46 protein-coding genes, 1 tRNA gene and 1 pseudogene are annotated in these 51,144 nt (G+C 76.8%); 17 read left to right on the top strand and 31 right to left on the bottom strand.

Features of this window, described 5'->3' with window-relative positions:
- The 3 genes from WDZ17_RS12215 to WDZ17_RS12205 all read right to left on the bottom strand — a co-directional run.
- Window positions 1–367: protein kinase family protein (locus WDZ17_RS12215; RefSeq protein WP_494516972.1), on the bottom strand; the 367-nt coding region annotated here is incomplete at its 3' end.
- A gap of 26 nt (window positions 368–393) precedes the next feature.
- On the bottom strand, window positions 394–969 hold the full coding sequence (locus tag WDZ17_RS12210) for a DUF3090 domain-containing protein (protein ID WP_339575437.1): 576 nt from the start codon (window positions 967–969) through the stop codon (window positions 394–396).
- A 94-nt stretch (window positions 970–1,063) separates the two neighbouring features.
- Window positions 1,064–1,780 (bottom strand): histidine phosphatase family protein, encoded by a 717-nt coding sequence (locus WDZ17_RS12205; RefSeq protein ID WP_339575436.1) that lies wholly within the window; start codon window positions 1,778–1,780, stop codon window positions 1,064–1,066.
- Window positions 1,781–1,894: 114 nt separating this feature from the next.
- Between WDZ17_RS12205 and WDZ17_RS12200 the strand changes: the two genes are divergently transcribed.
- On the top strand, window positions 1,895–2,932 hold the full coding sequence (locus WDZ17_RS12200; RefSeq protein WP_339575435.1) for a magnesium and cobalt transport protein CorA: 1,038 nt from the start codon (window positions 1,895–1,897) through the stop codon (window positions 2,930–2,932).
- Between the two features lie 25 nt (window positions 2,933–2,957).
- Here the strand turns inward: WDZ17_RS12200 and WDZ17_RS12195 are convergent, their stop codons facing one another.
- Window positions 2,958–3,830, bottom strand: coding sequence for an undecaprenyl-diphosphate phosphatase (locus tag WDZ17_RS12195; protein ID WP_339575434.1), 873 nt, complete (start codon window positions 3,828–3,830; stop codon window positions 2,958–2,960).
- On the bottom strand, window positions 3,830–4,930 hold the full coding sequence (locus WDZ17_RS12190; protein WP_339575433.1) for an LLM class flavin-dependent oxidoreductase: 1,101 nt from the start codon (window positions 4,928–4,930) through the stop codon (window positions 3,830–3,832). The genes WDZ17_RS12195 and WDZ17_RS12190 overlap by 1 nt, the downstream gene beginning before the upstream one ends.
- 117 nt (window positions 4,931–5,047) lie before the next feature.
- On the opposite strand from WDZ17_RS12190, the gene WDZ17_RS12185 reads away from it, so the two are divergent.
- A complete protein-coding gene (locus WDZ17_RS12185) occupies window positions 5,048–6,019 on the top strand; it encodes an aldo/keto reductase (RefSeq protein ID WP_339575432.1) in 972 nt (323 codons plus the stop codon).
- A gap of 44 nt (window positions 6,020–6,063) precedes the next feature.
- On the opposite strand, the gene WDZ17_RS12180 is transcribed toward WDZ17_RS12185, so the two are convergent.
- Entirely contained in the window at window positions 6,064–6,408 is a 345-nt protein-coding gene (locus tag WDZ17_RS12180; RefSeq protein ID WP_339575431.1) for a primosomal protein, read from the bottom strand.
- Between the two features lie 95 nt (window positions 6,409–6,503).
- Between WDZ17_RS12180 and WDZ17_RS12175 the strand changes: the two genes are divergently transcribed.
- A complete protein-coding gene (locus WDZ17_RS12175; protein WP_339575430.1) occupies window positions 6,504–6,782 on the top strand; it encodes a DUF5703 family protein in 279 nt (92 codons plus the stop codon).
- Between the two features lie 69 nt (window positions 6,783–6,851).
- Here WDZ17_RS12175 and WDZ17_RS12170 read toward each other — a convergent pair whose 3' ends face one another.
- The gene (locus WDZ17_RS12170; RefSeq protein ID WP_339575429.1) at window positions 6,852–8,177 is read right to left on the bottom strand and encodes a M20/M25/M40 family metallo-hydrolase; all 1,326 of its coding nucleotides are present in this window, start codon (window positions 8,175–8,177) and stop codon (window positions 6,852–6,854) included.
- A 132-nt stretch (window positions 8,178–8,309) separates the two neighbouring features.
- On the opposite strand from WDZ17_RS12170, the gene WDZ17_RS12165 reads away from it, so the two are divergent.
- Both WDZ17_RS12165 and WDZ17_RS12160 read left to right on the top strand, forming a co-directional pair.
- Window positions 8,310–8,397, top strand: a tRNA-Leu gene (locus tag WDZ17_RS12165).
- A 91-nt stretch (window positions 8,398–8,488) separates the two neighbouring features.
- Entirely contained in the window at window positions 8,489–10,354 is a 1,866-nt protein-coding gene (locus tag WDZ17_RS12160) for a hypothetical protein (RefSeq protein WP_339575428.1), read from the top strand.
- An 89-nt stretch (window positions 10,355–10,443) separates the two neighbouring features.
- Here WDZ17_RS12160 and WDZ17_RS12155 read toward each other — a convergent pair whose 3' ends face one another.
- The 6 genes from WDZ17_RS12155 to WDZ17_RS12130 form a co-directional block, all read right to left on the bottom strand.
- Window positions 10,444–11,049, bottom strand: a complete 606-nt coding sequence (locus WDZ17_RS12155) for a hypothetical protein (protein WP_339575427.1) — start codon at window positions 11,047–11,049, stop codon at window positions 10,444–10,446.
- Complete coding sequence (locus WDZ17_RS12150; protein ID WP_339575426.1) at window positions 11,046–13,574, bottom strand: galactose oxidase early set domain-containing protein; 2,529 nt, start codon at window positions 13,572–13,574, stop codon at window positions 11,046–11,048. Before WDZ17_RS12150 ends, WDZ17_RS12155 begins: the two co-directional genes overlap by 4 nt.
- Window positions 13,571–14,809 (bottom strand): glycosyltransferase, encoded by a 1,239-nt coding sequence (locus WDZ17_RS12145; protein ID WP_339575425.1) that lies wholly within the window; start codon window positions 14,807–14,809, stop codon window positions 13,571–13,573. Before WDZ17_RS12145 ends, WDZ17_RS12150 begins: the two co-directional genes overlap by 4 nt.
- Complete coding sequence (locus tag WDZ17_RS12140) at window positions 14,809–16,686, bottom strand: hypothetical protein (RefSeq protein WP_339575424.1); 1,878 nt, start codon at window positions 16,684–16,686, stop codon at window positions 14,809–14,811. The genes WDZ17_RS12145 and WDZ17_RS12140 overlap by 1 nt, the downstream gene beginning before the upstream one ends.
- Window positions 16,683–17,987, bottom strand: a complete 1,305-nt coding sequence (locus tag WDZ17_RS12135; RefSeq protein WP_339575423.1) for a glycosyltransferase — start codon at window positions 17,985–17,987, stop codon at window positions 16,683–16,685. Before WDZ17_RS12135 ends, WDZ17_RS12140 begins: the two co-directional genes overlap by 4 nt.
- Before the next feature lie 727 nt (window positions 17,988–18,714).
- Window positions 18,715–20,229, bottom strand: coding sequence for an MFS transporter (locus tag WDZ17_RS12130; protein ID WP_339575422.1), 1,515 nt, complete (start codon window positions 20,227–20,229; stop codon window positions 18,715–18,717).
- Window positions 20,230–20,414: 185 nt separating this feature from the next.
- On the opposite strand from WDZ17_RS12130, the gene ppc reads away from it, so the two are divergent.
- Both ppc and WDZ17_RS12120 read left to right on the top strand, forming a co-directional pair.
- Window positions 20,415–23,303: a phosphoenolpyruvate carboxylase gene (gene ppc, locus WDZ17_RS12125; protein WP_339575421.1), complete on the top strand. Its 2,889-nt coding sequence runs from the start codon at window positions 20,415–20,417 to the stop codon at window positions 23,301–23,303.
- Between the two features lie 117 nt (window positions 23,304–23,420).
- Window positions 23,421–23,972, top strand: coding sequence for a YbaK/EbsC family protein (locus WDZ17_RS12120; protein WP_339575420.1), 552 nt, complete (start codon window positions 23,421–23,423; stop codon window positions 23,970–23,972).
- A gap of 13 nt (window positions 23,973–23,985) precedes the next feature.
- Here the strand turns inward: WDZ17_RS12120 and WDZ17_RS12115 are convergent, their stop codons facing one another.
- The 3 genes from WDZ17_RS12115 to WDZ17_RS12105 are packed head-to-tail and all read right to left on the bottom strand — an operon-like array spanning window position 23,986 to window position 26,557.
- On the bottom strand, window positions 23,986–24,867 hold the full coding sequence (locus tag WDZ17_RS12115) for a TrmH family RNA methyltransferase (RefSeq protein WP_339575419.1): 882 nt from the start codon (window positions 24,865–24,867) through the stop codon (window positions 23,986–23,988).
- Complete coding sequence (locus WDZ17_RS12110; RefSeq protein ID WP_422631977.1) at window positions 24,864–25,661, bottom strand: sulfite exporter TauE/SafE family protein; 798 nt, start codon at window positions 25,659–25,661, stop codon at window positions 24,864–24,866. The genes WDZ17_RS12115 and WDZ17_RS12110 overlap by 4 nt, the downstream gene beginning before the upstream one ends.
- Before the next feature lie 35 nt (window positions 25,662–25,696).
- On the bottom strand, window positions 25,697–26,557 hold the full coding sequence (locus WDZ17_RS12105) for an ABC transporter ATP-binding protein (RefSeq protein ID WP_339575417.1): 861 nt from the start codon (window positions 26,555–26,557) through the stop codon (window positions 25,697–25,699).
- Between the two features lie 49 nt (window positions 26,558–26,606).
- On the opposite strand from WDZ17_RS12105, the gene WDZ17_RS12100 reads away from it, so the two are divergent.
- Window positions 26,607–27,386 carry an Rv1486c family protein gene (locus WDZ17_RS12100; protein WP_339575416.1) on the top strand — a complete coding sequence of 260 codons (780 nt, stop codon included), beginning with the start codon at window positions 26,607–26,609 and terminating at the stop codon, window positions 27,384–27,386.
- Window positions 27,387–27,410: 24 nt separating this feature from the next.
- On the opposite strand, the gene glgA is transcribed toward WDZ17_RS12100, so the two are convergent.
- Window positions 27,411–28,619 (bottom strand): glycogen synthase, encoded by a 1,209-nt coding sequence (glgA, locus tag WDZ17_RS12095; protein ID WP_422631976.1) that lies wholly within the window; start codon window positions 28,617–28,619, stop codon window positions 27,411–27,413.
- A 190-nt stretch (window positions 28,620–28,809) separates the two neighbouring features.
- Between glgA and glgC the strand changes: the two genes are divergently transcribed.
- Together glgC and serB are read left to right on the top strand one after the other, a co-directional pair.
- Window positions 28,810–30,063: a glucose-1-phosphate adenylyltransferase gene (gene glgC / locus WDZ17_RS12090; RefSeq protein WP_339575414.1), complete on the top strand. Its 1,254-nt coding sequence runs from the start codon at window positions 28,810–28,812 to the stop codon at window positions 30,061–30,063.
- A 188-nt stretch (window positions 30,064–30,251) separates the two neighbouring features.
- Window positions 30,252–31,088 carry a phosphoserine phosphatase SerB gene (gene serB / locus WDZ17_RS12085; RefSeq protein WP_339575413.1) on the top strand — a complete coding sequence of 279 codons (837 nt, stop codon included), beginning with the start codon at window positions 30,252–30,254 and terminating at the stop codon, window positions 31,086–31,088.
- A gap of 4 nt (window positions 31,089–31,092) precedes the next feature.
- On the opposite strand, the gene WDZ17_RS12080 is transcribed toward serB, so the two are convergent.
- The 3 genes from WDZ17_RS12080 to fabG all read right to left on the bottom strand — a co-directional run bounded on the left by WDZ17_RS12080 (window position 31,093) and on the right by fabG (window position 33,172).
- A complete protein-coding gene (locus WDZ17_RS12080; protein WP_339575452.1) occupies window positions 31,093–31,590 on the bottom strand; it encodes a SixA phosphatase family protein in 498 nt (165 codons plus the stop codon).
- A 20-nt stretch (window positions 31,591–31,610) separates the two neighbouring features.
- Window positions 31,611–32,372, bottom strand: a complete 762-nt coding sequence (gene fabI, locus WDZ17_RS12075) for an enoyl-ACP reductase FabI (RefSeq protein WP_339575412.1) — start codon at window positions 32,370–32,372, stop codon at window positions 31,611–31,613.
- 89 nt (window positions 32,373–32,461) lie between these two features.
- On the bottom strand, window positions 32,462–33,172 hold the full coding sequence (gene fabG, locus WDZ17_RS12070; RefSeq protein ID WP_339575411.1) for a 3-oxoacyl-ACP reductase FabG: 711 nt from the start codon (window positions 33,170–33,172) through the stop codon (window positions 32,462–32,464).
- A 141-nt stretch (window positions 33,173–33,313) separates the two neighbouring features.
- Between fabG and WDZ17_RS12065 the strand changes: the two genes are divergently transcribed.
- The 3 genes from WDZ17_RS12065 to WDZ17_RS12055 all read left to right on the top strand — a co-directional run bounded on the left by WDZ17_RS12065 (window position 33,314) and on the right by WDZ17_RS12055 (window position 35,403).
- The gene (locus WDZ17_RS12065; protein WP_339575410.1) at window positions 33,314–33,898 is read left to right on the top strand and encodes a DUF3099 domain-containing protein; all 585 of its coding nucleotides are present in this window, start codon (window positions 33,314–33,316) and stop codon (window positions 33,896–33,898) included.
- 268 nt (window positions 33,899–34,166) lie between these two features.
- Window positions 34,167–34,421: a hypothetical protein gene (locus WDZ17_RS12060; protein WP_422631975.1), complete on the top strand. Its 255-nt coding sequence runs from the start codon at window positions 34,167–34,169 to the stop codon at window positions 34,419–34,421.
- Between the two features lie 4 nt (window positions 34,422–34,425).
- Entirely contained in the window at window positions 34,426–35,403 is a 978-nt protein-coding gene (locus tag WDZ17_RS12055) for an SURF1 family cytochrome oxidase biogenesis protein (RefSeq protein ID WP_339575408.1), read from the top strand.
- 75 nt (window positions 35,404–35,478) lie between these two features.
- Here the strand turns inward: WDZ17_RS12055 and WDZ17_RS12050 are convergent, their stop codons facing one another.
- The 10 genes from WDZ17_RS12050 to WDZ17_RS12005 all read right to left on the bottom strand — a co-directional run bounded on the left by WDZ17_RS12050 (window position 35,479) and on the right by WDZ17_RS12005 (window position 45,869).
- Window positions 35,479–37,455, bottom strand: coding sequence for an ABC transporter ATP-binding protein (locus WDZ17_RS12050; RefSeq protein WP_339575407.1), 1,977 nt, complete (start codon window positions 37,453–37,455; stop codon window positions 35,479–35,481).
- A 58-nt stretch (window positions 37,456–37,513) separates the two neighbouring features.
- Window positions 37,514–37,801, bottom strand: coding sequence for a helix-turn-helix domain-containing protein (locus tag WDZ17_RS12045; RefSeq protein ID WP_339575406.1), 288 nt, complete (start codon window positions 37,799–37,801; stop codon window positions 37,514–37,516).
- Window positions 37,802–37,911: 110 nt separating this feature from the next.
- Complete coding sequence (gene abc-f, locus WDZ17_RS12040) at window positions 37,912–39,513, bottom strand: ribosomal protection-like ABC-F family protein (RefSeq protein WP_339575405.1); 1,602 nt, start codon at window positions 39,511–39,513, stop codon at window positions 37,912–37,914.
- Between the two features lie 159 nt (window positions 39,514–39,672).
- Window positions 39,673–40,341 carry an acVLRF1 family peptidyl-tRNA hydrolase gene (locus WDZ17_RS12035; RefSeq protein WP_339575404.1) on the bottom strand — a complete coding sequence of 223 codons (669 nt, stop codon included), beginning with the start codon at window positions 40,339–40,341 and terminating at the stop codon, window positions 39,673–39,675.
- A gap of 20 nt (window positions 40,342–40,361) precedes the next feature.
- Window positions 40,362–40,754, bottom strand: coding sequence for a metal-sulfur cluster assembly factor (locus WDZ17_RS12030; RefSeq protein WP_339575403.1), 393 nt, complete (start codon window positions 40,752–40,754; stop codon window positions 40,362–40,364).
- Between the two features lie 58 nt (window positions 40,755–40,812).
- Window positions 40,813–41,577: a Fe-S cluster assembly ATPase SufC gene (sufC, locus tag WDZ17_RS12025; protein WP_339575402.1), complete on the bottom strand. Its 765-nt coding sequence runs from the start codon at window positions 41,575–41,577 to the stop codon at window positions 40,813–40,815.
- 81 nt (window positions 41,578–41,658) lie between these two features.
- Window positions 41,659–42,018: a non-heme iron oxygenase ferredoxin subunit gene (locus WDZ17_RS12020; RefSeq protein WP_339575401.1), complete on the bottom strand. Its 360-nt coding sequence runs from the start codon at window positions 42,016–42,018 to the stop codon at window positions 41,659–41,661.
- Window positions 42,015–43,304 (bottom strand): Fe-S cluster assembly protein SufD, encoded by a 1,290-nt coding sequence (gene sufD, locus WDZ17_RS12015; protein ID WP_339575400.1) that lies wholly within the window; start codon window positions 43,302–43,304, stop codon window positions 42,015–42,017. Before sufD ends, WDZ17_RS12020 begins: the two co-directional genes overlap by 4 nt.
- Window positions 43,305–43,641: 337 nt before the next feature.
- Window positions 43,642–45,063: a Fe-S cluster assembly protein SufB gene (sufB, locus tag WDZ17_RS12010; RefSeq protein WP_339575399.1), complete on the bottom strand. Its 1,422-nt coding sequence runs from the start codon at window positions 45,061–45,063 to the stop codon at window positions 43,642–43,644.
- On the bottom strand, window positions 45,060–45,869 hold the full coding sequence (locus WDZ17_RS12005) for a helix-turn-helix transcriptional regulator (protein WP_339575398.1): 810 nt from the start codon (window positions 45,867–45,869) through the stop codon (window positions 45,060–45,062). The genes sufB and WDZ17_RS12005 overlap by 4 nt, the downstream gene beginning before the upstream one ends.
- A 167-nt stretch (window positions 45,870–46,036) precedes the next feature.
- Between WDZ17_RS12005 and WDZ17_RS12000 the strand changes: the two genes are divergently transcribed.
- The 4 genes from WDZ17_RS12000 to WDZ17_RS11985 all read left to right on the top strand — a co-directional run bounded on the left by WDZ17_RS12000 (window position 46,037) and on the right by WDZ17_RS11985 (window position 49,730).
- A complete protein-coding gene (locus WDZ17_RS12000; RefSeq protein ID WP_339575397.1) occupies window positions 46,037–46,987 on the top strand; it encodes an ABC transporter ATP-binding protein in 951 nt (316 codons plus the stop codon).
- Window positions 46,984–47,811 (top strand): ABC transporter permease, encoded by an 828-nt coding sequence (locus WDZ17_RS11995; protein WP_339575396.1) that lies wholly within the window; start codon window positions 46,984–46,986, stop codon window positions 47,809–47,811. The genes WDZ17_RS12000 and WDZ17_RS11995 overlap by 4 nt, the downstream gene beginning before the upstream one ends.
- Before the next feature lie 62 nt (window positions 47,812–47,873).
- Window positions 47,874–48,896 (top strand): COX15/CtaA family protein, encoded by a 1,023-nt coding sequence (locus tag WDZ17_RS11990; protein ID WP_339575395.1) that lies wholly within the window; start codon window positions 47,874–47,876, stop codon window positions 48,894–48,896.
- A gap of 57 nt (window positions 48,897–48,953) precedes the next feature.
- The gene (locus tag WDZ17_RS11985; protein WP_339575394.1) at window positions 48,954–49,730 is read left to right on the top strand and encodes an AMIN-like domain-containing (lipo)protein; all 777 of its coding nucleotides are present in this window, start codon (window positions 48,954–48,956) and stop codon (window positions 49,728–49,730) included.
- A gap of 228 nt (window positions 49,731–49,958) precedes the next feature.
- Here WDZ17_RS11985 and WDZ17_RS11980 read toward each other — a convergent pair.
- Window positions 49,959–51,144, bottom strand: a pseudogene (locus WDZ17_RS11980) (HNH endonuclease signature motif containing protein); the annotation flags it as partial.

Raw genomic sequence — 51,144 nt, 5'->3', positions numbered from 1 at the left:
CTCTTCCCCCCCCGACCCCGTCGGCGGCGACCTCCTCGTCCAGTGGCACCCCGCGCGGCGGGTGCACCCACCGCTGCACGGAGCCGGGGCCGAGGGGGCCGTCGCGCAGCACCGTCGTCGGGACGACGCCCCACCCGGCGGCCCGGGACACGAGGTGCGCGGCGACCTCCCGGCCGGCGAGCGTGCCGTCGGGGAAGTCGTGCAGCGGCCGCTCGCCGCGCACGGGCTTGTAGACGCACCGCACCTGCGCGTCGCCGGTGCGGCAGGTGGCGAGCAGGGTGACGTTCGAGGAGCCCGTGATCCGGCCCACGACGTCGAGCTCCCCGGCGGCGAGCAGCGCGGCGAGGTCGTCGCCGTCCGGCGGCACCGCGCCCCCGCCCGCGGTCGACCCGCTCAGCGGCGGTACCCGTTCGCCCGCGGGCAGACGTGCCCCTCCGGGTCGAGCGGTCCCGAGCAGAAGGGGCACGGCGGGCGACCGGCGGCCACCAGCGCGAGGGCGCGCCGGGCGAACCCGCGGGCGCTCGCGCCGGACAGGCGCACCCGCAGCACCGAGCGGGAGTCCGGCTCGGGGCCCTCGCCGAGCCCGCCGCCCTCCTCGTCCTCCTCGACGGAGAAGCACTCGATGACGACGACGCCGCGGTCGCCGTCCCACTGCAGGCTCATGGTCCCGACCCGGAACTCCTCCTCGATCGGCGTGTCGAGGGGTGCGTCGTCGCTGGAGCCGACGGGGGCGACCGCCGGCACCGGCGCGTCACCGCCGCTGCGCCGGACGACCTCGTCGAGGAGCTCCTCGACCTTCTCCGCCAGCGTGGCCACCTGCTGCTTCTCCAGCGCCACGGACACCACGGCCGGCACGGGGCCGGTGCTCGGGGAGCGGGCCTGGAGGAAGAAGGTGCGGGAGCCCGCCTGGCCGACGGTCCCGGCGACGAACCGGTCCGGCGGGTCGTACTCGAAGACCTGCGGCGCCATGCTCGCGAGACTACCCACGAGCGCCCGCGCGGCCCGGACGACCCGGCCCCGCCGACCCGGCCCCGTCGACCCGGCCCCGCCGGGCGGCGCGGGGTCAGCGCCCGGCGCCCCCGCCGACGTCCGCGTCGGAGGAGGTGGCGCGTCGACGGCGGCGTCGTGCAGGGGGGACGAGGCCCGACAGGTCCCCGCCGGTGTCGTTGGTCCGCACGACGAAGGGCCGCAGCGGCGTGTAGCGCACCACCGAGACCGACGCCGGGTCGACGACGACGCGCTGGAAGGAGTCGAGGTGCTGGCCGAGGGCGTCGGCCAGCACGGCCTTGATGACGTCGCCGTGGGAGACGGCGACCCACACCGCGTCCGCGCCGTGCTCGGCCTGCACGCGGGCGTCGTGCTCGCGGACGGCCGCGAGGGCGCGGGCCTGGACGTCGCGCAGCGACTCGCCGCCGGGGAACTGGGCGGCGCTGGGGTGGCCCTGGACCACCGCCCAGTGCGGCTCACGGGCCAGCTCCTTCAGCGGGCGGCCGGTCCAGCTCCCGTAGTCGCACTCGAGCAGCCGGGGCTCCTCCTCGAGCGCCGGGCGCGGACGTCGGGAGGTCCCGCCGACGGCCAGCAGCGCGCGGGCGGTGGCGACGGTGCGCTCCAGCGGGCTGGCGACGACCGCGGCGAGGGGCACGCCCGCGAGGCGCTCCGCGAGCGCGGCGGCCTGGGCCCTGCCGCTCTCGTCGAGCTCGACACCGGGCGTGCGCCCGGCCAGGACACCCGTGGCGTTGGCCGCCGTGCGGCCGTGGCGGACGAGCAGCAGCGTCGGCACGCCGTCACCCTAGGCGGCGCGGCCCGCCCTCCCCGGCCGGGCAGGATGCGCCCGGCGCCCGCCCTCCGGCGGCCGCGCCCCGCGACCCACCCGGCAGCACGAGCGAGGGACCCCATGACGGTGACCGTCCGCACCTTCGACGGCGGCAGCGGCGACGTGCCGGCCGCGCCGGCCCGGCCGTCGCGGCCGGCGTCGGTCGAGAGCCCGTCGGACCCGCAGGAGGTGGGCCGGGCGCTGCGCCGGGTCCGGGAGCGCACCGAGGGCTTCGTGTGGGTCCACCTCGACGACCCCCGCGAGGACGACCTGCGCGGCTACGACGAGGCGCTGGGCCTGCACCCGCTGGCCGCCGAGGACCTCGTCGTGGGTCGGCAGCGCCCCAAGCTCGAGCGCTACGCCGGCGAGCACGGCGGCTCGCTGCTCGTCAGCACCCGTCCCGCCAGCTACGACGACGCGCGGTCCGCCGTCGAGACGGGCGAGGTCCTCGTCGTCCTCGGCGACCGGTGGGTGCTCACCGTCGCGCGCGACGACGACCGCGTCGTCGAGCGCGCCCGCGAGCGGCTGGGCGAGGAGGGCCTCGGGCTCGGGGCGGTCTCGGTCCTGCACGCCGTCCTCGACGTCGTCGTCGACGCCTACGTCGCCATCGCCACCGAGCTGGAGGAGGACGTCAGCCAGCTCGAGACGGAGGTCTTCTCCCCCGACTCCCGGGGGGCCGGCACGACCACCCGGGTCTACGAGCTGAAGCGGGAGGCCCTGGAGCTCCTGCGTGCGGTCCGGCCGCTCGTCGAGCCGGCGAAGCGCCTGTGGCAGCAGGAGATGGACCTCGTCCCCGCCCCTGCCCGGGTCTTCCTGCGGGACATCGCCGACCACGTCGTCCAGGCCGCCGAGTCGGTCGAGTCCACGGACCGGCAGCTGGGTGACGTGCACAGCGCCCACCTGGCCGAGGTCGGCCTCCAGCAGAACGAGGACGCGCGGCGCATCTCGGCCTGGGCGGCCCTCGCCGTCGTCCCGACCATCGTCGCCGGCATCTACGGCATGAACTTCGCGGTGATGCCCGAGCTGGCCTGGCGGTGGGGCTACCCCGCGGCCCTGCTGCTCATGGTGCTGCTCTGCCTGGGGCTGTTCCGGGCCTTCCGGCGCTCCGGCTGGCTGTAGGCGCCGCGGCCGTCGAGGAGGCGCCTCAGGGCGCGGCGGCGGGGTCGACGACCGGGGTGACCACGGGCGTCGCGTCCACGACGCCCGTGAGCAGCAGCACGACGAGCACGAGCGCGAGCCCCAGCCGGTACAGCACGAAGCCGCGGAAGGTGTGCGTGCTGATGTAGCGCAGCAGCCACGCGATGACCGCGAGCCCGACGACGAAGGAGACCGCGGTCGCGAGCGCCGTCGGCCCCCAGGAGACCGACGCCCCTGCCTCCCCGCCCAGCTCCGAGACGAGCTGGAAGCCGCCGGAGGCGACCACGGCGGGGATGGCGAGCAGGAAGGCGTACCGGGCGGCCGCCTCGCGCCGGTACCCCAGCGCCAGGCCGGCGGTGATGGTGCCGCCCGACCGCGACACCCCGGGGACGAGGGCGAGGGCCTGGGCCAGCCCGTAGAGGAGGCCGTCGCACCAGGTGAGGTCGGCGAGGTCCTTGCGCGTGCGCGCGGTCGCGTCGGCCACACCGAGGAGCACGCCGAAGACGGCGAGCATGACGGCGGTGATCCAGAGGCTGCGCAGCTGCGTCTCGATGGCGTCCTGGAAGACCAGGCCCAGCACGCCGATCGGCAGCGAGCCGAGGATGACGAGCCACCCCATCCGCGCGTCCGGGTCGTCCCGCGGCACCCGACCGGCGATCGAGAGCGCCCAGCGGCTGACGATCCGGACGATGTCGCGCCAGAAGTAGACGACGACGGCCGCCTCGGTGCCGAGCTGGATGATCGCCGTGAAGGCCGCCCCCGGGTCGCGACCCTCGAAGAGCAGCTGCCCGACGATGCTCACGTGCGCGCTGGAGCTGATCGGCAGGAACTCCGTGAGCCCCTGCACGAGACCGAGGACCAACGCCTCGACCCACCCCATCAGGAGCCCCTCCCGCTCGCGGCCAGCGCGTCCGCCACGGTCCGCAGCACGGCGACCCGCTCGGCCTCGTCCCGGCCCTCCGGCAGCACGGACAGCGTCGTGGCGCCGGCGTCGGCGTAGGCGGCGAGCCGGTCGCGCACGGCCGCCGGCGGCCCGAGGAGGCTGGTGGCCTCGACGAGCGCCCGCGGCACGGCCGCGGCGGCCTCCCGGTGGCGCCGGTCGAGGTACAGGTCCTGCACGAGGTCGGCCTCCCGTTCGTGGCCGAGGCCGACGGCCAGGGCGTGGTAGAAGTTCTGCTCGCGGCTGCCCATGCCGCCGACGTACAGGGCCAGGCGCGCCCGCAGCGGCGCGAGGTCGCCGGCGTCGTCCTGCTCGGCGGCGGTGGCCCCCGACGAGGGCAGGGCCGGCACGGAGGCGACGACGTCGAAGGGTCGTGCGCCGCCTGCCCCGCCCTGCTCGCGCCGGCTCCTCGCCTGCCCCGCCCGGAGGTGGGACAGGCTCTCCGGCAGGTGCTCCGGGGCGACGATGACCCCGAGCCAGCCGTCCGCGACCTCCCCGGCGAGCTCGAGGTTCCGCGGGCCCACGGCGGCGAGGTAGACCGGCACGTCGGGGCGCAGCGGTCGCACGGACAGGCGCAGCGCCTTGCCCGGGCCGTCGGGCAGCGGCAGCACCAGGTGCGGGCCGTCGGCGCGGACCTGCTCGCGCCGCAGCGCCTGGCGGACGACGGCGACGTACTCGCGGGTGCGCCCCAGCGGGGCGGCGAAGCGGACGCCGTGCCAGCCCTCGGAGACCTGCGGGCCGGAGACGCCGAGGCCGAGGCGGAAGCGCCCGCCGGACAGGGCGTCGAGGGAGGCGGTGGTCATGGCCGTCATCGCGGCGCTGCGGGCGGGGAGCTGGAGGACCGCGCTGCCGACGTCGATGGTGCTCGTCCTCGCGGCGACCGCCGTCAGCACCGTGACGGCGTCGGTGCCGTACGCCTCGGACGCCCAGGCGACCCGGTAGCCCAGCCGCTCGGCCTCCTGCGCGAGCCGGACGGGTGCCCAGGGGTCGTCCTCCCCGGCGGCCGAGGACCGGTGCCCGAGGTCGACGGCCAGGTGCACGGCCCCGACCCTAGCCACCGCGGCGCCCCGGGCGGTGCGGCGCGCCCGACGGCGGCGGGACGGGGGGCCGTCCGAGGACGGGGGCTGCCGGCGCGGCGGCCGATACGCTCGCGCGCCATGGAGACCCGACGCGTCGGACGGTCCGGCCTCCGCGTCTCCCGCATCGGCCTCGGGACGCTCACCTGGGGCCGCGACACCGACGAGCACGAGGCCGCCGAGCAGCTGCGCGCGCTCGTCGACGCGGGCGGCACGCTCGTCGCCGCCGCCGCGTCCGCCGGCGGCGAGGCCGAGGGGCTGCTCGGCTCGCTGCTGGGGGACGACGTCGCCCGCGACGAGATCGTCCTGGCGCTGCGGGTCGGTGCGCGCGGACCGGTCTCCGACCGTCGGGGCGACGGCTCCCGCCGCGCCGTCCTGGCGGACCTGGACGCCTCCCTCGCACGGCTGCGCACCGACCACGTCGACCTGCTGCTGCTGGAGGGCGCCGGAGGTCCGGGCTCCGCGCCCGTCGAGGAGTCGCTGGCGGCCCTCGCGGACGCGCAGCGCTCCGGGCGGGCCCGCTACACGGGCGTCGCCGAGACCGGGGCGTGGCGGACGGCGAGGGCCTCGGCCCTCGCGGCGGCCGCCGGCGAGCCGCTCGTGGCCGTCGAGGCCGAGCACTCGCTGGTGGCGCGGTGGGCCGACGTGGACCTGCTCGACGCCGCGGACGCCGGGGGCCTCGGGCTGATCGCCCGCTCCCCCCTCGGCGGCGGGGTGCTCACGGGCAAGTACCGGCACGCCCTGCCGGCGGACTCCCGCGCCGCCTCGCCCCACCTCGTGGGGGTGGTCGAGCCGCACCTGGACGCCTCGGCGCGGGGCGTCGTCGAGGCCGTGTGCACGGCCGCCGACGGCCTGGAGCGGGCGCCCCTCGACGTGGCGCTCGCGTGGGCGGCGGACCGGCCCGGCGTCGCCGCCGCGCTCACGGGGGCCCGGACGGCGGCCCAGCTGCGGGGCGTGCTCACCGGCGCGGACCTGCGCCTGCCGGAGCAGATCCGCCGGGCCCTGGACGAGGTCTCGGCCGAGCGGCTCGCGGTGGGGCGGCCGAGGGCCTGAGCGGTCGGCTCAGGCGCCTCCGGCCTCCGCGGCCCGGGGCCGCCTCACAGCCGCGGGTGCTCGTCGTCCGGGTCGTCGTCCTCGTCCTCGTCGCCGTCCTCGCCGTCCTCGTCGTCGTCCTCGTCGTCGTCCTCGTCGAAGTCCTCGTCGTCGTCCTCGGAGTCGTCGTCCTCGGAGTCGTCGTCGGAGTCGTCGAAGAGCACGAAGGGGGTGACCTCGTCGAAGGCGTCGTAGAGGGCCTCGTCGTAGGTCTCGAAGGCGTCGGAGAGGCTCTGGTAGGCGTCCTTGACGACGGGGTCCGTCTCGGAACGGCGCCGCTCGACGGCGTCCAGGTGGGCCTCGAGCGCCCCGACGAGACGGGCCAGGGCGGCGCGGGGCTGCGTGCTCATGGGAGGACCGTAGCCGCGCGTGACGGCGGCGCACGCCCGCGCGCGGCCGCCGGTCGTCGTCCGCCGGCGGGTCGCGCGTGGCAGCATGGTGGCCGATGGACGCGAGTCGACGCACGCCCGGCGGCGGGGACCTGCCGCAGGAGCGGACGCCCACGAGGCCGGGGTCGGCGCGCCCCGGGACCCCCCGGGCCTCCTCCTACGAGTACCGGGAGATCGTCCTGCCCCGCGGCACGTCCCGCGGCGAGGCCAGGGCGCTGCTCACCGAGCAGGCCGAGTACGGCAAGTGGGAGCTGGCGGGTGTCCGCCTGTACCTCGGCGGTCGCCGCCGGGTCGTGCTGCGGCGGCGGATCATCCGGATGGAGCGGACGGCCTGAGCGCTCGGGCTGAGCTCCCGGGCTGAGCCCCAGGACCGGGCCCCCGGACCGGGCGGCGGTCGCCCGGGCTCAGCAGGTCCGCAGCAGCCGGTCGAGGACGCGGGTCCCGAAGCGCAGGGCCTCGGTGGGCACCCGCTCGTCGACCCCGTGGAACATGCCGGCGAAGTCGAGCTCGGGCGGCAGCTGCAGGGGCGCGAACCCGAAGCCGCGGATGCCCAGCCGCGCGAGCGCCTTGTTGTCCGTGCCGCCGGACAGGCAGTAGGGCAGCACGCGGGCGCCGGGGTCCTCGGCGAGCAGCGCGGCGACCATCGCGTCCGGCAGGGAGCCCTCGAGGTCGGTCTCCAGGGCCGCGTCCTGGTGGACCACCTCGACGTCGACGCCCGGCCCCGCGAGCTCGCGGACGACGTCGAGGACGTGCTCGCCCTGGCCGGGCAGCGTCCGGCAGTCGACCAGCGCGCTCGCGGTGCCGGGGATGACGTTGTGCTTGTAGCCGGCCTCCAGCTGGGTCGGGTTCGAGGTGTTCCGCAGCGTCGCGCCGACCCAGTTCGCCGTCGTCCCGAGCACGTCGGTGAGGCGGCCGAAGTCCTCCGGGTCCAGCGGTTCGCCCGTCACGTCCTCCACGCCCTCCAGGAAGGCGCGGACGGTCGGGCGCAGCTCCAGCGGCCACCGGTGCGCGCCGATCCTCGCCACCGCGCCCGCCAGGCGGGTGACGGCGTTGTCGCCGTTGACCTGGCTGCCGTGCCCCGCGCGCCCGTGGGCCACGAGGCGGACCCACGCGATGCCCTTCTCGGCGGTCTGCAGCAGGTAGCAGCGCTGCCCGGCGACGTCGAGGGAGAAGCCGCCGACCTCGCTGATGGCCTCGGTCGCCCCCTCGAAGAGGTCCGGGCGGGTGTCGACGAGGAACCGGGCTCCCTTGACGCTCCCGGCCTCCTCGTCGGCCGTGAAGGCGACGACGAGGTCGCGCGGAGGGGTCCGGCCCTCGCGGGTCATCTGGCGGACGACGGACAGGATCATCGCGTCCATGCCCTTCATGTCCACGGCGCCACGGCCCCACAGGCAGCCGTCCCGCACCTCGCCGGCGAAGGGGTCGACGCTCCAGTCCTCCGCCTTCGCCGGCACCACGTCGAGGTGGCCGTGGACGACGAGGGCGTCCCGGTCGCGGTCCTCGCCCGGGATGCGCAGGACGACGCTGGCGCGGCCCGGGTCGCTCTCCAGGAGCTCGGCCTCCAGCCCCACCTCGTCGAGCAGCCCCAGGACGTGCTCGGCCGCGGCCCGCTCCCCCGGACCGCTGCCGTCGCCGTAGTTCGAGGTGTCGATGCGGATGAGGTCGCGGGCGATGTCGACGACCTCGTCGGCGGCCACGGGGACGCCCGGTCCGGCGCTGCGCTCGGTCATGCCGCGACGCTACCGGCGTCGTCGCGACGGGTCCGTCCGCCGGCGGCCGCCGGGCCGGCGGACGTCGGGGGGCAGTCGGCCCCCGTGGTAGTTTTCGGACCGCTCGCGGCGCTCCGGCGCCGCACGGCACCTGTCCGGGTGGCGGAATGGCAGACGCGCTAGCTTGAGGTGCTAGTGCCCTTTATCGGGCGTGGGGGTTCAAGTCCCCCTCCGGACACCACGAGCAGGCACGTCAGGGTGCGTGGCCCGCCGCTTCAGCCGGGGCCGTGGTTGACCGATGCGTCATGGCAGTCGACCCTCCCGGAGCCACCATGACCGCTCACGTCCTACCCGCCGACCTCGAGGCGCCCGCCCTCCTGCCCCGGCAGCCGGTCGGCCGCCGCGCCCTCCTCGCCGCCTCGGCGGCGGGCCTCGCCGCGGCCCTCGTCCCCGCGGGGGGTGCCCGCGCCGCCGTCGTGCCCCGTGTCGTGCTCGACCTCGCACGACCGCTGCAGCGGCTGGACCCGCACGCCCTGGGCTTCGGGAGCTCGACCTACGGCGCGAGTCCCCTGGTCGTGGCCTCGCAGGCCCGCGCCGAGCGCGCCCTCGACGCCCGCTCGGTGCGCGTGCCCGTCCGGTGGGACGGCACGCGGGTCGTGTCCTCAGCCGCCGGGTCGGGCCAGCGGGACATGGTCGCCCTGGTCGACCTCTACCGGTCCTGGGGCTACCGGTGCCTCGTCGTCGTCGGTGGACGGGACGACGACTGGGCGGGCTACCGTCCCGGCGACGCACGGCAGGTCGTGCGGGCGCTCGGCACGTCCATGGTCGACTACTCCGGCCCCAACGAGCCGGGGAACCGCGGGCAGTCTCTCGACGCGGCGCTCGAGCGCGGGCGGGCCGTCCAGGCGGAGCTCGCCGCGGAGGTGCCGGGGACGGGCCTGTGGGGGCCGGTCTGGACCCACTACGACCGGGCGACGCTGCGGCGGTACGCGGCCGGGATGGGCGCGGGGCGGCTCGGGGGCGTGGACTACCACCACTACGGCATGGGCTCGCGCTCGCTCTCGACCGCCGAGGCCATGCGCGCGACCCCCGGCTGGGGGCGCGAGGTGCGCGAGGTGCGCTCCGACCTGCGCGGGCTCGGCCTCCCCGAGCGGGTGGCCGTCGACGAGATCAACCTCTCCTGGCGCTACCAGGACGGGACGCCGGGCGGCAACCAGCGGTTCTTCTCGGCCGTGACCACGGTCTGGATGGCCTCCGTCCTCGGGCACGTGCTCGTCAGCGGCGGTCGGGCCATGCCCTACGCCTCGCAGAACGGACCGCTCGGCCTCACGGTCGAGAAGGGCGCCGTGAACCCCCACGGCCGGGCTCCGTCGACGCCGATGCCCGCGTACTGGGCGGTCGCCACCTGGACGGGCGCCGGGCGGTGGCCCCACTACGACGGCGCCGCGTACGCCGCCGTCGCCGACACCCCGGACGAGGCCGTCGAGGTCTTCGCCGTCGGCAACGAGGCCGGCGGTCGGACCGTGGTCGTCGTCAACAAGTCCGAGACCCGGGCGGTGCGGCGGCGGCTCGTGCTCGGCGGCGTGGCACCGGGGGGCGCCGTCGTGCACCGGACCGACCCGTCGCGTCCCTACGACCCCCCGCGTGAGGTCGCGAGGACGCGGCACGCGGGCTCCCTCGACGTCGACGCCCCGGCGATGACCGTGACCGTCGTCGTCCTCGACGCGCCTCCGGCGCCCGTCGTCGTCGCCCCCGTGGCGCTGCGTGTGCTGGCCGGCGACCAGCGGGTCCCCGGCTGGCGGTCGGGGGACGGGGTCGTCACGGGCGGAAGGGTCGCCCGCAACACGGGCCGGGTGGAGGCCTCGGCCGCTGTCCCGGCCGACGTCCTCGCCGCCGAGCGGTGGGGCGAGCAGACCTGGACGCTCCCCCTGGCCGCCGGCAGGCAGGCGGAGCTCGTCCTCTGGTACGCCGAGCGGTACGCCCCGGCGCAGCGCGCGGGGGCCCGCCGGCAACGCGTCGACGTGGACGGGGTCCGCCGCGTGGACGAGCTCGACGTCTGGGCGCGCGGCGGGGGGGCACCGGTCGCCGTGCGCCTGCCCGTCCGTGCCGGCGCGTCGGGCCGCGTCGTGGTGCGTCTGCGCCGGGGGTCCGTCGGCGAGCCGTTCGTCAACGCGGTGGAGCTCCTCCCCCGCGGGTAGACGGGGGCGTCGGCCCCCCGGCCCCCCGGCGCGCCGGCCGACCACCGCCCCCGGCCACCCGCGCCGCCCGGTCGTCGCCCACCGGTCGCTCACCGGTCACCCGGTCCGCACCCCGTGCCGTCGTGGTCGGTGTCCAGGTGCAGCGGGTCCCCCGCGCCCCCGACCCCCCCGCCCCGGACCTCGATGCCGTCGGGGAACGTCTCGCGGACGAGGTCGCAGGTCCACGTGACGCCCGTGCCGTGACCGGCGTGGGCGGCAGCCCCCGGGGGGACGACGGGCAGGCACTGCCCGCCCCGGCCGTACTCGAGCCGGCAGCCCCCGTTCGCCGCCTCCGGCGACAGCACGTCCTCCGGCGAGGACCGGGCGCTCCTCGCCAGCTTCTTCGTCGACTCCTTCCTCGCCGCGGGGACCGTCGGGGGCTTCTTCGCCGCCGTCCCTCCCCGCACCGGCGCGGCGCCCGCGGCCGCGGCGGCCGCGAGGCTCGTCTGCGGCTGCGTCGCGGGGTCGGGTGCCCGCCCCGCGCTGCCCCGCGGACCGGCGTAGGCGTCCTCGCCGCCCCCCGGCACCGCGGCGACCAGACCGGCGAGCACGAGGGCGCTCAGCGCGCCGAGCGCGGTGACCCGCCGCCGCCGGGCGCCGGCTCCGGCCCGGGCCGGGGCCGGTGCACCCCGACGGGGACGCCTCGTCCCGCTCATCGGACCGTCACCCACGTCGCCGTCGAGACGGCGCCCGCGGTGTCGAGGATCGTGAGCATGTACGGCCCCGGCGGCAGGAGCGCGGGGTTGTCGGGCACGCGCGCGGTGAGCGTCGTCCCCTCGGCGGTGAAGGGGACGTCGACCAGGCGCGCGTTGGTGTCCGTCTGGTGCGTCGCGGAGCCCGGGCTGGTGAGGTTCACGGCGGCGACCGTGCCGGTCACCCCGAGGTCGACCACCTGGCCGTAGGTGACCGCCTCCGGGGCCCTCGTGACGACTGGCCGCGGTCCCTTGAAGAGGTACGGGGGCTCGTAGACCGAGATCCGCTGCTCGAAGGAGCCGTCCCCCGGGTTGCTGCCGAAGACGGCGACACGCCCGTCCGGCAGCAGGACGGCGGAGGAGTGGTAGTTGCGTCCCACCGGGTCGGCGGCGACACGGGTCCACCGTCCCGTCGCCGGCGAGTAGGTGGCAGCGGTCATGACGTCTCCTGCACGGTTGCCGGTCGCCCCGTTCGCCGCCAGGACCGTGCGGTCCGGCAGGTCTAGGGCGTTGACGTAGAGCTTCCCCGGGCCGGGGAGGTCCGGGCCCGGGACGTAGGCGGGGTCGTCCTTCGAGAGGTCGACGACGTCGACGGTCGAGACGCCGGGGAGGTTCGCCTCCGTGTGCCCACCGCCGATGATCATCAGCTTCTGGTCCTGCGCCGGCGGCAGGAGGACGGACGCGGCCTGGTCGCGCTGGCGGACGTCACGCAGGCCCGGGACGTCCCACATCTGCGCCGTGCGCCAGTCGTAGAGCCGGGCGCCGGTCCCGGGGACGTTCTCGCCGAAGGTGTGGCCGCCGCTGTAGAACATCCGGCCGTCGTCCAGCAGAAACATGTGCGGGTAGGTGCCCCAGTAGTTGTACGTCTGCGGCACCTCGCCCCGACCGAGCCAGCGCCCCGCCGCCGCGTCGTACATCTCGGTGCCGACCGTGCCCGCCGAGTCCTCGCGGAGCCCGCCCGCGGCCCACACGTCACCGTCCTCCAGCTTGGTCAGCGTGGGGTACCAGTGGCCCTCGGGCGCGTCGCCGACCCGGCTGAAGGAGTCGGTGGCCGGGTCGAAGACGAAGCTCTGGCGCAGGCCCTCGAAGTTCGCGGCCCCCGGCGTGTCCGGGTAGGCCTGCGTGCCCCCCATCACGAGGACCCGTCCGTCGGCCAGGGTCACGTGGCCCGTGCAGAACAGGTCGACGGGCGTGGCGACCGGGGTGAAGGTGTCGGCCCGCGGGTCCCAGACGACGGTCTTGAAGGCCCCGGCGGCGAAGCTCGGGCCGTCGTTGCCGGAGCCGGCGATCATGAGCACCCGCCCGTCCCGCAGGAGCGTGGTGTGCAGGCCGCGGACAGGCATCCGGACGTCCCGCACCGTCCACCGGCCCGTGACCGCGAGGTCGCCGGCGGCCGGAGGGACCGGCTGCGGCGGCGGCGGGGGCGCCGGAGGCCTCAGCGAGAGGTCGTCGACGAGGAGCGTCCCGTTCGACGCCAGGGACACCCCGAGGCTGATGCGGTCGGTGCCCTCGGGCACCGGCGGCAGCGAGGCCGTGACCTCGACCCAGGTGTCGCTGCGCGGCACGTCGGCGACGTCCGTCCAGTAGCTCCACCCGGCCGCCGTGTGCCGGAAGAGCGTCAGCGCGCCCTTCGTGCCCGACGACTTCGTCCACGCCGAGGCCGTGTAGACGAGCCCGGGCGTCACGTCCGGCGCGCACCCGGCCGCCTCGGAGGCGAGGAGCTTGCGGTCGCCGGAGACGTACCCGCTGATGCTCGTCCGCCACGAACGGCCCGTCCCCGTCCGCGTGTCGGCCGAGAAGCCGTCGGTGGTCGTGTGCTGGCCCCACCCGGCGCGCTGGAAGCAGCGGGGCACGGCGGCGCCCTCCTCGAGCCCGCCGCCGACGACGAGCTCGTCGGTGGCCGGCGTGCCCGGGGTCGCCGCGACGGCCATGGCGTACCCGTCCGTGGCGACGACGCCGTCGCGGGCGAGCGACAGCCCCCAGGAGACCTGCTCCGTCCCCTCCGGGACCACGGGGGTGACGGCGCGCAGGTCGGTCCAGCCCGGCGCCACGGCCGCGGTCGTCACGTCGGTCCAGTAGGTCCACCCGGCGGCGGTGCGGCGGAACAGCGTCAGGGTCGTGGGCACGCTCGACCGGTAGGTGACGGTGAGGGAGTAGACCTTGCCGGCGACGACGCCCGGGGCGCAGGTGGCGTTCTCCGTCATCATCAGCTTGCGGTCGCCCTGCGTCCGTCCCTTCAGCCGCACCTGGGCCGCGCGGCCGCCGTCCGGTCCGGGCACGGCCGTCAGGGTCGGCGTCCCGGTGCCCCAGCCGTTCAGGGAGAAGCAGTCGAAGGTCGCGGCGCCACCGGCCTCGAGGGTCCCGTTGGGCACGACCGCCTCCGCGGCGGCCAGCGCGGGAGCCGCCCCCGCCGCCAGCTGCGCCACCACGAGGGCCAGCACGCCGGCGCAGGCCGCCGCCCGCCGGCCACGGATCCGTCCGGCGCTCATGCCCGCTCCACCCCCTGCTCGGTCTCGTCCAGGGGCAGGGCCGCGGGCAGGACGGGGGCCGTCGGCGAACCGCCCGGCGGCGAGGTCCGCGGCATCGGCAGCTCGGCCACGACGGCCGCGACGGCGTCCGCCACCGTCGGTGCGGGGACGACGCCGCGACGGCGGTAGACGACCTTGGAGACGAACGCGAAGCGTCCGGCGAAGGCCGCCGCCAGCGTCAGCGCCTGGGCCGGCACGCTGGCGACCTCCATCACCTCGACGAGCAGCAGGAGGACCGGCAGGCGCAGGAGCTGCTCGACGTTGTTGAAGCCGACGCACTCCCACGCGCGGCGCCGCAGGCGGGCCGCCCCGTGCCGGAGGTCGCGGAAGACGTACCTCTCCTGCAGGACGAAGTTGCCGACGATGGTCGCCTCCGTGGCGAGGACGCTCGCGAGGAGGTAGTGGCTGCCGACGGCCAGCAACCCCGCCATCAGCGCCAGGTTGGCGACGGCACCGGTCGCGCCGACGAGGGCGAACCGCCACGTCCGGCCGAGCCGGAGGTCGAGCAGCTGCTGCACGAAGTGCATCCCCTGGCGTACCCCCGCCTTGGACCGGCCGGCGTGCCGGTCGGCGAAGACGAAGGGGACCTCGACCACCTGCAGGCGGGTGCGCGCGAGGATCTCGAGGAGGATCTTGAAGCCGCGGGGCCGCAGGGCCTCCACGTCCACGGCCGCGCGCCGCAGCGCGAAGAACCCCGTCATCGGGTCGGAGCACCGGCGCAGCCGGTGCGGGAAGAGGGCGCGCGCCAGGCGGGTCGACGCCGTCGACACCCAGTGCCGCACCACGCCCGAGAGGCCGGCGGCCGCGCCGCCGCCGCAGTAGCGGCTCGCGACGACCACGTCCGTCCCGGGCGCGGCCGCGGCGGCGACGAGGCGGGGCACGTCCTCGGGCGGGTGCTGCAGGTCGCCGTCCATGACGACCACCCAGGGCGCCCGGGCGTGGCGCAGGCCCTCGACGACGGCGCCGCCGAGCCCCCCGTGACGCTCGCCCCGGGCGCGGTGGACCAGCCGGACGTCGAGCGTGGACCAGGCGGCGGCGCGTCGGACGACGTCCGGGGTGTCGTCGTCGGAGTCGTCGACGAAGAGCACCTCCGCCCCCGGGACAGCCCGCTGCAGCCGACGGACGAGCTCGACGACGTTGGCGGACTCGTTGTAGGTGGGGACCACCACGGAGACGGAGGGTGCGGCAGCGCTCATCAGGGCTCCTCGGACGAGTCGGTGGACGGGCTGGACCAGCTAGGCGGCAGGGGCGGTACCCACCCCCGGTCGTCGTCCCGGAGCGCGTCCCGCACCCGAGGGGTGAGCGGCATGACCGCGGCGGCCCGCTCGGCCCGGTCGGACGACGGCTCCGCGGACCAGCCCGGGGGCAGCGGCGGCGACCAGGTGGAGGTCCCCGACGACCGGGACCCGGCGGAGGAGGTGCCCGTCGAGGACGTGTCCCCGGTCGGGACGTCCGGCGCCGCGTCCTCGCCGGACGCGGGTCGTCCCCCCGGGCCCACCCCTGGGCCCACGACGCGTCGGACCTCGACCCGCTGCCCCGGGTCGTCGCCGCCGAAGGCGGCGAGCAGCTCGCTGTTCTCGTGCGCCGCCGCGAGCGTCGGCAGGCTGTTCGGGTCGTCGGCGAGGGTGGGCGACCACACGAGGTAGTCGAGGTCCCGCCAGCCGCCGGGCAGCTCGGTCCTCGCCTCGGCGTCCAGGTCGATCTTGTAGAACCAGATCGCCCCGGAGAAGCCGTCGTCGGACCACCCCGCGCGCACGAGGTCGTTCCAGTAGGTGTTGTCGACGACGACGCGCGAGTCCCGCGGGAGCACGTCCTCGACGTAGGCGAGGGCCTCCCGGTGCGCCGCGTTGGCGTCCGAGCCACGGGCCTCGGCCGTCGCCGCCAGCCACCGCGGGGCGACGAGCCCGACCGCGGCCACGGCCGCCGTCACGGCGACCACGAGGCCGGTCCTGCGGACCGCTCCCCCGGGCAGACGTCCGAGCGCCTTCCACGCGACGTCGAGCACCCCCACCACCGCGAGGGCGAGCAGCGGCAGCGCGACGACGACGTACATGAAGGGCAGGTAGCCGTCCGGGCGCAGGGCCAGGGCGGTCACCAGGGCGACGCCGACGCCCACCGCGCGCAGCCGGCGCACGGCGCAGCACACGACCGCGGCCGCCAGACCGGCGACGACGAGCACCGCGTCGTAGTGCAGCCAGATGCCGAGCGTCCCGTGCGCGCCGCTGCCCTCGGCGAGGATGAAGCCCGAGCCCGGGCGGCCCATCTGGAAGGCCAGCGCGTCCCAGAGGCTCACGTGGCCGGGGCCGGGCAGGAGCTCGTCGCGCAGCAGCGCCATGAGCAGGTACGTCGCACCGGTCAGCGCCGTGGCCACCGAGAAGCCCATGACGGCGAAGGCCCGGGTCGGGCGGTAGGCCGAGACCCAGAGGGCGACGAGCACGGCGGGGGCGAGGACGAGGAGCGTCTCCTTGGTGAGCACCGCCGTGCCGAAGCAGAAGCCGGCCGCGGTGACGTGCCACAGGTCGCGCCGCCGGCCGCTGACCAGGACGAGGGCGCCGACCAGCCACGGCAGCGCGATGTTGTCCAGGAGGACCTGCCGGCCCTCGAAGACGACGAGGGGGTTGAGCCCCCAGAGCAGCATCCCGGCCGCGGCGAGGGCCGGCCCCAGGCGCAGGCGCCGCGCCAGCAGGTAGAGCAGGGTCGCCGTCGCGAGCGTGTAGCCGACCATGACCACGCGGCCGGCGACCAGCGCCGGTGCGCCGTCGGGGAGCAGGAAGGACGGGAGCCAGGAGAGGGCCGCGAGCTGGAGCCAGCCCGCCGGCGGGTGGTCATACCAGTAGGTGTAGGGCGCCAGCGCACCCTCCGGCACGGCCCACGCCTGCGAGAGGTAGGTCCCCTCGTCGTCGAAGAAGGCCGGCCACCCGGCCAGGCCTACCGCGTGGACGATCCCGACGGCCAGCAGGGCGGCGAGGACGAGCAGGAGCTCCCCGCGGGGCGAGCGCCCCCTCGCCGGCGGTCGTGCCGGGGAGGCCGGCGGGGGCGGGGCCGCCGGACGGGGTGGGGCCAGGGCGCTCACGCGGCGCCCTCGGCCGTCGCCTCGGCGCCCGTGAGGCCCAGGTGCGCCCCGCTGTGCCGGGTCTTCTCCCAGGTGAAGTCCCGGCCGACGAACCTCCACAGCGCCCGGACGGACGCGGCGGCCAGGACGACCTGGTAGAGCGGCGTGGTCAGCACGAGGACGACCTGGTCCCGCCACCGGACGCGGAAGCCGAGGTCGTGGCCGAACTCGCGGAGGATGACCGTCTCGAAGCCCACGGTCAGGAGCGTGGGGACCAGCGGGACGAACAGCAGCATGGCCACCGCGGTCGGGAGCTGTGCCGTGAGGGCCACGACGAGGGCGAAGGGCAGGACGAGGCCGGTGAAGGCCATGGCGTGCGGCTGCACGAGCGTCCACCAGGCCGTGGCCCGCCGGCGGAGGCCAGGCAGCCGTCGCCACTCCCCCTTGGCGAGTACCTGCATGAAGCCGAGGGACCACCGCGTCCGCTGCTTCACGAGCGACCTCAGCGAGTCCGGCGCCTCCTCCCGGGTCGTGAGTGCGGGGTCGTAGACGCAGACGATCTTCTTGCCCATCGTCGAGAGCCGGACGCCGATCTCGCAGTCCTCGGCGAGGCAGTCGGGGTCCCAGCCGCCGACCTCCTCCAGCAGCGCGCGGCGCGTGAAGACGGTGTTCCCCCCGAGGGGGACGAAGCCGACCTGGGCGGCCCCGTGCAGGCGGGACCGGAACCAGGTCCGGTACTCCAGGCAGTTCCGCAGGGCGAACCAGGTGTCGCGGAAGTTGACCAGGTGCACCGACCCCTGGACGACGTCCGCCTGCCGTGCCTGGAAGACGCCGTCGACGCGCTCGAGGAGGTCGGGGTGGGTGAGGCTCTCGGCGTCGATGACGCCGACGACGTCCCCGGTGCACAGGGGCAGCGCGGTGTTGAGCTGCCGGGGCTTGTTCTTGACCAGGTCGCCGTTGACGGAGACCAGCACCTCGCGCCGCCGGCCCACGACCGCCGCGGCGGCGGCCGCCTCCCCGGCCAGCCGGTGGGCGACGGCCGAGGTGGCCGGGTCGTCGTGCCCGACGGAGATGACGACCTGGACGTCGGGGTGGCCCTGGCGCAGGAGCCGCTCGAGGGTGGCCCGCACCACCTCCTCGGCCTCGTGGCGGCAGGGGACGACGAGGCTGAAGCTGAGGGACGGCGGGAGCGCCGCGGGGTATCCGGAGCCCTCGAAGGCCTCGGGCGTCCGCCACGCGTGGAGGGCGCCGCGCAGGGTCGACCCCGCGATGGCGGTGAGCACCGCGGCGACGACAAGGGCGGTGCAGGTCAGCAGCGTCATGGGGGCCTCACGGGCTCGGTGTCACGTGGCGGCGCACGACCGGGCGGCCCGGTCGGCAGGTGGGGATGACGGCGCCCACAGGTCGTCCCAGACGCGCCGACGAGGCGCACGGGCCGGTGCGGGCAGCACGACGAGGGCGGCGTCGTAGGACGTCGCGCAGCGGGAGGACGGGCGCAGAGGCTCCGGCGGTGACCGGACGGGGTCGTGGTCGGCCCCCGCCGGCCGGGCGGGGGCGACCTCGTCGGGTGGCCTCCCGACGGCGGCCGACGAGAGCTGGAGCGCCCCGGCGACCTCCCCGGGGCGGCCGCTCCCGGGTGGTTGGACTATGACGCACGGCGACGAAGGAGCGCAGCCCTTTCCGACAATCTCTGCAGGCAAAACTTTGCGTGACGACGACTGCTCACCGTCCTCGGCCGCTCCAGCTCGTCATCACGGACGGTGGGCGCTGCGATCGCGGTCTCCGAGGCGGTGCTGGCGACAGCGGGCTCCCCCGCCCCAGCCCGCGCCCCCGGTACAGCCGCTCGTCGCTGCTCCGCGCCCGGGCTTGAGCAGCGCACCGACCGTGCTGAGGCTCACGCAGCGGCGGCTCCTGCGACAGATCCCCGGCCCGCACCGGGTCGGTTCACGATGGCACCGCGTCCCCTACCGCTTGCTGCTCGCGTCCGCCGGCGCACTTGTGCGCCGGCTCACGCGGGTCGCACATGAAGGACGAGCGTGCCGTGCGGTCTCAGCGACCCAGCACCTCGTCGTCCGGCCGGCCCCGCGGGACGCCGACGAGGGCCAGGAGAGCGCCGGCGGCGAGCAGGCCGGCGCAGACGAGCATCGCGGTCCGGAAGGCCGGCGTCAGCAGGGACGGGTCGGCGTAGGCGTCGCCGGTGAGACCGGCCACCGCCGGCAGCGCGGCGACGGCGACGAGGCCCGCGGAGCGCGCGACGGCGTTGTTGACGCCGCTCGCGGTCCCGGACAGGGCGTCCGGGGCCGCCGCGAGCACCGTCGCCGTCAGCGGTGCCACGGTGACGACGAGCCCGGACCCGAGCAGGAGCACCCCCGGGAGCACGTCCACGGGGTAGACGTCCCCCGGGCCGACCCCGGACAGCCACAGGACGCCGGCCCCGCCGACGAGCGGGCCCACCACCAGCGGCAGGCGGGGCCCGGTCCGGGTGGCGGCGGCCCCGGAGCGACCGGAGAGCAGCAGCATGAGCAGCGTCGAGGGCGCCGTGGCCGCGCCCGCCGCGAGCGCGCTCCACCCGAGCGAGACCTGCAGCTGCAGGACGAGCAGCAGCATCACGCCGCCGAGGGCGGCGTAGACGGCGAACGTGCCGGCGTTGACGACGGTGAAGACGCGCGAGCGGAAGAGGGCGGGCGGCACGACGGGGTGCCGGGCGCTGCGCTCCCGGAGCACGAAGGCGACCAGGCCCGCCGCGCCGACGACCCCGGCGACGACGCTGCCCGCGCCCCAGCCGCCGTCCGGGCCGGCCACGAGCGCGTAGGTCACGCCGCCGAGCCCGACCGCGCTGGTGAGCGCCCCGGGCACGTCGAGGGAGGGAGCCCGCTCCGGCGAGCGGGACTCGGGGACGTGCCGGAGCCCGAGGACGACGACGGCCGCCGCCAGCGGCAGGTTGAGGAGGAAGACGGCGCGCCAGTCCCAGGCGACGAGCCACCCGCCCAGCAGCGGGCCGGCGGCCCCGGCCACGCCCGTCAGCCCGGACCAGGTCCCGATCGCCCGCGCCCGGTCCTCGCGGGCGAAGCTCGCCTGCAGGACGGCGAGGCCGCCGGGCGTCAGCAGCGCGCCCCCGACGCCCTGCAGGGCCCGCGCCGCCACCAGGGTCGGCACGTCGGGGGCGAGCGCGCAGCCGAGCGACGCCAGGGCGAACCAGACCGCGCCGACGAGCAGCACCCGCCGGCGGCCGTACCGGTCGCCGAGCGACCCGCCCAGCAGGATGAGGGAGGAGAGGGTGAGCAGGTAGGCCGTCACGGTCAGCTGCAGACCGGCGACGTCCGCACCGAGGTCGGCGCCGATGCTCGGGAGCGCGACGTTGACGACCGTCCCGTCGAGGAACGCCATGCCGGAGCCGAGGACGAGCACGAGCAGGACGGCCCGCCCCTGCGGGCTCTGCGCCCGCAGGCCGCCGTCCGGCAGCTCCTCGGGGCGACGACGGCCCCGCCGGCCGTCCCCCGGCCGGTGGTGGTGCGGGGCGCCGCCCGGCCCGACCGGCTGGGGCGGGGGTGCGGCGTCCGTCACGGGCGCAGGCTAGGGGGACGGCCGCCTGACGGGACCGGCCGCCTGACGGGACCGGCCGCCTGACGGGACCGGCCGCAGCCTCGGCGGCGGCTGCACCACACTGGCGTCGACACCCGGACCCGGCACGGGCCGGGCCTGCGCCCGAGGGGCGGGGCCCGGCACCGGCCCCGCCCCCGAGGAGCGCCATGACCCCCGCATCCCCGTCCGCCGGCCCGTCCGCCCCCGGCTCGTCCGCCCCCGGCCCGTCGGCGTCCCTCGCCCGGGGGCCGGGCGCAGGCGGCGAGGGGCCCTCCGTCGACGGGGTGTCCTCCGACGCGGCGCACGCGCAGCTGCGCGCGTCCGTGCGACGGCTCGCGGCGCTGCTCGGCGAGGCGCTCGAGCGCCACGAGGGCCCGGAGCTGCTCGACCTCGTCGAGCGGGTGCGGCACCTGGCCCGCCGCCCCGACGAGGGCGCCGAGCTCAGCCGGGTGCTCGAGGGCGTCGAGGACGGCACGGCCGTCGTCCTCGCGCGCGCCTTCACGGCGTACTTCCAGCTCGCCAACATCACCGAGCAGCTGCACCGGGCGCAGGAGCTCGCGACCCGCCCGGGCGCCGGCCTCGCCCTCACGGTGCCGCGCATCGCGCAGGCGCTCGAGGCGGGCGACGTCGAGCGCGCCGACGTCCAGGCCGTGGTGGACCGGATGGAGCTGCGCCCGGTCTTCACCGCCCACCCCACCGAGTCCAGCCGCCGCTCGGTCCTGGACCTGCTGTCGCGCACCGCGGCGGCCCTCGACCGGGCCGGCGACCCGCGGCGGCGCGCGGCCGACGCCGAGGCCGACGAGCGCCGCGTCGTCGAGCTCGTCGACCTGCTGTGGCAGACCGACGAGCTGCGCGTGGAGCGCCCGCAGCCCGCCGACGAGGCCCGCTCGGCGCTGTACTACCTCTCCTCGCTCGCCACCGGCGTGCTGCCGGACCTCCTGGAGGAGCTCGACCAGCGGCTCGACGGGATCGGCGTCCACCTGGGGCACCGCGCCCGGCCGCTGCGCTTCGGCAGCTGGGTCGGGGGCGACCGCGACGGGAACCCCAACGTCACCCCGGCCGTCACCCTCGAGGTGCTCGCCCAGCAGCACGAGACGGGGGTCGCCGTGCTGCTCCGCACGGTCGACGAGCTCGTCGTCCAGCTGGCGTCCTCGACGCAGGTCGTGGCGGTCTCCGACGAGCTGCGGGACAGCCTCGAGCGCGACCGGGAGCTCCTGCCCGCCGTCTTCGACCTGCGGCACCGCCTCAACGCCGAGGAGCCCTACCGGCTCAAGCTCAGCTACGTCCGCGAGCGCCTCGTCGCCACGGGGCGCCGGGTCGCGGGCGCCGGCGCCTCCGGGGTGCGGGTGCACGAGCCGGGACGGGACTACGCCGACGTCGGCGAGCTCCTCGACGAGCTCGAGCTCGTCCAGCGCTCCCTGGCCGAGAACGGCTGCGGGCTCGTGGCCGAGGGGGTCGTCGCCCGCGCCCTGCGCACGGTCGCCGCCTCGGGCCTCGGCCTCGCCGTCCTCGACGTCCGGGAGCACTCCGAGCGCCACCACGCGGCCCTCGAGGCCCTCGTCGACCGCGCCCGCGCCGGCGACCGCCCCTACGGCGACCTGGACCGCGAGGAGCGTCGCGCGCTGCTCTCGGCCGAGCTCGCCGGCGGGCGGCCCCTGGCCAGCGCGGCGACGCTCGACGCCGTCGAGGGCACGGCGGCCGAGGTGGTCGAGCTCTTCCGCACCGTCCGGACCGCGCTGGAGCGCTTCGGCGACGACGCGGTGGAGACGTACGTCGTCTCGATGACGAAGGGCGTCGACGACCTGCTCGCGGTGGCCGTCCTCGCCCGGGAGGTGGGCCTCGTGGACCTGCCGGCCGACCCCGACGTGCCGGCGACCGCGCGCCTGGGGTTCGCGCCCCTCTTCGAGACCATCACCGAGCTGGAGGCCGCCGGCCCGCTGCTGGGCACGCTGCTGTCCGACGCCTCCTACCGGCGCCTCGTCGCCGCCCGTGGCGACGTGCAGGAGATCATGCTCGGCTACTCCGACAGCTCCAAGGACGGCGGCATCGCGGCGTCGCGCTGGCAGATCCACCGCGCCCAGCGGGCCCTGCGGGACGTGGCCCGCGAGCACGGCGTGCAGCTGCGGCTCTTCCACGGCCGCGGCGGCTCGGTGGGCCGCGGCGGCGGCCCGACCGGGGAGGCGATCCTCGCCCAGCCCTACGGGAGCCTGGACGGGGCCATGAAGGTGACCGAGCAGGGCGAGGTCATCTCCGACAAGTACCTGCTCCACGGCCTCGCGGTGCACAACCTCGACGTCGCGCTGTCCGCCGTGCTGGAGGCGTCCGTCCTGCACCGCGCCTCCGTGCTGGGCCGGGAGGTGCTCGACGTCTGGGACGCCACGATGGACGTCGTCGCCGCCGCGGGGCGCGACCGGTACCGCGCCCTGGTCGAGGACGAGCGGCTCGTGCCGTTCTTCCTCGCCGCGACGCCGGTGGACGAGCTGGGCCACCTCAACATCGGCTCGCGGCCGGCGCGCCGGCCCGGCGGCACGGGCGGGCTGGAGGACCTGCGCGCCATCCCGTGGGTGTTCGGGTGGACGCAGAGCCGGATCAACGTGCCGGGCTGGTACGGCGTCGGCAGCGGCCTCGCCGCGGCCCGCGAGGCCGGTCGGGGCGACGCGCTGCGCGAGATGTACGAGACCTGGCCCTTCTTCCGCAGCTTCCTCGGCAACGTGCAGATGACGCTGGCGAAGACCGACCTGTCCATCGCCCAGCGCTACGTCGACACCCTGTGCGGGCCCGAGCACGCCGGGCTGCTGGAGGTCCTGCGCGCCGAGCACGACCGCACGTGCGCGGAGGTCCTGGCCGTCACGGGGCAGTCCGAGCTCCTCGAGTCCGCCGTCGTGCTGCGGCGCACCCTCGACCTGCGCGACTCCTACCTGGCCCCCCTGCACGCGCTGCAGGTCGAGCTGCTGAAGCGCTCCCGCGCCCAGGGCGACGACGTCGACCCCGTGCTGCGCCGCGCCCTGCTCCTGACCATCAACGGCATCGCCGCGGGCATGCGCAACACCGGCTGACCCCGGCACCTCGACGACGGCCTGGTGGTGCCGCGGCCTCCACGGCGTACCTCGACGACGTCTCGTCGTCGGGGTGGGCGAGGCGTCGGGTGGCCGGCCGGTCGTAGCGTGCGGGGCATGGGCGACACCACGACGCCGACCTGGGCGCCGGCGCTCGACCGGCCGGGGCTGCTCGCGGAGCCGGTCGCGGCGGCCCTGCGGGCGCTGACGCCCGAGGACGCGGCGCAGGTGCTCGTCGCGGAGGTCGACCCGGGCGTGGCCGACACGGCGGTCCTGGTCGAGGCCACCGACGTCGCGCGGGAGGAGTGCGCCACCTGCGTGCTCGTCGCGGGCCGGCGGGACGGCGAGCAGCGCGTCGCCGCCGCGACGGTGCGCGGGAGCGACCGCGCCGACGTCAACGGCCTCGTCAAGCGGGCCCTCGACGTCCGCAAGGCCTCGTTCTTCCCGCGCGAGGAGGCGGTCGCGGCCTCGGCCATGGAGTTCGGGGCCATCACCCCGCTCGGCCTGCCCGCCGGGTGGCGGGTCCTCGTCGACGGTGCCGTGGCGGCGCTCCCCCGTGCCGTCGTCGGCAGCGGGGTGCGCCGGTCGAAGCTCGCGCTGCCCGGCGCCGTGCTCCTGCGGCTCCCCGGTGCGGAGCTCGCCGAGGGACTGGGCCGTCCGTCGGCCTGACCGGCGTCGGGGGTCAGCGGGCCCGCAGCGCCCAGAAGGCGACCGCGCTCGCGGCGGCGACGTTGAGGGAGTCCACGCCGCCGGCCATGGGGATCCGGACGACGACGTCGCTGGCGGCCACGGCGGCGCGCGAGAGGCCGTCCCCCTCGGTGCCGAGCAGCAGCGCGAGCCGCTCCGGCGGGTCGGCCGCGAGCTCGTCCAGGTCGACGGCGTCCTCGGCCAGCGCGAGGGCGGCGACGGTGAACCCCCGCTCCCGCAGCAGGTCGAGGCCGCCCGGCCACGGGTCCAGCCGGGTCCACGGCACCTGGAAGACCGTCCCCATCGACACGCGCACGGAGCGCCGGTAGAGGGGGTCGGCGCACCGCGGTGCGGCGAGGACCGCGTCCACGCCGAGCGCGGCGGCCGAGCGGAAGACCGCCCCGACGTTCGTGTGGTCGACGACGTCCTCGAGCACGGCGACCCGGCGGGCGCCGGCCAGGACCTCGTCGACCTCGGGGAGCACCGGGCGGGCCATGGCCGCGAGCGCGCCGCGGTGCAGGTGGAAGCCCGTGATCTCCCGCAGCAGCGGCTCGGGCGCGACGAAGCACGGGACGTCGCGCTCCCCCGCCCAGCGGGCGCTGTGCCGGCCGAGCAGCGGCAGGACGTCGGGCAGCCAGCGCGCGGCGAGCAGGAGGGAGCGCGGGGTGTGCCCGACCTCCAGCGCCCGGGCGAGGACGGTGCTCGACTCGGCCATGTAGAGCCCCTCGGCCGGCTCGCGCCGACGCCGCAGCGCGACGTCCGTGAGGCCGGTGTAGTCCCCGAGGCGGGGGTCGCCCGCCGCGTCCACCGACGCGAGCACCACGCCGGCGGGGACCGCCACGCCGTCGGGCGGGCGCACCGGCTCCGGACCCGTCATCGGACGACGAGGGCCACGAGCGCGACGACGCCGAGCACGACGATCGTCGCGCGCAGGACGGCCGCCGGCAGCCGCCGGCCGACGAGCGCCCCCAGGGCTCCCCCGACGAGGGAGCCGACGGCGATGACTCCCGCGGCCTCCCAGACGATGCGGTCGAAGCCCACGAGGACGTAGGAGGTCGCCGCGACGACGTTGACGACGAGCGAGAGCAGGTTCTTCATCGCGTTGAGCCGCTGGATCGGCTCGAGCAGCAGCGCGCCGTGCGCGCCGACGAGCAGGACGCCCTGCGCGGCCGTGAAGTAGCCGCCGTAGATCCCGACGAGGAAGGTGACGACGAGCAGCAGCACCTGCGTCCGCCGTCCGGGGGCGGGCGGGGCCTGCGGCCCGGTCAGCGACCCGCGCGGGCCCACGCCGGCGTGCTCCAGCCGCCGCCGCGTGCGCGCCTGGAGCCGGGGCTGCAGCACGACGAGGGCGACGGCGAGCACGACGAGCGCCGGGACGACCGCCTCGAACGCGCTGGCCGGCAGGTGCAGCAGGAGGAACGCGCCGACGAGCGCGCCGAGCACGGACATGGGGACGAGTCGGGCCGCGCGCGGTCCCTGCCCCCTCAGCTCGCGCCGGTACCCCCAGGTGCCGGAGACGCCGCCGGCGACGAGGCCGACGGCGTTCGACATCGTCGCCGACACCGGGGGGACGCCGAGGGCCACGAGGGTGGGGAAGGTCACCAGCGTCCCCGAGCCGACGACGGCGTTGATGGCGCCCGCCCACAGCGCGGCGAGGGACAGGAGGAGCAGCTGCCAGCCGGTGAGGTCGCCGAGGAGGGCCTCGCTCACGCGGCGGCCGCGCGCGCGGACCAGCGCCCGCCGCCGCGCTCGACGCGCAGCCGGAGGCCGAAGGTCGCGCCGAGCGCCTCCGCGGTGAGCACCTGGTCCACCGGGCCCTGCCCGACGACGCGTCCCTCGCGCAGCAGGAGGGCGTGCGTGACCCCGGGCGGGATCTCCTCGACGTGGTGGGTGACGAGGACGAGGGCGGGCGCGTGCGCGTCGGCGACCAGGGCGCCGAGCCGGCGCACGAGGTCCTCGCGCCCGCCGAGGTCGAGCCCGGCGGCGGGCTCGTCGAGGAGGACGAGCTCGGGGTCGGCCATGAGGGCGCGCGCGATCTGGACCCGCTTGCGCTCGCCCTCGGACAGCGTGCCGTACGAGCGGCGCTCCAGCCCCGCGACGCCGAGGGCGCCGAGCAGCTCCCGCGCGCGGTCGTGGTCGGGGCCCTCGTACTCCTCGCGCCAGCGCCCGACCATCCCGTAGGAGGCGGTGAGGACGACGTCGACGACCCGCTCCGCGGCCGGGACGCGCTCGGCCAGGGCCGCGCTCGCCAGGCCGATGCGGGGTCGCAGCTCGAAGACGTCGGTCAGGCCCAGCTCCTCGCCGAGCACCTCGGCGCGCCCCCTCGTCGGGTGCGTCCGCCCCGCGGCGACCTGTACCAGCGTGGTCTTCCCGGCGCCGTTGGGGCCGAGGACGACCCAGCGCTCGTCCGCGCCGACGGCCCAGGAGACGTCGTCGAGCAGCGCCCGCCCGTCCCGCACGACCGTGACCCCGTCGAGGTCGAGGACCGGCTCGTCGGGGGCGCCCTTCGCCGTGGGCGCGGCGCCGGGGCCCGTGCCCCCGGGGCCGGAGGTCGTGGCCTGGCTCATGGGCGCGACCCTAGCGGCGCCCGCGGACCGGGCTCGTAGCCTGGACGCCGTGATCGACCTGCCCCGCTCCGCGCGCCTGGCCGCCTGGGGCACGGCGGTGCTGCGCGGCGAGGTACCCCTCGCGGCCGCCGTCCGTGCCGTCCAGCGCGACGACGAGCCGCACACCGCCGCCGGCGACGTGCCCGCGACCGACCTCGCCGAGCTGCTCGAGGGCTGGCGCGCCGCCGGCCACCGCGGCCTGCGCCTCGTCCTGCCCGTGCCCGGCGACGTGAGCGGCCTGCCGGGACCGGCGTCCTTCAACGTCGAGGCGCTCGACGTGGGCGAGGGCGTCCTCACCGACGACGAGGACGCGACCGGTCGCCGCTGGGGGGTCTGGCCCGACGTCACCGAGTTCGGGTCCGTCCTCGAGCCGGGCGCGATGGTGGCCTGGCGCGCCGAGCTCGTGCGGCGCCCCGCCGCTCCCCCGTCGACGACGCTCGCCGACGCCGAGCGGCAGCTCGAGCGGGCGCTCGCGCAGGCCCTCGACGCGCTGCACCGCCTCGACGTCGCCCGCTGGCGGGACGACGCGGCGGGACGGATCGCCCTGGTGCGCGACGGCGCCCTCCCCCGCGACGCCCTGCCCGCCTCGACGCCGCCCCGGGCGCAGCGCGTCCTCGGCACGGCCGTGCGCCTGCGCGGCATCGTCGCGCTCGCGTCGGAGGACGACGGCGCCGTCGTCAGCGGCTGGGAGGCCCGGGGACGCACCGAGGCCCTCCGCGGGGTCGAGGCCGTCGCGCGCCACGCCGTCGTCGCCGCCGTCAACGCGGCGCTGGAGCCCGTCCGCCGCTGACCCCGTGCCGCTCGGTCGCGGGGGTCACCCGGCTCGGCGGGCGGCCAGCGCCGCGCGGTAGACCTCGAGCGTCCGCTCGCCGATCGCGTCCCAGGAGAACTCCGCGACGGCGCGCTCCCGGCCGGCGGCGCCGCGACGTCGGGCCTCGGCGACGTCGGACGTCGCCTCGGTGAGCACCCGGGCGAGGTCCGCGGCGAAGCGCTCCGGGTCGGTCGGCGCGCCCGTGCCGTCCTGCACCTGGTCGATCGGGACGAGCCACCCCGTGCGCCCGTCGTCGACGACCTCCGGGATGCCGCCCGTGGCGGTGCCGACGACCGCGGTGCCGCAGGCCATCGCCTCGAGGTTGACGATGCCGAGCGGCTCGTACACGGACGGGCAGACGAAGACGGTGGCCGCCGACAGGACCTGGCACAGCTCTGCACGGGGCAGCATCCGGTCGACGCGGACGACGCCGGAGCGGCGGGCGGCCAGCTCGGCGACGAGCCCGTCCACCTCGGCGGCGATCTCGGGCGTGTCCGGGGCGCCGGCGCACAGGACGAGCTGCACCTCCGGCGGCAGGTCGCCCGCGGCCCGCAGCAGGTGCGGCAGCCCCTTCTGCCGCGTGATGCGTCCGACGAAGACGACGCTCGGCCGCTCGGGGTCCACGCCGAGGGAGCGCACGTGCTCGCGCGCCTCCGGCGAGTCGTCGCGCTGCCACTCGCCCGAGTCGATGCCGTTGTGCACCACGTGGACGCGCTCGGGGTCCACGTCCGGGTAGCAGCGCAGGATGTCGGCGCGCATGCCCGCGCTCACGGCGACGACGGCGTCCGCGGTCGTCATCGCCTGCCGCTCGGCCCAGCTGGAGAGGGCGTACCCGCCGGCGAGCTGCTCCGCCTTCCACGGCCGCAGCGGCTCGAGGCTGTGGGCGGTGACGACGTGGGGCACGTCGTGCAGCTGCCCGGCCAGCACGCCGGCGACGTTCGCGTACCAGGTGTGGCTGTGGACGAGGTCGGTCCCCTCCGTCGCGGCGACCATGCCGAGGTCGACGCCGAGGGTCCGCAGGGCGGCGTTCGCGCCGGCGAGCGTCTCCGGCTCGGGGTGCGCGGTGACGCCCGGCTCGTCGCGGGGGGCCCCGAAGCACTGCACGCGCACGTCCGCGAGCGGGCGCAGCGCCCGCGCGAGCTCGGCCACGTGGACGCCGGCACCGCCGTAGACCTCCGGCGGGTACTCGCGCGTCAGGAGGTCGACCCGCAGGTCGTCGTCCCCGCCCCTCCCGTCCCGGGGTGCGGCCAGGGGTGGGGTCCGCCCGCCGGGCTCGGTGCCCGGCCCGGTCCCGGGGGTCGCGGCGGTGGGGTGGGCTGCGCTGGCCATGCGCGGACCGTAGCGGCAGGGACGCGCCGACGGACCCTGTGCCGACGGCGCGCCGCGGGCCTAGGGTCCGGCCATGCGCAGCCCCCGTGTCCTCGCGATCGTCCTCGCCGGCGGCGAGGGCAAGCGGCTCATGCCCCTGACCGCCGACCGTGCCAAGCCCGCCGTGCCGTTCGGCGGCAGCTACCGGCTCATCGACTTCGCCCTCTCGAACGTGGCGAACAGCCGGTACCTGCAGATGGTGGTGCTCACCCAGTACAAGTCGCACAGCCTCGACAAGCACATCTCCATGACGTGGCGGATGTCGACGATGCTCGGCAACTACGTCACGCCGGTGCCGGCGCAGCAGCGGCTCGGCAAGAACTGGTACCTCGGCAGCGCCGACGCGATCTACCAGAGCCTCAACCTCATCGACGACGCGCGCCCGGACATCGTCGTCGTCGTGGGCGCCGACCACGTGTACCGGATGGACTTCTCCCAGATGGTCGAGGCGCACGTCGCCGCGGGCGCGGGCTGCACCGTGGCCGCGATCCGCCAGCCCGTGGGGATGGCGGACCAGTTCGGCGTCATGGAGGTCGGCGAGGGCGAGGACGTCGCCACCACGCCCCGCATCACCGCCTTCCGGGAGAAGCCGAGCGACCCCGCGACGATCCCCGGCTCCCCCGGCGAGATCCTCGCGTCGATGGGCAACTACGTCTTCGACGCGGACGCCCTCGTGGAGGCCGTCACGCGGGACGCGACGCTCGACGGCTCGAAGCACGACATGGGCGGGGACATCGTCCCCGACTTCGTGAGCCGGGGCGCCGCCGCCGTCTACGACTTCCAGCGCAACGACGTGCCCGGGTCCACCGACCGCGACCGCGGCTACTGGCGCGACGTCGGGACGATCGACTCCTACTACGAGGCGCACATGGACCTCACGTCGGCGCTGCCGGTCTTCAACCTCTACAACGACCGCTGGCCGATCCTGTCCCAGCAGCGGCCGCTGCCCCCGGCCAAGCTCGTCCACGACGCCGACCGCCGGGCGGGGACCGCCGTCGACTCGATCCTCGCGCCGGGCGTCCTCGTCTCGGGCGCCTCGGTCGAGGGGTCGGTGCTCTCCAGCGACGTGCGGGCGAGCTCGGGCAGCACCGTGAGCGACTCGGTGCTGCTGGACGGCGTCCAGGTCGGCCGCCACGCCGCCGTGCGCCGGGCGATCCTCGACAAGAACGTCGTCGTCCCCGAGGGGGCGCGCATCGGCTTCGACCACGAGCACGACCGCGCCCGCGGCTTCGTCGTCACGCCGTCCGGGCTCACGGTCGTCGGCAAGAACGCGGTGGTCGAGCCCTGACCCGCCCGGGAGACCTCCGCGACCGCCTGCTGCGGCCCCTGCTCGCGGGCCCGGCCCTGCCGGCGGAGGGGCCGGGGACGGGCGCGCGGGTACTGCTGCTCGACAGCGCGTCCGACGGCGACGACCGGGCGGCCGCCCGGGCGTCCGCAGACCGCTGGGGCGAGGCCTTCGACGCGGCGGGCGAGCGCGTGGTCGCGGCCGGCGGCGAGGTCGTCTCGCTGCGCGCGGTCCCCACCCTCGTCGGCGCGGGGTACGCGGGGGTCGAGTGGGAGGTCGTGCCCGCTCGCGGTCAGGGCCTGGACGTCCTTGTCGCCGACCTGCGGCGGTCCGCCGCGGCCCGCCCGCCGGCGCCCGGCGTGGACCTCCTCGTGGTCCCGGCGGCGCTGGGGGCGCTGCCGCGCCTCGTCGTCCTCGACGTGGACTCGACGCTGGTCACGGGCGAGGTCGTCGAGATGCTCGCGGCGCACGCCGGGGCGGAGGCCGAGGTCGCGGCGGTCACCGCGGCGGCGATGCGGGGGGAGGTCGACTTCGCCGGGAGCCTGCACCGGCGCGTCGCCCTGCTGCGGGGGCTGCCCGTGGGGGTGCTCGACGACGTGCTCGCCGAGGTGGTCCCCTCCCCCGGCGCCGACGCCATGACGCGGGCGCTGGCGGCCGCCGGCGTCCCGGTCGGCGTCGTCTCGGGCGGCTTCGCCGAGGTCGTCGAGCCGCTGGCGACCTCGCTCGGCATCCCGCACGCCCACGCCAACCGGCTCGAGGTCGACGGCGGGCGGCTCACCGGGCGGGTGCTCGGCGACGTCGTCGACGCGGAGGCCAAGGAGCACTTCCTGCGCCGTCTGGCCACGGAGCACGACGTCCCTCTGGCGGGCACGGTCGCGGTCGGCGACGGCGCCAACGACCTCGCGATGGTGCGCGCCGCCGGCACCGGCGTCGCCTTCTGCGCGAAGCCGGTCCTGGCGCAGGCGGCCGACGTGGTCCTGCGGCGTCGCGACCTCACCGCCGTGGCCCACCTCGTCGGGGCGCGCTGACGGCTCAGGCGGCGTCGCCCGGCCGCAGCACCTCGACCAGCTCGGCGGCGCCGGTGCACAGCCGGGCGTGCTCCGTGCCCCACCGCAGGACGGCCGCCTCGGCCGTCCCGAGGCCGGCCAGGACGCTCGCCCGGCTGACGGCGGCGTCCGCGTCGGCGGAGGGACCGGCCAGGGCCACGGACAGCCCCGAGGCGCCCGGCTCGTGGCACACGAGCACGGTCGTGGTGGCCGTCGCCGCGTGGTGCTCCAGGACGGCGCCCAGGCGCGGCGGGCTCGCCTCGTAGACGTCGGGGTCGACGACGACGGGCCAGTCGTCGTCCCCGACGACCAGCTCGGCCGTCCGACGGGCACGGGCGGCGTCCGAGGTGACGACGAGGTCGGGCACGAGACCGCGGGCGCGCAGGGCCCGGCCGAGCGCCACGGCCTGCTCCTCGCCCGCCGCGGTGAGCGCGCGGGTGCGGTCGGGCGCCGAGCCGGCGGGCACCGCCTGCGCGTGCCGCAGGACGACGAGGGTGGCCAGGATCAGCTCCCCATGGCGTGCACGCCGCCGTCGGCGTGGACGATCTCGCCCGTCGTGGCGGGGAACCAGTCCGACAGGAGCGCGACGCAGGCGCGCGCGGCCGGCCCCGTGTCGGTGAGGTCCCAGCCGAGGGGGGCCCGCTCCGGCCAGCTGTTCTCGAACGACTCGAAGCCGGGGATCGACTTCGCGGCCATCGTCCGCAGCGGGCCCGCCGAGACGAGGTTGCACCGGATGCCGTCGGCGCCGAGGTCGCGGGCGAGGTAGCGCGAGACGGACTCGAAGGCCGCCTTGGCGACGCCCATCCAGTCGTAGACCGGCCAGGCGAGGCTCGCGTCGAAGGTGAGGCCGACGATGCTGCCCCCGCCGCTCATGAGCGGTCGCGCGGCGACGGCCAGGGACTTGAGGCTGTACGAGGAGATCTGCAGGGCCGTCGCGACGTCGTCCCAGCCCGCGCCCATGAAGTCGAAGGCGCCCTTCGGGGCGAAGCCGATGGAGTGCAGGACCCCGTCGAGGCCGTCGACGTGCTCGCGCACCCGGCCCTCGAGCGCGTCGAGGTCCTCCTGGTTGCTCACGTCGAGCTCCACGACGGGCGCCGTCTCGGGCAGGCGCCGCGCGATGGCCTGCGTGATCCGCATCTGCCGGCCGAAGGACGTGAGCACGACCGTCGCGCCCTCCCGCTGGGCCACCTCCGCCACGCGGAACGCGATGGAGGCGTCCGTGAGGACCCCCGTGATGAGCAGTCGCTTGCCGTCCAGGATCCCCATGCGCGCGGGCCGTCCTCTCGTGGTGGTGGGTGGGGTGCGGGTGGTGCTCGGGCCGCCGGCGGTGGCGTCGGCGCGCTCGGCGGTCGGCCTCAGTGGCCCATGCCGAGGCCGCCGTCCACGGGGACGACCGCGCCGCTGACGTAGGCGGCGGCGTCGGAGGCGAGGAAGACGCAGACGCCGGCGACCTCCTCCGGGCGGGCGAGGCGCCCCGCCGGGATCGCCGCCAGGTGGCCGGCCCGCACCTCCTCGGTCAGGGCGGCCGTCATGTCGGTCTCGACGAAGCCGGGGGCCACGACGTTGGCGGTGACGCCCCGGCCGCCCAGCTCCCGGGTCACCGAGCGCGCCAGGCCGACGAGCCCGGCCTTGCTGGCCGCGTAGTTGACCTGGCCGGGCGAGCCGTAGAGCCCGACGACGCTCGAGACGAGGACGACGCGGCCGCGACGCAGGCGGACGAAGCCCCGGGTCGCCCGGCGCACGCAGCGGAAGGCGCCCGTGAGGTTGGTGTCGACGACGTCGGTGAAGTCCTCCTCGCTCATCCGCAGCAGGAGCCCGTCCTTCGTGATCCCCGCGTTGGCGACGAGCACCTCGACGGGGCCGTGCGCCGCCTCGACCTCGCTGAACGCCGCGTCCACCGAGGCCGCGTCCCGCACGTCGCACGCGACGCCGAGGGCGCCCTCGGGCGCCTGACCCGTCCGCGTCGTCACGGCCACCCGGTCTCCCGCGGCGAGGAAGGCCTCGGCGACGGCGCGGCCGATGCCGCGGTTGCCGCCGGTGACGAGGACGCTGCGGGGCTCGGGCACGCGGGGGACCTCCGTGGTCTGGTCGGTCGGGGGGAGGGCGGACGGGCCGCCGCGGCGGGACGCTACCGGAGCCGCCGCCCGCCCGTCCGCGGCGCGCCACCCCGCGCGCAGGCGCCCGCGCGCGCGATCTACCGTAGAGACGTGGCAGGTGGTGGCGCCGAGCGCGCGCGGAGGGCAGGGCAGGGTCCGACGCACCCCGGGCGGCAGTCGCCCCCGGCGGGACGACGTCGCCCCGAGGAGGTCCAGCGGATCACGACGGCACCCGTCGGGCAGCGCCAGCACCAGCAGCAGCAGATCGGCCGGTACCTCGTCTCGATGGGGATCCGGACGGCCTGCTTCGTCCTCTTCGTCGTCACCTACGTCAGCGTCGGCAGCGCGTGGAGCTGGGGTTTCCTGGCCGCCGCCGTCGTCCTGCCCTACATCGCCGTCCTCGCGGCCAACGCCGGCCGCGAGACCGTGAGCCCCACCACGACCGGGGTGACGCCCGCGGCGGCCCGGTCGCTCGGGGCGCCGCGACCGCAGGAGCCCGTCGTCGGGGAGGTCTACCGCCCCGAGGAGCGGCAGCCGGCCGACGACGAGCGCCCGCCCGCCCCCCAAGGGGCCGCCGACGCCGGGACGCGCGACGACACCGCCGCGGCGGAGGCCGCGCGCACGGTGCCGGGTACCTGGTCGACCGGGGACCCCACGTCCGCGCACGGCCCCGGCGGGTGGCGCGGCGCCGCCTGATCCCCGCCCCCGGGGCCGGTGGACCCGGTCCGCGCACGCGGTCCGCGCGTCCGGCCACGACCGCACCGCCGCTGTGCCAGACTCGGTCCCGGCGACGCCCGTCCCCCCGTCGGGCGCGCGCCACGGAGCGCCGGTCGTCGTCCCCCCCGTCGACGACCGGCGCTCTTCCGCGTCCGCGGACGTCGGCCGCCGCCCCCCGCTCGGAGGGCCCGAGGCGGCGGAGGAGGATGGGGCCGTGGTCGAGCGCCGAGGTACCCCGACGGGCGGCGTGAGCCCGCAGCAGGCGAGCGGACCCGGCGCGCCGGGCGCGCCGGAGGACGACCTGGTCTGCAGCGCCCGGGACTGCCGGGCGGCCGCGGCGTGGGGCCTGCGCTGGAACAACCCGCGGCTGCACGCCCCCGAGCGGCGCAAGACGTGGCTGGCCTGCGACGAGCACCGCGAGCGGCTGGCGACGCACCTGGACGTCCGCGGCTTCCTGCGCGACGTCGTGCCGGTGGGAGCGCTCGACGGAGGACGGTCGTGAGCGCGTGCGCTTCCTGCTGACCCGCAGCTGGGTCGCGGGCCTCCTCGCCGCCGTCGCCTTCGCCGTGGTGTGCGTCGGCCTCGGGGTGTGGCAGTGGGACCGGCGCATCGCCCGGCTCGAGGCCAACCAGCTGGTGGTGGACAACTACCGGCAGGACCCCGCGAGCGCCCGGGAGCTCGTGCCGGCGCCGGGCGGCTCCTTCCCCCCGGGCGAGGAGTGGCGTCCGGTCGAGGCCACGGGCGAGTACCTGACCACGGCGACCACCCTCCTGCGGCAGCGCCCGCTGGACGGCGTCAACGGCTTCCACGTGCTCGTGCCGCTCCTGCTCGACGAGCCGCTCGGCGACGGCGGCCCGACGGCCCTGCTCGTCGACCGCGGCTTCCTGCCCGCCGGCGACGACGCCGGCTCGGTCGACGTGCCGGCCGCCCCTGCCGGCGAGGTGTCCGTCGTCGTGCACCTGCGGCCTGGCGAGCCCGCCTACGGCCGGGCGCCGCGGTGCCAGACGAGGAGCCTCGACCTGCCGGCGATCGCGGGCAGCGGCTGCGTCGCCCCCGTCCTCGCCGACCGCGGGGCGACCCTGGTGGACGCCGCCTACGGCGAGCTCGTCGACGAGGCGCCCTCCGCCTCCCCCGCCCCGCAGCTCCTGCCGCCCCCCGAGGTCGACGAGGGCCCGCACCTGTCCTACGCCTTCCAGTGGTGGGTCTTCGCCCTGGGCGGCTTCGTCGGCTACGGCGTCGTCGCCCGGCGGCACGCGGCGGACCTGCGCGCCGAGCGGGCCGAGGCGGGCGCCGACGGACCGCCGCACCCCCAGGACGTCCCGGCGGCGGGCGACGAGAGGCGGCCCGGGCCGCGGACCCCGACGGGGGCACGGCGCGTGCGTCCCGCGGGGGCCGCCGCGACCCGGCGCCGCCCCACGGCCGAGGAGGAGGAGGACGCCCTCGTCGACGCCGCCGAGCGCTCGCGCGGGGGCCGCCCGGGCTGACCCGCCCCCGCCGGGATGCCCCGGCCGCGCCTGGGATGACCCGGCCGCGCCTGGGATGACCCGGCCGCGCCCGCGTCAGGCCTGCGCGGCCGTCGGGGCGGCGAGCTGGGTGCGGTGCAGCTCCTCGTAGAGCCCGCCCCGGGCGAGCAGCTCCTCGTGGGTGCCGGTCTCGGCCACCCGGCCGGCGTCGACGACCGCGATGAGGTCCGCCCCGCGGACGGTGGACAGGCGGTGGGCGATGACGATGCTCGTCCGGCCCTCCAGCGCCCGCTCCAGCGCGCGCTGCACGAGGACCTCGGACCGGGAGTCCAGGTGCGCCGTGGCCTCGTCGAGGACGACGACGTCGGGCGCCTTGAGCAGCAGACGGGCGAGCGCGACCCGCTGCTTCTCCCCGCCGGAGAGGCGGTGCCCGCGGTCGCCCACCACGGTGTCGAGGCCGTCGGGGAGCTCGCGCACGAGGCCGTCGACCTGGGCGTCGCCCAGCGCCCGCCACAGCTGCTCCTCGTCGGCCCCGGGCCGTGCGTACAGCAGGTTGGCCCGCACGGTGTCGTGGAACAGGTGGGCGTCCTGCGTGACCACGCCGACGCGGTCGTGCACCGACGCCAGCCGGGCGTCCCGCAGGTCGACGCCGCCGATGCGCACGGCGCCCTCCTGCGGGTCGTGCAGGCGCGCCACGAGCGAGGTGAGCGTCGTCTTGCCCGCGCCGCTGCGGCCCACGAGCGCCAGCACCTGCCCCGGTCCGACGTGCAGGTCGACGCCCCGCAGCGCGGGCTCCTCGACGCGCCCGCCGGGCGCGTCGTCGGCGGACCGGTCGTCGGCGGACCGGTCGTCCTCCTCCGTCCCCTCCCCTGCCCCCTCTCCCGCGCCGCCCAGGTCGAGCAGCGCGCTCCCGTGGCCACCCCCCTCGAGCGAGGTCAGGCCGCCGCCGGCGCGGGGGTAGGAGAAGGTGACGCCCTCGAGGCGGACGTCCAACGGCCCGTCGGGCAGGTCCACCGCGTGCGCCGCCTCGACGAGCGGGGAGCGCAGGTCCAGGACCTCGAAGACGCGCTCGAAGCTGACGAGGGCGCTCATCACGTCGACGCGGACGTTGGCGAGGCTCGTGATCGGCCCGTAGAGCCGACCCATGAGGGCCGCCAGGGTCACGACGGCGCCGACGTGCAGCTGCCCGTCGACCGCGAGGACGCCGCCCACGCCGTAGACGAGAGCCGTCGCGAGGCCCGTCACCGTCGTCAGGGCCGTGAAGAACACCCGGTTCGACATGGCGATGGACACCCCGATGCGGCGCACCCGGTCGGCCCGCTCGCGGAACTGGGCGTCCTCCTCCTCCGGGCGGCCGAAGAGGGTGACCAGCAGGGCGCCGGAGACGTTGAACCGCTCCGTCATCCGGTTGCCCATCTCCGCGTTGAGCTCCATCGAGCGGCGCGTCAGCCCGGACAGCCGACGGCCGACCCGGCGGGCGGGGACCCAGAACAGCGGCAGCAGGAGCAGGACGGCCAGCAGGAGCAGGGGCGCCTGGCTGAGGATGACGCCGCCGGCGAGGACGAGCAGCACGACGTTGGAGACGACGGACTGCAGGGTGGAGGTGAAGGCCTGCTGGGCGCCGTTCACGTCGCTGTTGAGCCGGGTCACGAGCGCCCCGGTCTGCGCGCGGGTGAAGAAGGACACGGGCTGCCGCTGGACGTGCGCGAAGACGGCGGTGCGGAGGTCGTAGATCAGGCCCTCGCCGATCCGCGAGGAGTACCACCGCTGCACGAGGGTGACGGCGCCCTCGACGAGCGCCAGCGCCCCCACCAGCAGGGCGAGCAGGACGACGGAGCGGCGGTCGCCGTCGGCGACGGCGGTGACGACGAGCCCGAGCAGCACCGGCGTGGCGACGGCGGCCGCGGAGCTGAGGACCACGAGCCCCAGGAACACGAGCAGCCGGCCGCGGTGCGGCCGCGCGAGCCCGCCGATCCGGCGCCAGGTGTCCCGGGAGACGCCGCCGCGCCGGGTCGTCGGGTCGCGGGTAAAGCTCCGCAGCGTGGTCCACGACGCCGCGCCGTGGCCGCTCACGAGCCCGCGCCCACGACCGGCGTCGCGGCCGCCGGCCGGCGGGGGCGCACCGAGGCGGTCAGGAGGCGGCGCGGCGGGTGCTGCCCCCGCGCCCGCGCAGCCCGGTCCCACTCTCGGTCAGGAGCCGGTGGACGAAGCCGTAGGAGAGCTCCTCCTCGCCGGCGATCTGGCGGATGCTCGCCCCGTCGGTGTACCGGGTGGCGAGCCGCTGCACCAGCTCGGCGCGCTCCTGCGGGGCCAGCCGTGGCCCGGGGCGTCGCCGCGGGGGCCGGGCGACCTCCTCCTGCGACCCCGTCGTCCCCGGCGGGGCGTCCTGCTCCCGCGTGCTCTGCGGCGTGCCTGCCACGACCGACCTCCTCGACGTCCTGGGTGACGATCATCGCCCGCGGCCCCCCAGCCGGCCACCCGGTCCGACCACCCGGCCCCGGACCGCCGGCCGGACGAGGGCTCACGGGGTCAGGCGAGCTGGACGAGCTCGGCGTAGGAGGGGTTCCACAGGTCCTCGGTCCCGTCGGGGAGCACGACGACGCGCTCGGGCTCCAGCGCCTGCACGGCGCCCTCGTCGTGCGTCACGAGGACGACGGCACCCGCGTAGCGCCGCAGCGCCGAGAGCACCTCCTCGCGGGAGGCCGGGTCGAGGTTGTTCGTCGGCTCGTCGAGCAGCAGGACGTTGGCCGCGGAGACGACGAGCGTCGCGAGCGCCAGGCGCGTCTTCTCCCCGCCCGAGAGCACGGCCACGGGCTTGCCCGCGTCGTCGCCGGAGAACAGGAAGGACCCGAGCACGCTCCGTACCTCGGTGTCGCCGAGGTCCGGGGCGGCGGACCGCATGTTCTCCAGCACGGTGCGGCTGGGGTCGAGCGTCTCGTGCTCCTGCGCGTAGTAGCCGAGCCGGAGCCCGTGGCCCGGGACGACGCGACCGTCGCCGTCGCTGCTCTCCACGCCGGCGAGCATCCGCAGCAGCGTCGTCTTGCCGGCGCCGTTGAGCCCGAGGACGACGACGCGGCTGCCCTTGTCGACCGCGAGGTCCACGCCGGTGAAGACCTCGAGGGAGCCGTAGGTCTTGCTGAGGTTCTCCGCGGTCACGGGGGTGCGTCCGCACGCGGCCGGCTCGGGGAAGCGCAGCTTCGCGACCTTGTCCTGCGTCCGGACGTCCTCCAGGCCGCTGACGAGCCGCTCGGCCCGCTTGGCCATGTTCTGCGCGGCGACGGCCTTCGTGGCCTTCGCGCGCATCTTGTCCGCCTGGGCGTTGAGCGTCGCGGCCTTCTTCTCCGCGTTGGCCCGCTCCCGCTGACGACGCTTCTCGTCGGTGGCCCGCGCGGCGAGGTAGGCCTTCCAGCCGACGTTGTAGACGTCGACGACGGAGCGCGTCGCGTCCAGGTGGAAGACCTTCGTGACGACGTCCTCGAGCAGGTCGACGTCGTGGCTGATGACGACGAGGCCCCCGGAGTGGCGGGAGAGGTGGTCCCGCAGCCAGGAGATCGAGTCGGCGTCGAGGTGGTTGGTCGGCTCGTCGAGCAGCAGCGTCTCGGCTCCGGAGAACAGGACCCGGGCGAGCTCGACGCGGCGGCGCTGGCCTCCCGAGAGGGTCTTGAGCGGCTGGTCGAGGACGCGCGCCGGCAGGGCGAGGTTCGCGGCGATCGTGGCGGCCTCGCTCTCGGCCGTGTAGCCGCCCTGCGCCGTGAAGTCCGCGTCCAGGCGGGCCCACCGCGCCATGGCCTTCTCGCGGACGGCGTCGTCCTCGCTCGCCATCCCCACCTCGGCGGTGCGCAGGCCCGCGACGATCCGGTCGAGCCCGCGCACGGCGAGGACGCGGTCGCGCGCGAGGACCTCGGGGTCGCCGGCACGCGGGTCCTGCGGCAGGTAGCCGACGGGCCCGCTGCGGGTGATGCTGCCCCCCGCGGGCTGCGTCTCCCCCGCCAGCGCGCGGGTGAGCGTGGTCTTGCCGGCGCCGTTGCGGCCGACGAGGCCGACACGGTCCCCCGGTCCGACGCGGAAGCTCGCGGCGGACAGGAGCAGGCGCGCGCCGGCGCGCAGCTCGACGTCCTGTGCAGTGATCACGGAGGGGCCTTCCCGGTGGTGCGCCGCCGCCGGTGCAGCAGGGCGGCGGTGGCAGGTCGATGGTACGGACGGTGGGTGGTCGGCCGGGCGGGGCCGCAGCACGGCGCCCGCCATCCGGCTGGGCGGCCATGCGGCCGGGCGGCCGGGCGGCCGGGCGGCTCAGGGGTCGGTGACCTCGACCCGCAGGGCGCCGACGTCACCGGCGACGGCGTCCAGGACGCGTCGCCGGGGGTCGGCCGGCAGCGCCACGTCCTGGCGCGGCAGGCCTGCGACCCGGCCGAGGCCCGGCTCCAGCTGTCGCAGGCAGTCCTCCAGGAGGCCCCGGTCGCCGCCCGTGGCGAGCAGGTCGGCCGCGTCGACGTGCGCGCGCCAGACCCGTGAGGCGGTGGCCGCCGCGTCCCGGGCCAGGCCGGCCGCCTGGCCGGCGCGTCGGCGGGCGAAGCGCTGCTGCGACCACCCGCCGGCGGCGGTGCGGGACTGGACCCGCGCGGTCCGTACCCGGGCGTCCAGGACCCGCGCGGGTGCCGCGACCCCGGGTCCCCCGCCCGTGCGGCCGGAGGCGAGGACCGCGGCCACGGCACCCCCGCGCCGCAGGAGGAGGACCAGCGCCGTCCGCGGCGCCGTGAGGCGGTCGAGGACCTCCTCGGCCTGCAGCGGGCTCCCCGGCCCGGCGCCGGCGAGGAGGTCCCGCCCCCCGCAGGACCACGTCGCGAGCGCACCGTCCTCGGCGGTGAGCCGGACCTCCCCGGACCCCGCGGCGACCAGGGACACCTCGCCGTGGGCGGCGGTGAAGCGTCCCAGCCAGCCCGCCGCGCGGTCGAGCGGCACGAGCGCGGAGCGGGTGCCGCTCAGATGTTGAAGCCGAGCGCCTGCAGCTGCTCGCGGCCGTCGGCGGTGATCTTCTCCGGTCCCCACGGCGGCATCCAGACCCAGTTGATGCTGTGCCCGGCGACGACGTCGGCGAGCGCGGCGGCGGTCTGGTCCTCGATGACGTCCGTCAGGGGGCACGCCGCCGAGGTCAGCGTCATGTCGATGACGGCGTGGTTCGCGTCGTCCACGGCGAGGCCGTAGACGAGCCCCAGGTCGACGATGTTGACCCCGAGCTCGGGGTCGACGACGTCGCGCAGCGCCTCCTCGACCTCGGCGACCTCCGCCGCGGTGGGCGCCGTGGCGGCGCCCGAGGCCGCGCCGGTGGCCGGCGCGGCCTCGACGGGCTGCTCGGTGGTGGTGGTCTCGCTCATGGGTCCTCCCTGGTGGTGGGTCGCCCGCCGGGACGGCGGCCGGCGGGGCTCGGCGCGGTCAGGCCGTGGTGACGGCCTGGACGAACCGGTCGTAGCCGTTCTCCTCGAGCTCGTCGGCCAGCTCGGGACCGCCGGTCTCGGCCACCCGCCCGGCGACGAAGACGTGGACGACGTCGGGGCGCACGTAGCGCAGGATCCGCGTGTAGTGCGTGATGAGGAGCACGCCCACGTCGCCGCTCTCGCGGACGCGGTTGACGCCGTCGGAGACGATCTTCAGCGCGTCGACGTCGAGCCCGGAGTCCGTCTCGTCGAGGACGGCGAACTTCGGCCCGAGCAGCTCCATCTGGAGGATCTCGTGACGCTTCTTCTCGCCGCCGGAGAAGCCCTCGTTGACGTTCCGCTCCGCGAAGGCCGGGTCCATCTTGAGGTCGGCCATGGCGGTGCGGACGTCCTTCACCCAGTGCCGCAGCGCCGGGGCCTCGCCGTCCAGGGCCGTCTTCGCCGTCCGCAGGAAGTTCGAGACGGTGACGCCGGGGACCTCGACGGGGTACTGCATGGCGAGGAAGAGGCCGGCGCGGGCCCGCTCGTCGACGCTCATGGCGAGGACGTCCTGGCCGTCGAGGGTCACCGAGCCGCCCGTGACCGTGTACTTCGGGTGGCCGGCGATGGAGTACGCCAGCGTCGACTTGCCGGACCCGTTCGGGCCCATGATCGCGTGGGTCTGGCCGGAGTCGATCGTCAGGTCGACGCCGCGGAGGATCTCCGTCGGCTCGCCGTCGGTCTCGACGCTCACGTGCAGGTCGCGGATCTCGAGGGTGGCCATGTCAGCTCTCCTTGGCAGGGGCGCCGGCGTGGGCACCCGTGGTGGTCGGGGTGGGGGCGTCGCTCGTGCCGGGTGCGGCGCTCACGCGGCGGCGCCGTCGGCCCGGGCCTCGACGTCGACGAGGAGGTCGTCGCCGTCGACCTCGACGCGGTAGACGGGGACGGGCCGGGTGGCCGGCAGCCCGGAGGGGGCGCCGGTCCGCAGGTCGAAGCGGGAGCCGTGCAGCCAGCACTCGAGCGCGCAGCCCTCGACGGCGTCGTCCTCGCCGTCGGACAGCAGGACCGCCTGGTGGGAGCACTCGTCGGCCAGGGCGTGGTAGGCCCCGTCCTCGTCCCGCACCACGACGACGGGCAGGAGCGTCCCCTCGGCGTCCGGGACGTCGACGGCACGCAGGGAGCCCGGCGGCAGCTCGCCGGCGGCGAGCACCCGGACGAGGCTCACGACGAGCCCGCCAGCGCCGGCTGCGCCGCCTCGTCCGCCAGGGCGGCCGCGCCCGTGACGGGCCCGACCGCGAGGTCGAGCTCGGCCTCGATCGCGGCCATCACCCGGTCGGTGACGGCCGGGACGCCGATCCGCTGGACGACGTCGGCGAAGAAGCCGCGGACGACGAGGCGTCGCGCCACCTCCTCGGCGATGCCGCGCGAGCGCAAGTAGAACAGCTGCTCGTCGTCGAACCGGCCGGTCGCGCTGGCGTGGCCGGCGCCCTCGATGTCCCCCGTCTCGATCTCGAGGTTGGGCACCGAGTCGGCGCGGGCGCCGTCGGTGAGCACGAGGTTGCGGTTGAGCTCGTAGGTGTCGGTCCCCTGCGCCGCGGCGCGGATGAGGACGTCGCCGATCCACACCGTGCGGGCCGTCTCGCCCTGCAGCGCGCCCTTGTAGCGGACGTCGCTGCGGCAGCGCGGCTGCGCGTGGTCGACGAAGGAGCGGTGCTCCAGGTGCTGGCCCGCGTCGGCGAAGTAGACGCCGAGCATCTCGGCGTCGCCGCCGGGGCCGTCGTAGCGCGTGGTCGACGACAGGCGGACGACGGCGCCGCCGAGCGTGACGGCGATGTGGCGGTACCGGGAGTCGCGGCCGAGCCGCGCCTCCTGCTGGGAGACCTGCACGGCCTCGTCGTCCCACAGCTGCAGGCTGACGAGCGTGAGCTCGGCGCCGTCCTCCACCACGGCCTCGACGGCGTCGGCGTGGGTGCCGCCGCCGGTGTGCTCCACGACGACGACCGAGCGGGAGTGCCGCCCGGCCTCGACGACGAGGTGCCCGGCCCCGCGGCGGCCGGGGCGGCCGACGACCGACACGTGGACGGGCTCGTCGAGCTCGGCCTCGCGCGGGACGCGGACGTGCGTCGCGCTCGGGGAGGCGACGTCGGCGAGGGCGGCGGCGCGGTCCTCGGGGACCAGCGCGGAGCCGCGCGGCGCCTCGCCGCGGGCCAGCGACCCGACGTGGACGCCCTCGGGCGCCTGCACGACGACGTCGCGGGCGTCCTCGTCCGCGGCGGCGTCCTCCAGCAGGCCGCCGAGGCGGTCCAGCGGCGTGAAGCGCCACACCTCCTCCCGGCCCGTGGGGACCGGGAAGTCCGCGGGGTCGAAGGACCGGGGCCGCTCGCCCCGGGAGGCCTCCAGGACGGACTCGCCGGCCTCGGCGACGCGCGCCGCGGCCGTGTCGTAGCCCGGCCCCGGGGTCACCGAGGAGTCGAGCGTCACGGCTGCGGGCGCGTCCGCCGCGTGGTCCACGGCGTGCTCCTGGCGGGCGTCGACCGCGTCGGCCGTCTGCGCCGCCCCCTCGGGGTCGGGCGCCGGCGTCGCGTCCTCGCGGTCGGTGCGTCGCGTGTCGGCGGTGCTGATGGCGTGCTCCTCGGGTGGGGGACGGGCGGCCGCGGGCGGCCGGTGGTGGTGGGGCGGGCAGTGGCGCGGCCCGTCGTCCCGGTGGGGCGACGGGCCGCGACGGCCGGGCGGGTCAGCCGACCGCGCCCTCCATCTGCAGCTCGATGAGGCGGTTGAGCTCGAGCGCGTACTCCATGGGGAGCTCGCGGGNCCCCCCCCCCCCCCCCCCCCCCCACGGCCGGGCGGGTCAGCCGACCGCGCCCTCCATCTGCAGCTCGATGAGGCGGTTGAGCTCGAGCGCGTACTCCATGGGGAGCTCGCGGGCGATCGGCTCGACGAAGCCGCGCACGATCATGGCCATGGCCTCGTCCTCGGTCATGCCGCGGGACATGAGGTAGAAGAGCTGGTCCTCGCTCACCTTGGAGACCGTGGCCTCGTGACCCATCGAGACGTCGTCCTCGCGGACGTCGACGTAGGGGTAGGTGTCGGACCGGCTGACCTGGTCGACGAGCAGGGCGTCGCAGCGCACGGTCGACGCCGAGTGCGAGGCGCCCTCGAGCACCTGGACGAGGCCCCGGTAGGACGTGCGGCCACCGCCGCGGGCGACGGACTTGCTGACGATCGAGGACGACGTCCGCGGTGCCGCGTGCACCATCTTCGCGCCGGCGTCCTGGTGCTGGCCCTCGCCCGCGAACGCGATGGACAGCGTCTCGCCCTTGGCGCCCTCCCCCATGAGGAAGATCGCCGGGTACTTCATCGTCACCTTGGAGCCGATGTTGCCGTCGACCCACTCCATGGTGGCGCCCTCGGCGGCGGTGGCCCGCTTGGTGACGAGGTTGTAGACGTTGTTCGACCAGTTCTGGATGGTCGTGTACCGGACGCGGGCGTCCTTCTTCACGACGATCTCGACGACGGCCGAGTGCAACGAGTCGGTCTTGTAGATCGGCGCCGTGCAGCCCTCGACGTAGTGCACGTAGGAGCCCTCGTCGGCGATGATCAGCGTGCGCTCGAACTGGCCCATGTTCTCGGTGTTGATCCGGAAGTAGGCCTGCAGCGGGATGTCGACGTGGACGCCCGGGGGCACGTAGATGAAGGAGCCGCCGGACCACACCGCGGTGTTGAGGGCGGCGAACTTGTTGTCGCCGGGCGGGATGACGGAGCCGAAGTACTCCTTGAAGAGCTCCTCGTGCTCGCGCAGGCCGGTGTCGGTGTCGACGAAGATGACGCCCTTCTCCTCCAGGTCCTCGCGGATCTGGTGGTAGACGACCTCCGACTCGTACTGCGCCGCCACGCCGGAGACCAGGCGCTGCTTCTCCGCCTCGGGGATGCCGAGCCGGTCGTAGGTGTTCTTGATGTCCTCGGGCAGCTCGTCCCAGGACGTGGCCTGCTTCTCCGTGGACTTCACGAAGTACTTGATGTTGTCGAAGTCGATGCCGTCGAGGTCGCTGCCCCAGCTCGGCATCGGCTTGCGCCCGAACATCCGCAGCGCCTTCTGGCGGGTGCGCAGCATCCAGTCCGGCTCGCCCTTGCGGCCGGAGATGTCGGCGACGACGTCGGCGTCGACACCCCGGCGCGCGCCGGTGCCGGCGACGTCGGAGTCCGCCCAGCCGTAGTTGTAGGTGCCGATGCCCTTGAGCTCGGGGTTGCGCGCTTCGACGTCGGTGCTCATCGGGGGGGTCCCTCCGTGGTGCTCGCGGTGGTGCTCGAGATGGTGCCGTGGTCGTCGGTCGTGCCCGGGTGGTCGTACGGGTGCGGGGCGGTCGGGCGGCGCGACCCCGTCGGGACGGGCGGCGCGCTCGGGACGTGCGTGGTGCACACGCGGTCCCCGGCGCGGAGGGTGGCCAGCCGGCGCGTCCCGACCCCCAGCAGCTCGGAGAAGGCCGTGGTCTCCGCCTCGCAGATCTCGGGGAAGGCCTGCGCCGCCCGGTGCACGGGGCACCTGCCCTGGCACAACTGGACCGCGGCGACCCCTGTTCCCGTGTCGACCGGCCGGGTGCTCGCCGCGTAGCCGTCGCGGCCGAGGGCGCGCGCGAGCGCCTGCGCCCGCGCGGGCACGTCCGTCCCGGCCGCGTCGACCTCCGGCGCGTACCGCTCCCGGAGCCGGGCCGCACGGTGGCCGGCGTAGGCGCGCACGCCCTCGCGCCCGGCGGTGGCGGACAGGTGCTCGAGCAGGTCGAGCGCGAGGTCGCCGTGGCCGTCCGCCGCCCGCGAGGCCCGGGGGGCGGCGACGAAGCTCTTCGCCGGCCGACCGGGGCCCCGGCTCGGCGCGCCGTCGGCGCGGGGCCTCGGCGCCTGCTCGACGACCAGGCCCTCGTCCTCCATGGCCTCGAGGTGACGGCGGACGGCGGCCGCCGTCAGGTCGAGGACCCGTGCGACCTGGCCCGCGGTCGCGGGCCCGTGCTCCACGACGACGGCGAGCACGCGCTCGCGCGTCGTGCTCGCACCGCCCGTCGCGGGCCGGTCCTCGGGTTTCACGACGCCAGTGTGACGAAACCGTCGCGGGGGCGTCCAGTGAGGCTGCCCTTGCCCGCCGGCGCCGACGTCGTGGCGCCCGGCGACCGCCTCTCACCGTCGGGGGCACCGCCCGGCGGCGGCGCCCGGTGGGCAGGGGCCGCGGGGGCACCGACCTAGACTCCGCAGCCGTGGGTGGTCCTCCGGACGGCTCCCCGTCCGGCGGGGCCGCGCTGCGCGTGCGAGGACTCGTCAAGCGCTACGGGCCGCGCACGGCGGTCGACGGCATGGACCTCGACGTCACGGCCGGGGGCGTCACCGCGCTGCTCGGCCCCAACGGCGCGGGCAAGACGACGACCGTCGAGTGCTGCCTGGGCCTGCGCCGCCCCGACGGGGGGTCCGTCCGGGTCCTCGGCCGCGAGGTCGCGGGCGCGGTGCCGGACGCCGACCACCGCTCCGCCGTCGGCGCCATGCTCCAGGACGGAGGGCTGCCGACCTCCGCGCGCCCGCTGCGGCTGCTGCGGCACCTGGCCCGCCTGCACGCGGCGCCGCGGGACGTCGACGCCCTCGCCGAGCGTCTCGGCGTCCCCGCCTTCGCCGGCACGTCGGTGCGCAGGCTCTCGGGGGGCCAGCGGCAGCGGCTGGCGCTCGCGGCGGCGCTCGTCGGACGCCCCCGCCTGCTCTTCCTGGACGAGCCCACGGCCGGGCTGGACCCGGCCGCGCGGCTCGTCGTGTGGGAGCTCGTCCGCGAGGCCGTCGGCGAGGGCGCCGGCGTGCTGCTCACCACGCACGACCTCGACGAGGCGGAGCGGCTGGCCGACCACGTGGTCATCGTCGACGGCGGACGGGCCATCGCGGCCGGGGCGCCCGGCGAGCTCGTCGCCGGCGCGAGCGCGTCGGTGCGCTTCACGGCGAGCCCCGGGCTCGACCTCGCGCCGCTGCGCCAGGCGCTCTCCGAGGAGGTGGCCGTCGCCGAGCCCTCCCCCGGCAGCTACGTCGTCTCGGGCGCCGTGGACCCGCAGGTGGTCGCCGGCGTGACCTCGTGGTGCGCCCAGCGCGGCGTCATGCCGCAGGCCCTGTCGGTCGGGCGCCCGAGCCTGGAGGAGGTCTTCCTCGACCTGACCGGCAGGAGGCTGCGATGAGCGAGACACCGGCGCCCGTCGGCGAGACGCCGCCCGGGTCCTCCCGGGGGCCGTCCCCCGCGCCGCGCGCCGCACCGCGCGCCGCACCGCCCGGGGCCCGCGTGCTGGCCCAGGCGCGCTGGGAGGCGGGGACGATGCTCCGCAACGGCGAGCAGGTGCTGCTGACGCTCGTGCTGCCCGCGCTCGTCCTCGTCGGGCTCTCCCGGACGACCCTCGTCGACCTCGGGCTCGAGCCCGGCCAGCGCGCGGTCGACGTGGTCGCCCCCGGCGTCCTCGCGCTCGCCGTCCTGTCCACGGCCTTCACGGGGCAGGCGATCGCGACGGGCTTCGACCGCCGCAGCGGCGTGCTGCGCCTGCTCGCGACGACGCCGCTGGGGCGCGGGGGGCTGGTGGCCGGGCGGGTGCTCGGCGTCCTCGCCGTCGAGGCCGTGCAGGTCGTGCTGCTCGGCGCCGTCGCGCTCGCCGTCGGCTGGAGCCCGGAGCCGCTCGGCCTCCTGCCCGGCGCCCTGCTCGTCCTCGTCGGGACGGCGGCGCTGACCGCCCTGGCCCTGCTGCTCGCCGGCGTGCTGCGCGCCGAGGCGGTGCTGGCGGTGGCGAACCTCGTGTGGGCGGCGCTCCTCGTGGGCGGCGGCGTCGTGGTCCCCGCCGACGCGCTGCCCGGCCCCTGGGGCGCCCTCGTGCACGTGCTGCCGTCGGGCGCCCTCGGCGAGGGGCTGCGCCGCGCCTCCGAGGACGGTGCGCTGGACCTGCCCGCGCTGGGGGTCCTGGTCGTCTGGGCGCTCGCCGCCTCGCTCGCCGCGCGTCGCTGGTTCCGCTGGGACTGAGGGCCCTGCCCCCGGTGCGGGGCGGCGCCGGTGCCCGGCAGCGGCGACCTACCCTGGTCGGCGTGAGCACCCCGGTCAGCGCCCGCCCGCACGAGCCCGCCGGTCGGGGCCCGACGGGGTCGGTGCCGGGGCGGACCGCCGCGGCGCCCCGCTGGGCCGTCGTCCCCGTCGTCGTGAACCTCGTGGCCCAGGTGGGGATCGTCGTCACCGGCGGCGCCGTGCGGCTCACCGGCTCCGGGCTGGGGTGCCCCACGTGGCCCCAGTGCGAGGTCGGCTCCTACACCCCGGTCTACAGCTCCGCCATGGGCGTGCACGCGGACATCGAGTTCGCCAACCGGCTCCTCACCTTCGTCGTCGGCCTCGCCGCGGTGGCCGCCCTCGCCGCCGTCGCGCGGCTCGTCGTCACCGGACGTCGCGAGGCTCGCCTGCTGCCCTGGGCCGCGGCACCGCTCGTCGGCGTCGTGGTGCAGGCCGGCATCGGCGGGGTCACCGTCCTGCTGTCGCTGCACCCCGTGACGGTGGCGACGCACTTCCTCGTCTCCATGGGTCTCGTGGCCGCCTCGACGACGCTGCTCGTACGTCTGCGCGAGCGCTCCGACGGGCCGACCCGCCTCGTCGTCGGCACGCCGGCGCGCCGCCTCACGCAGGCGACAGGCGTCGTGGTCGGCGCCGTGCTCGTCCTAGGGACGCTGGTCACCGGTGCGGGGCCTCACTCCGGCGACGCGGAGCACCCGGCCCGCCTCGCTTTCGACACCCAGGTGATCTCGCGGGTGCACGCCGACGCCGTCGTGCTGCTCCTCGTCGCCCTGCTGGCCCTGGTCGTGCTCCAGCAGCGCACCTCGGCCCCCGCCCGTCCCCGGCGTCGGGCGGTGGTGCTGCTCGCCGTCGTCCTGGCCCAGGGGCTCGTCGGGTGGGTGCAGTACGTGACCGACCTGCCCGAGGTGCTCGTCGGGGTCCACATGCTCGGGGCGGCGCTCGTCGTCGTGGCGACGACGGCGCTGCTGCTGGCGCAGCGCACCCGAGCGCCTCGCACCGCCGACCCGCTCCCCGCCGACGACCGTGAGCACACGCCGCAGCAGGTGTGAGCAGATCGTGACCGGTCAGGGGTGATCCCGGTCACCCGCCGGCCCGATGATCAGGACATGCCCGCACGACCCCTCCCAGCCGCCGCCCGGCGCCGGTTCTCCCGAGCCGGCGGTGCCTGCCTCGTCGGCGTCCTGCTCTCCGGCGCCGCGGGGTGCGGCGGGGCGGAGGTGACCGCCGGTCCGGCGGCGTCGGCGGCCGTCTCCGACTCCGCCACGCCCGGCGCGCCGACCCCGCTCCCCACGTCCTCCTCCCCGGCCTCCACCTCCCCGGCGGGGCCGACCACCGACGTCGACGCCGCGCCGACGTCCGGCCCGGGCTCCCGACCCACTCCGAGCAGCACCACGACGGCCGCGCTGTCCGGGCCGGCCGAGGCCGACGAGGACGCGCTCGACGTCCCGGAGGGGGCCGGGACGGCGCCGTCCGAGCAGGCGGCGGGCGGCGGCCCCCTGTCGGTCGTCGCGGTGCGGTCCGCCCGCCACGACGGCTTCGACCGCGTCGTCCTCGAGCTCGCGGGCGAGGAGCCGGGCGAGCCCGGGTGGTACGCCCGCTACGTGGACGAGCCGACCCAGGAGGCCTCGGGCGCACCCCTCGACGTCGAGGGCGACGCCTTCCTCGAGCTCTCCGTCCGGGGGACGGGCTACCCCTTCGACACGGGCCAGGACGAGCTCCTGGGCACGGTCCCGGGCCAGGGCACGGACCTCGTGCGCGAGGTGCTCGTGGGCGGTGTCTTCGAGGGCCAGGCGCAGGTCGTGGTGGGCCTGTCCGAGGAGGTGCCGTACGTCGTCACCCGGCTCCAGGACCCGCCGCGAGTGGTGCTCGACCTCGTCGGCTGACCGTCCGCCGGCACGGTCGTGACCTCGCGGTCGGCGTCGCCGGGGGCCACCACGTCAGGCAGGGCGCCCGGAGAGGGCTCGTGACCGCCCGGGGCGACGTCGCCCGTCGACGCCGTCCGCGCGTCCTGCGGCGATCGTCGAGCGGCCACCGGCGGAGGGCATCCGCAGCTGCAGCGCGTGCTGGATGCCCGCACCGGTCGCGTGGCGTGCGCGTCCGCCCCTGCCGCCTCAGAAGGGTGGTGGTCGGTCGTCGCGCCAGGAGTCGGGGGGCTGGTCGTCCTGGTCGTCGGTGGGGTCTTGCTTGTCCGGGTGCGGCCGCTGGTCGTGCACGTGAGGTCTGTGCGGGGTGTCGGGCTGCGTCTCGTGGCGTGCGGTGGTCTGGCGGGTCCAGGTGGTGTCGGTGGCGGCGGTGTCGTGGTCGGGGTAGCGGGGCTCGTCGTCGCTGCCGGGGCTGCCGGGGCTGCCGCTGCTGCTGCTGGGGCGGGGGGTGTCGGTAGTGGGGGCGGGTAGGAGTGGTTCGGGGTGTGTGGTGGTGGTCTGGCCGAGGGGGCTGGTCCAGGTGGTGCGGGTGTCGTGGGGGTCGGTGGTGGCGGGTCGGGGGGTCCAGCCGTGGTGGTGCTTGGCGAGGTGGTGTCGTCGGCACAGGGGGTGCAGGTTGCAGGGGCAGGTGGGTCCGCCGGTGGCGTGGGGGTGGGTGTGGTCGAGGTCGCAGCGGGTGGCGGGGACGCGGCAGCCGGGGTGGGTGCAGGTGCTCTGGCGGGCGCGCAGGAACCGTTGCAGGGCGGTCGTGGGGGTGTAGGGGCCGCCGCCGGCGGTGGTGACGGGGCACTCGGGTCGGGGGCGTGCGGGCTCGCCCGGCCGACGGTCGCGTTCGGGGTCGCGGTCGCGAGTGGACGCGCTCGACCCCGCGGGGCCGGGCGTGGTGGGTCCGGCTGGTCCGGCGGGCTCGGCCAGGGCGGCGGTCGGTGGTCTCCGGCTCGTGGGGTCCTGCGGGGCTGACACCGTCGCCCCCGGCTCCTCGCTGCCGCCGGGGGCGCCGGTGGTGAGGCCGAGGTGGTCGAGCAGCAGGGGCAGGGCGTGGACGGGTCGGGGGGTGGGGTCGGGGGTCCCGGTGGGGTGCAGGAGGTGGCCGTCGAGGGCGAGCAGGGTCCCGGTGGCGGGGTCGGTGAACGCGCGCCAGTAGGGGTGGTGGCGCAGGTGGGCGGCGAGGTGGGCGGCGGGCACGGGTCCGTGGCCGGCGAGCTGGGCGGGTTCGTCGTCCAGGCCGAGCAGGGAGGTCATCGCGACGACGACCTGAGGGCCGTGGCAGCGACCCGGGTGCGACCCGCCCGCCGTCGCGGCGCCAGCACCGGCCCTGGTGGCCGCGGTGGTGGCGTCGCCGCGGGCGCCGGTGCTCGCGGGCGCGTCGGTGCTG

The sequence above is a fragment of the Pseudokineococcus basanitobsidens genome (assembly GCF_037482545.1).
GTDB classification, from domain to species: domain Bacteria; phylum Actinomycetota; class Actinomycetes; order Actinomycetales; family Quadrisphaeraceae; genus Pseudokineococcus; species Pseudokineococcus basanitobsidens.
The sequence above is the reverse complement of the archived record's forward strand: the minus strand, read 5'-3'. Positions and strand labels throughout refer to the sequence as shown.

Bases quoted from the DNA above. Each gene is read 5' to 3' on its own strand.
- WDZ17_RS12210 (WP_339575437.1), bottom strand. From the start codon at position 969: ATGGCGCCGCAGGTCTTCGAGTACGACCCGCCGGACCGGTTCGTCGCC.
- WDZ17_RS12200 (WP_339575435.1), top strand. From the start codon at position 1,895: ATGACGGTGACCGTCCGCACCTTCGACGGCGGCAGCGGCGACGTGCCG.
- WDZ17_RS12195 (WP_339575434.1), bottom strand. From the start codon at position 3,830: ATGGGGTGGGTCGAGGCGTTGGTCCTCGGTCTCGTGCAGGGGCTCACG.
- WDZ17_RS12185 (WP_339575432.1), top strand. From the start codon at position 5,048: ATGGAGACCCGACGCGTCGGACGGTCCGGCCTCCGCGTCTCCCGCATC.
- WDZ17_RS12180 (WP_339575431.1), bottom strand. From the start codon at position 6,408: ATGAGCACGCAGCCCCGCGCCGCCCTGGCCCGTCTCGTCGGGGCGCTC.
- WDZ17_RS12175 (WP_339575430.1), top strand. From the start codon at position 6,504: ATGGACGCGAGTCGACGCACGCCCGGCGGCGGGGACCTGCCGCAGGAG.
- WDZ17_RS12170 (WP_339575429.1), bottom strand. From the start codon at position 8,177: ATGACCGAGCGCAGCGCCGGACCGGGCGTCCCCGTGGCCGCCGACGAG.
- WDZ17_RS12160 (WP_339575428.1), top strand. From the start codon at position 8,489: ATGACCGCTCACGTCCTACCCGCCGACCTCGAGGCGCCCGCCCTCCTG.
- WDZ17_RS12155 (WP_339575427.1), bottom strand. From the start codon at position 11,049: ATGAGCGGGACGAGGCGTCCCCGTCGGGGTGCACCGGCCCCGGCCCGG.
- WDZ17_RS12150 (WP_339575426.1), bottom strand. From the start codon at position 13,574: ATGAGCGCCGGACGGATCCGTGGCCGGCGGGCGGCGGCCTGCGCCGGC.
- WDZ17_RS12145 (WP_339575425.1), bottom strand. From the start codon at position 14,809: ATGAGCGCTGCCGCACCCTCCGTCTCCGTGGTGGTCCCCACCTACAAC.
- WDZ17_RS12135 (WP_339575423.1), bottom strand. From the start codon at position 17,987: ATGACGCTGCTGACCTGCACCGCCCTTGTCGTCGCCGCGGTGCTCACC.
- ppc (WP_339575421.1), top strand. From the start codon at position 20,415: ATGACCCCCGCATCCCCGTCCGCCGGCCCGTCCGCCCCCGGCTCGTCC.
- WDZ17_RS12120 (WP_339575420.1), top strand. From the start codon at position 23,421: ATGGGCGACACCACGACGCCGACCTGGGCGCCGGCGCTCGACCGGCCG.
- WDZ17_RS12115 (WP_339575419.1), bottom strand. From the start codon at position 24,867: ATGACGGGTCCGGAGCCGGTGCGCCCGCCCGACGGCGTGGCGGTCCCC.
- WDZ17_RS12105 (WP_339575417.1), bottom strand. From the start codon at position 26,557: ATGAGCCAGGCCACGACCTCCGGCCCCGGGGGCACGGGCCCCGGCGCC.
- glgC (WP_339575414.1), top strand. From the start codon at position 28,810: ATGCGCAGCCCCCGTGTCCTCGCGATCGTCCTCGCCGGCGGCGAGGGC.
- fabI (WP_339575412.1), bottom strand. From the start codon at position 32,372: ATGGGGATCCTGGACGGCAAGCGACTGCTCATCACGGGGGTCCTCACG.
- WDZ17_RS12030 (WP_339575403.1), bottom strand. From the start codon at position 40,754: ATGAGCGAGACCACCACCACCGAGCAGCCCGTCGAGGCCGCGCCGGCC.
- sufC (WP_339575402.1), bottom strand. From the start codon at position 41,577: ATGGCCACCCTCGAGATCCGCGACCTGCACGTGAGCGTCGAGACCGAC.
- sufB (WP_339575399.1), bottom strand. From the start codon at position 45,063: ATGAGCACCGACGTCGAAGCGCGCAACCCCGAGCTCAAGGGCATCGGC.
- WDZ17_RS11995 (WP_339575396.1), top strand. From the start codon at position 46,984: ATGAGCGAGACACCGGCGCCCGTCGGCGAGACGCCGCCCGGGTCCTCC.
- WDZ17_RS11985 (WP_339575394.1), top strand. From the start codon at position 48,954: ATGCCCGCACGACCCCTCCCAGCCGCCGCCCGGCGCCGGTTCTCCCGA.